This window comes from Flavobacterium sp. NRK1, from assembly GCF_024054175.1.
Classification (GTDB): domain Bacteria; phylum Bacteroidota; class Bacteroidia; order Flavobacteriales; family Flavobacteriaceae; genus Flavobacterium.
Genome location: NZ_JAMXLA010000001.1, coordinates 675012 through 732682 on the forward strand (window position 1 = coordinate 675012; position 57671 = coordinate 732682).

Here is a 57671-nt window from a genome sequence, read left to right on the forward strand (position 1 = left end):
AATGCATATAATGTATTCTTCATAATCGTATTTTAAAATTCCAGCAAACCTTCTGTTTCACCATTGGTAAGCAAAAGGCTCTTTTTGTTACCTTTTATATTAACATGAATTATATTTTGCTGGTCATCAAACATTTCTAACAGGGTTGTATTACCCACCCAAATTGTTTTCACACCACTTTCGGCAGGCAGGGTATAATAGCATATAAGGATATCATCCTCTGCTTCTTTACCTAAAAATTTTATGGGTTTTTCTTTGCCGTTTACTTTAATATGTATTTTTCCGGCAAAGTATTTCTTTAAATATTCACTGGCATCTGCAACTTCTGCAGAAGTACCCAGATAAAAGTGCTTTTTGTATTTTTTTACAAAAGCAGCCTCAAGATCATCTATAAAAATACGGGAAGTGATTTGTATTTCCTTTTTGGAAGAAACATAATTAAACTGAAATACTGCCACATAATATTTATGCCATGCCATAGCCATAAGCATAAAAACAACTATACTAAGCGACAAATATTTGATTTTTTTAATCATCGCCCCAAATGTAATAAACTTAACTGTTTATTTACTCCTTTTTAAATATTCCTTGCTTTTTACTACAAGATAATCAGTCAGTTCAAACTCATTTTTAGGATCAAGCAATTCAGCAGTTTCTTTTCCGTTATCACAAAATGCAAGAAACAAACCTATTTGGTCATGCGGAATATTTAATGTCTGGGTAAAAAAATGATGGGTAAAACGCTCTTTTACAGCATCAGAAAATGTTTTGCTATCTGTAGTTCCATATATTTCTCCTTTGTCTTTTTTAGTCGGTTTCTTTTTAAAAAACATCCGGTAGACTTTTATAAAATCTACACCTTTCAAACTACTTTCTGTAGCAGGAAGGGCGCCGTTTACCGGTTGTTGAGAAACAGGAAATTTTTCGAGTTTCATAGCAGTTTCATGGTCAAGTCCCGAATTTAATGACAGTGTTTTAGTGTTCTTGCTATCCTGATCTAACTGACCGCTGAGCGAATTGGCTTTTATAACAACCTCATCAAGCATTTTTACATCAACATCAAGCTTAATAATAAGCTGGCTTTCCAAAAAATCAGCCTCATTTAATACTAAACGCGCTGCCCGAAATGATATGCCCGAAAAAAACAGAGTATCTGTAGCTCTTGCATAAATGGTAAACCGGCCATTTTCATCTGTAACCGCACCTATTTTAGAATTTATATTTAATACGGAAAGATTTTCAACAGCTAATGAGTCGGCTATTACTTTTCCATGTAATATAGTTCTGGGAGCTTTTTGTGCTGTTGCAAATAAAGGCAGCAGCAATAACAGTGCGTAAAATAATTTAGTTTTCATGGGCTTGGATTTGGTTTGTAAAACTGCGTATTTTATTTTAAGTTATAATTCTGTTTCAATTTTAGGATCAGGTAAATAACGCTTTGCATTGTTATTACAAATTAACATATTATATAGAGCAGCTTATTTTTCATCTTTAAGCTTAAGATATTCTTTTGCAAGATTCATCATCAAAAAATCTATATATTGTTTATTGTCTTTCTTAATTGCATCTTTAAACGACTCATCCTCCACCAGATAAAAAATAAAGCCATCTACATATTCTTTTGGAATTCCGTACTGGCTGGTTATTTCATCTTCATTATATATACCTCTTATATTATCTGCAATAGTTTCTTTCTTTTCAGTTTCATATGCCCTTCTTAACATTTTTGTACGCCCTGAAATAGCATTGATAATTGGATCAAGTCCTATTACTGTACCAACACTAAAAGCTCCCGCCGTATAAAGCCTGCGCTCTGCCACGGTACGCTGTAACAGTCCCTTAGGTACCAGCCCTAATGTTTCCGCATCTATTTTCCCGTATTTATCTATAACTACCTCGTCAAGTTCGTAGGCATTATAATTAACACTTATCACATAGGGTTGTTCCTTAAAAGAATCCGGCAGTAATTTAAATTCACGTACTATAATCTTAGCATTATAAACAACCAGCTTATCACCAGGATTTGCCTCAATAGTAAAAAAACCTTTATAATCTGTTTTAACCTCTAAACCTGTTGTTTTGTTTATTACATAAACATTAGGCACTCCTGTAACATCAGAAACCACTTTGCCCTCAAGTATTTTTTTTTCCTGACAGAGAGCAGTTAACGTTACAAACAGCATTACTATATATAGCAGCTTATTTTTCATTTTTAATAAGTTCAAGATACTTGTTTGAAAGTCCACTCATAAGAAATCTTGACATAGTATAATTCTTGCTTTTTAGTGCCCTTGCAAAATTGGCATCTTCAACAAGATAAAACACAAAACCTTTTAAGTATTCTTTTGGTATATGAAACTTTGTTATCAGTTCTTCTTCAGTATAAATATAATTAATCTTCTCCATTAACGCTTCCTTTTTAGCAGTTTCATTAGCTTTTTTTAGCATTTTGGTGCGTCCGGATATAGCATTAAATATACCATCTACACCATTAGTAGCAGTATAAACCCTTCGTTCACCGGGGGTGTATTGTTTCTGCCCTATCGGAACAAGGCCAAGCGACTCTGCATTAATATAACTGTAGTCTATAATAACAAGCTCATCAAGTTCATGCACATATTTATCTACCGGAACAATAAGCAATTCAGATTTTACATCGGCTTCTTCAAGCACTATGTTTTTTGCTATAATATTAACTGCAGAAAATATAATTGTATCATTAATTTTGGCGGAAATAGTAAAATATCCGCCCCGTGTAGTGGTAACAGTAGCCTCGGTAGCTTTATTAATTACATAAATGCCTTCCAGATCATCTAAATCGCATTTTAATTTACCTTTTAGGGGAAGCCTCTCCTGAGCTGTAAGCATTGAAGTACTGGTGATAAGGGAAACCAGAAAAAATAAATTTTTCAAGTAAATAAGTTTAGGTGATTGATGATTTAAAAAGATAGAGCTGCGCATTACTCAAAAACATATCATCAAGCACATAAAAAACTTGTAACTTTACCTTTTCTTACATCCTATAACGAATGAAAAAATTAATTATTGCAAGCACATCTACATTGCACGGAGGCGCTTATCTGGAATATTTACTACCAACTTTAAAAGAACATTTTAAAAATAGTAATTCTCTACTCTTTGTACCTTATGCACGGCCAGGCGGAATTAGCCATGATGAGTACACATTAAAAGTAGCAGAAACTTTTGCAGATATTAATATAACAGTAAAAGGGCTTCATGAATTTGACAATCCTGTAGATGCTGTTGATAACGCCGAAGCTATATTTGTTGGCGGCGGAAACACTTTTTTACTGGTAACACAACTCTACCAGAATAATGTAATGTCTGCTATAAAAGAAGCCGTAAAAAAAGGCACTCCTTATTTAGGCAGCAGTGCAGGAAGCAATATCTGTGGACTTACTATGCAGACAACTAATGATATGCCTATAATTTATCCTCCCAGTTTTAATACTCTGGGATTAATACCTTTTAATCTTAACCCTCATTACCTTGATCCGGTTGAAGGCTCTACACATATGGGCGAAACACGCGAAACACGCATTAATGAGTTCCATAAGATTAATCCTCAGCCAGTATTAGGGCTTCGCGAAGGAAGCTGGCTTGAAGTAAATGGCGAACAGATAATTTTAAAAGGCAATTTACAGGCAAGGCTTTTCAGGCAAAAGCATCAGCCGGAAGAAATAAAAACAGGATCAGACCTGTCCTGGCTTAAATAACAATATTCCCGCAATGCGGGAATATTCATTTTACAGCAATAAAAAAGCCCAAACAGTTGTTTGGGCTTTTGCAGAGCGGAAGACGAGGCTCGAACTCGCGACAACCAGCTTGGAAGGCTGGAGCTCTACCAACTGAGCTACTTCCGCATTATTGTGGTGCAAATATAAGCACACTTTCCATATTCGCAAACTTTTCTTTGAAAAAAAATTGACGTTTTTAAACCAATAGCATTTAAAATATTTATTATTAATTTGTTACCTAAATAAAAAATAATGTATTCTATTAAACAAATATCCTCACAAGACAGTTTTGCAGTCAGGCTGCCTGTTTTACGGCCCGGAAAATCTATAGAATCGTGCATCTTTGAAGGAGATAATTTACCAACTACTGTTCATTTTGGAATTTTTGATAACGAAACGCTTGCAGGAATAGTTTCAGTTTTTAAAGCTTACACAACCCTGCTCTCCCATGAAAAACAGTTTCAGTTAAGAGGGATGGCTGTGTTAGACACCTATCAGAAAAAAGGACTGGGAGAAAAACTTATAAAAGCGGCGGAAGAGTATATCTTAAAAAATAACGGAGGGGCAATATGGTTTAATGCCCGCGAAATTGCAGTAGGTTTTTATAATAAAATGGGATATGAGATAACAGGACAGCCATTTACAATAGAAGATATAGGCACCCATTATGTAATGTATAAAACAGTATAATTATCTTTTAAAAATTAGCCTTTAATTAATAAAGCATCAGTATTTGTTTTTGTAACTTTAGTAAAAGCTAAATTCAAACGCAAATGAAGACAACAGCTTTACTTTTACTGTGCTTTATTTTTATATTCCCCTCATGTAAAAAAGTTGAAGGAACAAATAAAAAATTGCCTGTTACCATTACAAACACAGAGCATCTAAAAGACACTGCCCAATTTATAAATGAAGAATTACTAAAGAACACCTCAAAAGATACTAAAGCTTTTTACAAGGCCCATAATTTTAAAACAGTATGGACTAATAAGTTTAATCGCCTCAGCTTTCATGACGCTATTCAGGAAGCATCAAGCGACGGTTTGCTACCCTCAGATTACAATCTTTCTATTCTTCAGAAATACGAAAGCAATAAAACAATTACAAAAGAAGAGTGTGCAGCATACGATATTTTGCTTACACAATCTTTCACAAAACTGGCCAGGCATTTGTTTAAAGGCAAATTAAATCCGGGCAGTGTATATTATGACTGGGCATTACCTTCAAAAAAATTAAATACGTCAATGCTTTTAAGCAAAGCGTTAACCAAAAATTCTATTACAGAAACTTTAAACTCATGCAGGCCACGGCATAAAGTATATTACAGCCTGAAAAAAAGTCTGCAATTCCTTAATAGTCTTCCTAATGACAATTCTTATAAACCACTTGACAAAACAACAGTTTTAAAATTAAAAGATTCAGGTGATGTTGTTATTGCTGTTAAATCACGACTGGTATATTGGAAAGATTTGGATTCTGCCGATGCATCCGGAAATATGTATGATCATAAAACCATGAAAGCTGTAAAAAAATTCCAGAAAAGGCATGGCATTTATCCTGACGGAGCAGTGAGCGGGCGTACAGTTGCCGCATTAAATATTGGACTTAAAAAAAGAAAACAGCAAATAATAGCTAATCTTGAGCGCTGGCGATGGTTTGCTTATGATTTTGGAACAAAGGCTATACTTATTAATATACCAGACTATAAACTGGCCGTTATAGAAAATGGAAAAGACACTATTGAGACATATAAAGTTGTAGTAGGCAAACCGGCAAGAAGAACTCCTGTCTTACAGGCAGAGCTTAATAATCTTGTAATTAACCCCACCTGGACAGTACCACCAACAATACTTAAGGAAGACCTTACTCCCTCTGCATCAAAAGACAGAAATTATTTTGCAGAACATAACATGAAGATCTATAAATATTCAGACACCATAGAAACCATGCCTGAAGAATGGGATCCTGAAAAAGCAGACCATTACCGTTATGTTCAGGGACCCGGCGAAAATAATGCACTAGGAGTTGTAAAATTTAATTTTAATAACCGGTTCAGCGTTTATCTGCATGACACAAACCACAGAAATTTATTTAAAAGATCGCAGCGAGCCCTTAGTTCCGGTTGTGTGAGGGTAGAAGATCCGCTTAAACTTGCCGGATATGTATTGGATAAGGAAGATGCCGGATGGACAAAAGAAAAACTTGACGAAATGATTGCATTAGGCGAAACAAAAAACGTGGGCCTAAAAAAAGGAACCCACGTTTATCAGTTATACTGGACCGCCTGGATGGACAAAGACGGAATACAGTTTAGAAATGATATTTATAACCTTGATAAAATACTCTACAGCAAATTAAGAAATTAACTTAGATGCCTCTACATATTTTTGTGAGGGATAATATATAAAAAGGCAAGATTTATCCTTTATAAGGTGTATTACCTTTTTATTTATTTTCTGAGGCAAAGCCGGACACCCTAAACTTCTTCCTAATCTTTTATGTGCTTTTATAAAGCTCTCGCTAACATAATCTGCAGCATGCATAACTACAGCCCTGCTGCGCGCATTATTATTAATACCCTGCTCAAGGCCGTCAAGACGAAGTGACTCGCCATGTTTACCATTATAAATCTCACCTGTAGCATAAAAACCAAGGCTGCTCATGTTAGAGCTTTGGGCATTAGAGAACTGAGTAGCAAATTCATCACCACTGTTTCTACCGTGTGCTACAAGAGTGTTATATAATACAGTATTTGCAGCCATATCAATAATCCAAAGTCTTTTAGTATTAGAAGACTGGCTGAAATCAATAAGCGTTAAGATATCTTTTTTAATTTTACCTTCAGCCTTAAGTGCCTTAAATCCCTTAAGCGCTTTTGTAAAGCACTCTAATTTCGGCATAGACTCTGAATTTGCCTTAATAGCATTGTAAACTGAAACTGTTTCGGATACAGCATTTACATTTGCTTTTGTATTTATAGCAAGTGTTTCGGCGTGTTTTGGTGTTGTTGTGGTAAGTGAAAAGAACAAAAAGAAAACCGACGTAAAAAAGTTGTAAACCATGTGTAATTTTGTAGTTGTGTTTTTAATAGGTTGCTAAAATAAGTTAAAGAAATGTAAACAAAAATAGCAACACTGTTAAAATCAATTATTTAACATTCATCATTTGGCAGGCCTCTTCCCAGGCTGTGCCTCTCTCATCATTTTAATAATCTTTATTACAACGGGGTCAAAATGAACATATTGTGTAATAATTAAAATTTTCATAAATTTTTTATAAAACACAATATAAACCCCTGAGTATAGTGTGTGAAACTGGCTAAATTATAGTAATTTTAGCGCATGGTTTCGCATTAATAATATGCTAAAACCATGCCAAAAAACTATAATATCCTGAAAATGAACAAAAAAGTAATTTTAATGATCCTTGACGGCTGGGGAAAATCACCAGACCCAAAGGTTTCTGCTATAGACAACGCCAATACACCTTTTATTGACAGCCTTTACAAAAAATATCCGAATGCTTCCCTGCGAACAGACGGTCTGAATGTGGGACTTCCTGAAGGGCAAATGGGAAATAGTGAAGTAGGACACATGAATCTTGGCGCGGGGCGTATTGTTTATCAGGATCTGGTAAAAATAAACCTTGCAGTGCAAAACAATACACTTTCCGGAGAAAAAGCCCTGGTAGATGCTTTTAACTATGCCAAACAAAACAATAAAAAAGTACACTTACTTGGTTTAGTTTCTAACGGAGGTGTACACTCTCATATCGACCATCTTAAAGGACTGATAAATGCTGCAGAAGCTGCAGGCCTTGATAAAGTATTTATACATGCATTTACAGACGGCAGGGATGTTGACCCTAAATCGGGGGCTTTTTTTATTTCTGATCTTGAAAACTTTTTAAAAGATAAAAAAGCGAAGCTGGCTTCTATTATTGGCCGTTATTATGCTATGGATCGTGACAGGCGCTGGGAAAGGGTAAAATTAGCTTATGATCTTTTAGTAAATGGCGAAGGAACACCCTCTACAGATGCAGTAGGAAGTCTGCACGACAGTTATAATGAAAATATTACCGATGAGTTTATAAAACCCATTGTAATGACTGGAGATGATGGAAAGCCTGTTGCCACAATTGAGGAAGACGATGTTGTTATTTTCTTCAATTTCCGTACAGACAGAGGAAGACAGCTTACCGAAGTTTTAAGCCAGTTTGACCTGCATGAACAAAACATGCATAAACTGAAGCTTTATTTTGTTACCATGACCAATTATGATGATAACTTTAAAGGTATACACGTTATTTATGACAAAGATAATCTGACTGAGACTTTGGGCGAAATAGTTTCACGCAATGGTAAAAAACAGATACGTATTGCAGAAACAGAGAAATATCCTCACGTAACCTTCTTTTTTTCCGGAGGCCGTGAAGAACCGTTTGAAGGTGAGAAACGTTTATTATGCCCGTCTCCTAAAGTTGCCACGTATGACCTTAAGCCCGAAATGAGTGCTTATGACCTTAAAGATGCATTAGTACCCGAACTTAAAAAAGGTGAAGTAGATTTTGTCTGCCTTAATTTTGCAAACGGAGACATGGTGGGACATACCGGTGTTATGGAAGCTGCTATTAAAGCATGTGAAGCTGTAGATGCTTGTGCCAAAGAAGTAATAGAAACTGCATTGGAAAACAATTACACTACTATTGTAATTGCCGACCACGGTAACTGTGAAACGATGATTAATCCTGACGGTACGCCAAACACTGCACATACTACCAATCCTGTGCCTATTATTTTAGTAGATAAAGACCTTAAACATATTAAAGATGGTATTCTGGGCGATATAGCCCCTACTATCCTTGACCTGATGGGCATTGAGCAACCTCAGGTCATGACAAGACATTCATTAGTTTCTTAATTAGATCAGACCATTAAATTATAAAGCCCTTGCTGTTCAGCAAGGGCTTTATAATTTAATTAGACTTTTAACCTTTCAAAGTTGGCCCGGTCTATTGCTTCTCTGTGATCAGGGTGTGCAATATCTACCATTGCTTTGGCACGCTGGCTTAAAGTTTTACCATATAAATCGGCAATACCATATTCTGTAACAACATATTGAACATGCGCACGTGTAGTTACCACACCTGCCCCCTGTTTAAGATAAGGTACAATTTTGCTTTCTCCCGTTTTTGTAACCGAAGGCAGTGCTATTATAGCCTTACCTCCCTCACTTAGCGATGCCCCACGAATAAAATCCATCTGCCCGCCAACGCCCGAATACATTTTACCGCCAATAGAGTCGGCACACACCTGCCCGGTAATATCTACCTCTATAGCAGAATTTATAGCTACCATTTTAGGGTTTCGGCGAATTACAGCAGTATCATTTACAAATGATGACTCACGCATAGATATAAACGGATTATCATTTACAAAATCATACAACCTTTGCGAACCAATTAAAAAGGTAGCCAAAGCCCTGTTTTTAGTTACTTCTTTAAACTTGCAGTTAATCACCCCGCTTTCTATAAGATCAATTACACCATCAGAAAACATTTCCGTATGAAGGCCTAAATTCTTATGATTCGTTAATTTAGCAAGCGCAGCATTAGGAATTGAGCCGATACCCATTTGCAATGTACTTTCATCTTCAATAAGCGAAGCAAGATATGCACCTATTTTGTCTTCCTGTTCCGATATTGGAGCAATGCCATGTCCATAAATAGGCATATCCGCTTCAACAAGGTAATCTATCGAAGAAACACTGATAACACTATCGCCAAATGTTCTTGGCATTTTAGGGTTTACCTGTGCTATAACAATTTTAGCGTTTTCTATAGCCGCTTTAGTTGCTTCTACAGATACACCTAACGAACAATAACCATGACTATCCGGTGGCGATACATGGATAAAAACCACATCAAGAGGTAATATGTTTTTTCGGAACAGGCGTGGTATTTCACTTAAAAATACCGGAGTATAAGATCCGTTGCCCGCACTTAATGTATGTCTTACGTTTTTACCTATAAAAAATGAATTGACATGAAAACTGTCTTTTAGTTCAGGGGCAGCATAAGGAGCCTCCCCTTCAGTATGCATATGGCATACTTCTACATCGCGCAGCTCAGAAGCCCTTTCGGCAAGTGCTTTAGTTAGTAGTGTTGGTGTAGCAGCTGCTGCCTGCACATATATTCTGTTGCAGGAATGCACAACTTTTACGGCTTCTGCCGCAGTTACATATTTACTCATACCTATAAAGTTTTAAGCAAAATTAGTATTGAATAAAGATACAAAACATGACATATCTCATGTTACAACGCTCTTTTAAATAATCCGTTAGAAAGTTGTACTTTTGCCCTTGGAAAAATTTTTAGATATGATTATCCCAAAAACAACTGAAGAAATTGAGTTAATGCGTCAAAGCGCACTTATAGTTTCTAAAACATTAGGCATGATTGCCTCCGAAATAAAACCCGGTGTAACTACGCTTCACCTTGATAAGCTTGCAGAACAGTTTATCCGCGACAATGGTGCTGTTCCCGGATTCCTTGGCCTTTACGGCTGTCCGTCAACGCTACTTACCAGTGTAAATGACCAGGTAGTGCATGGCCTTCCTACTAACCGCCCTATTGAAGAGGGCGATATAGTATCTGTAGATTGTGGTGCCATTATGAATGAATATTATGGCGACCACGCTTATACTTTTGAGATAGGTGACGTTGCCCCTGAAACAAAAAAACTGCTTCAGGTTACTAAAGAATCACTTTATGTGGGTATTCGTGAGTTTAAAATCGGCAACCGTGTAGAAGATGTTGGTAATGCTATACAGAAATATACCGAAGCACATGGTTATGGTGTAGTGCGTGAACTTGTTGGGCACGGACTTGGAAAAAAAATGCACGAAGGCCCCGAAATGCCAAACTACGGCAAACGCGGACGCGGTAAATTATTTGTAGAAGGCTTAGTTGTAGCTATTGAACCTATGATAAACATGGGTACAAAAAACATAAAACAGCTTAAAGACGGCTGGACTATTGTGACACGCGATGGTAAACCAAGTGCGCATTTTGAGCATGATGTTGCTATAGTAAATGGTAAACCCGAACTACTTTCTACATTTGCCTATGTTTACAAAGCACTGGGTATAGAAAGCAATGAAGAAGATGAGTTCCGTAAGCAACCGCTTGTTATTTCATAATGAAGAAACTATTCAGGTTTATACTTAATACCATTCCCAGACCTCTTTTAATAAGGCTTAGCTATGTTGCAAGGCCTGTACTGGCCGCTGCCTTAAAAGGGAATACCTATACCGACCCTATAGACGGCAAGAGTTTTAAAAATTTTCTGCCTTACGGCTACGGACATCAGCGTAATAATGTTTTAGCTCCCGGAACACTTTCTTTGGAAAGGCATCGCCTGTTATGGCTTTACCTTAACAAGGAAACTGATTTTTTCACTGCTCCAAAAAAAGTATTGCATTTTGCTCCTGAACAGGCATTTTATAAACGTTTCAGAAAACAGAAAAACCTGGACTATACAACTACTGATCTATATTCGCCATTGGCAGATGTAAAGGCAGATATTTGCAACCTGCCCTTTGAGGATAATAGTTATGACCTGATACTTTGTAATCATGTGTTAGAACATATACCAGACGACACAAAAGCAATGCAGGAACTTTACAGGGTATTAAAACCCGGAGGAATGGGTATTTTTCAAATACCTCAGGATTTAAACCGTGAAACTACTTTTGAAGATGATAGTATTACTGACCCAAAAGAACGTGCGCGCATTTTTGGGCAGTATGACCATGTAAGAGTATATGGCCGCGATTATTTTGATAAATTGAGAAGTATAGGTTTTAGGGTTGTAGAAGAAGATTATACCAAAAAACTAAAACCCGAAGATGTAAAACGTTTTTGCCTTGCAAAAGGTGAAATTATTCCCGTTTGTTATAAAGACTAATTTTTTTGACTAAACTACATAAACTAAAAACCCCTGCTATTTTTACTTAGCAGGGGTTTTCTTTTTTAACCTCTATAAAAATCAGAATCTTTAACTTTTTTCAGGCATCAGAATACCTATAATTTTATCATTCGCTACATATTTTTTAGCTACATCCTGTATGTCTTTAGCAGTAAGGGCATTTACTTTATCCTCATACTTAAGAATGTTTTCGGGATCTTCATTTTCCGTGTAAGCATTTTTTAAATTGCTTAGCCACATACGGTTTTCTTTAATGTCTTTTTTAAAATCCATAAGCTCACCTTCTTTGTATTTGGCAAGATCTTTAGCTTCAGGACCGTTATCTATAATTTTCTTTAATTCGCGTAGTGCACTTTCTGTCAGCTTTTCTGCGTTTTCAGGTCCGCAAGGGAAAGAAATTGTAAAACGGTAAGAGCCATAAGGCACTTTACTCATCCCGCCGCTGGCATTAATTCCATAAACGCCACTCTCATTTTCCCTTAATTCTTCAACAAGTTTAATAGTAAGTATTTCTCCCAATGCCTGCATTGCAAGATCTTCTTTAGGGCTGTATTTGGCATCACCCCTATAGCGTATCAACACTTTACTTTTAGGTTCCGTACCTCTGTAAATTATCTTTTTATGGTCACCTCTTAATGAGCGGATACCTAAATCTACAGCCTTCTCTCTTTTATCTGATGCGGGAAGCGATGCAATATATTTTGCGGAAAAATCTTCCATGGCTTTATCGTCAATATTTCCAACAAAGAAAAATTCAAAGTCTCCTGCATTGGCAAAACGTTCTTTATATTTTTTGTAAGCAAGTTCATAATCCTGATTATCCCAGTCACTTTCTGTTGGAAATGGAGAAACATATCGCGGATTATCTGCATTTATAAATTTATAAAACTCATTTGAAAAATAGCTTTCCGGTCTTGACAGCATATTACCAAACATGGCTTTCCGTTTTTGTACATAGCTATTAAAAGCTTCTTTATCATAATTAAGATCTGTAAAATACGCATGTATCATCTGGAACATATATTCCATGTCTTTTGGCGTAGTACTCCCTCTTATTCCTTCGGTTTCATCATAGATATACGGGTTCACCCTGGCAATTTTACCTGTCATAAATTTATTTATGTCATTTAATTTAAGCCCTGAAAAACCAGCTTCCGGCAATCCTGAATTTGCCCAAGACGTTTTTTTGTAATCTTCATTAGAATAAGTATCGCTGCCGCCAAAGCTTACCGCATCCATTAAAACCTCATCATTTTTAAAATCGGTTTTTTTATAGGTAACTTTTGCTCCGTTAGATAAAAATAAAGTTGTTGTACCCAATTTAGCATTGGTTTCTTTTTTTGAAATACTACCCGGCTTAACCTCATTTCTTAAAAGACTTGTTGCAGCAACCCCTTCTTCATAAGGCTTAATATCGTCACCGTTAGAGTTAAGCACTGTAAGCACTTCACTTTCTGTTGGCTGTTTTACACCCTCTTTTTCAGGGCCGGTAAATACAACTACACGATTATCATTTTTAATATAATCATTTACAAGCTTATCTATCTGTACAAGTGTAATTTCCGGTAACAATTTTTTCATAGTAGTAAAGCCCCACTCCATTCCCAGTACAGGTTCTTTTTCAAGAAAGTGCGACTGATATTCGCTAACAAAACGATCAGAGTCCATTTTGTCTTTTTCATTATAAGCACGCTCCATTATAGCCAGCCATTCTGTTTTAGCCCTGTCAAGTTCAGCCTGAGTAAAACCATATTTTCTAACGCGGTTATTTTCTTCAACCAGCGTTTTTAGCCCTTCAAGTTGCTTACCTTCGGATGTCATAGCAAAAGACTGATATCCTTCTTTAGTTCTTGCCCATGTCTGTCCGTGGTAACTATATCCGAATGTAAAAGGAGGGTTTGATGAATTTCTCAATTCTTCAAGCCTGTTATTAAGCATTGTAGAAAATAAACCTTCAGCCAAAGACTCTTTAAAATCATTAATAGTAACAATAGGCTTGGGAGTTTCATAATCTTTATATATAAGCTGCACCTGGGAGCCAGTTGCTTCTTTATCTGTTTCTATAGCAACAAAAGTTTCTTTATGGTTAGGAACGTCATATACTTTTCTTGGGCGCTCATTTTTAGGATTTTGATAAGAAGAAAAATGTTCTTTTACTTTTTTCTCCATTTTATCAACATCAATATCCCCTACAACAATTACCGCCATAAGATCCGGGCGGTACCAGTCTTTATAGAACTTTTTAATTTTGTCATAAGTAAAGTTTTCAAGTATCTCTTTTTGACCTATAGGCATACGGTCTGCATAATGCGACTGATACATCATCTTTGGCATAAACCGCTTTCTCATCCTGTTTTCTGCACCAAGCCCAATACGGTATTCTTCAAGCACAACACCTCTTTCTTTATCAATTTCTTCAGGTGTAAGCACAGTATTAAAAGCCCAGTCTTCAATAATCTGGAAACCTTTTTCCAGCTTTTCAGGATCATCACTCGGAATAGGCAAAAAGTAAGCAGTTTCATCAAAACTTGTATAAGCATTTAAGTGCTGCCCAAATTTTACACCAATGCTTTGCAGATAATCTACAAGCTGATTTTTTGGGAAACGTTTTGTTCCGTTAAAGCACATATGCTCCATAAAGTGCGCCAGCCCCTGCTGGTCATCATCTTCAAGAATTGATCCTGCATTAATAACCAGCCGAAGGTCTACTTTGTTTTCAGGCTTGTTGTTTTTCCTGATGTAGTAGGTAAGTCCGTTTTTAAGTTTTCCTGTTCTTACGGCAGGATCAAACGGAATAAGATCTGTCCCTTTAAGCTCCTGAGCAATACCTGTTAAAGGTACAGCCAAAAGGAACATCCATAGTTTCAAATGTTTCATTAGTAATTGGTTTATAGTTTTGGTTTCATAAAATAACTTAAAAAAAAAGCTTTTATTACATCTTTAACAACTAAAAACCTATAAAAAGTTTAGTGGCGCAGTTCTTGTTAACTAAAAATAGCACATATAATATATATTGCTATATTTACGTTTACTTAAAAAACCAGGAACAAATGACAAGAGCAATTAAAAAGTTTATTGCCATAACTCTTTTTTTTATTTCATCAGTACCATTATCGGCTCAGGTTCAGCAGGAAATCGCGCCACCCTATAATATAAAAACTGCAGCTTTTATAAAAGACGGGCAAAACGTTTATCCGTTCTTTAAACTTGGGGATAACTTTTCATTTGTTTTTGATGACCTTTTTGGTAACGAAGCTAATTATTATTATTCTATATCCCATTGCAATTATGACTGGACTCCATCATCTCAGCTTACAGTAAACGACTATGTAAAAGGATTTGACAACCAAAGGATACAGAATTATCAGAATTCATTTAATACACTTCAAATCTATTCGCGTTATACCTTAACCTTTCCTAATAAATTCACTACGCTTTTACTAAGCGGCAATTACATCTTAAAAATACTTAATGATGACCGTGAAGTTGTTTTTACCAGGCGTTTTGTATTATATCAGGAATTGGTAGGCGTACCTGTACAGGTAAAAAGAGCCAGGGATATGGAAGTAATATATGAAAAACAAAATCTTGATTTTTCTATAAAAAGTGCTTCAATAAACTTTCAGAGCCCGTTACAGAATGTAAAAGTTGCGCTGCTTCAAAACGGACGTTTTGATACTGCCATATATAATATCAAGCCACAATACACAATAGGAAATGACCTTATATACAAATACAATAAGGAAACACAATTTTGGGGTGGCAACGAATATATGTATTTTGAAAATAAAGATATACGCAATGCGGTAAATAATGTATTGCGCATAACAGCCGGAGAAATTTATAATACTATTCTATATCCGAACGAGGCAAGAAGAGGTAAACCATATACTTTTTATCCTGATGTAAATGGTAATTTTCAAACCCGAAACATAAACCTCAGCGTTACAGATCCCGGACTTGAGTCTGACTACACATGGGTTTTCTTTAGCCTTAGTGCTCCTGCCTATTACGAGAACAAAGACATTTATATAGGTGGCATGTTTAACAATTATGCAAAGACACCGGAGTATAAAATGGATTATAATGAAAAAACAGCTATGTATGAAAAAGCTGTAATGATTAAACAGGGTTTTACTAATTACCAGTATATTATAGCAGATAAAAACGGAAATGTTGACGGAGAACATGCAATAGACGGTAATTTTTATCAAACAGAAAATGATTATACAATATTAGTATACTATAGAGAAAATGGTGAGCGTTATGACAGGGTAATTGGTATTGGCACAGCCAACTCACAAAACATTATCAACTAAAATTCAATTAGTTAAATATTACTTACTGATAATTTAATGTTCAAATTTTAGCCTATCATATAATAAATTTGTAATTTTGAGGCAGGATTGAGAACCGTTTAAAAGGTTTAGCATGGTAACACAGATAACAAGAGGCATAAAAATATCGGTATCCACTAATTTTGAAGGTACATACTTTAAAAATTACAGGATTCAATTTGCTTTTAGCTATGAGATAACCATAGAAAACCAAAGCAAAGATTCTGTACAATTGAATACCCGCCACTGGGAAATATATGATTCCCTTAATGATATTGAAACGGTAGATGGTGAAGGAGTTATAGGTAAAAAGCCTGTACTTAAACCCGGTGAAAAACATATATATAGTTCGGGCTGCCTTTTGGCATCGCCTTTTGGAGCTATGAGGGGTTATTTCAATATGATTAATTTTACCACTACACGCACTTTCAGGGTAATAGTACCTACTTTCAGGCTAAGCGCACCGTTTGCCATAAACTAACATAATAGTCAGTATTTCACCCTTTTTTCTGTATTATTTGCAATTACAGGATGAATATTTTATTGTACATTTGCAATACTTTAATTTAATCCTTTAAAATTACTTATACTATGCCAAAAGGAATATATAATGTACCTAAAGCTATTAACGAACCCGTTAAATCTTACGCTCCCGGATCTAAAGAAAGAGAGCAGGTACTGGCCGCTTTTAAAGAAATGTATAATGCTACTACAGATGTACCTCTATACATAGGAAGCGAAGAAATACGCACAGGAAACACCAAAACTATAAACCCTCCTTTTGATCATAAAAAAGTTGTGGGAACCTATCATGAAGCTGACAAACAACATGTAGAAAAAGCCATTACTGCTGCTTTAGCGGCTAAGAAAAAATGGGCTGCTTTATCATGGGAGCACAGAGCTTCTATTTTTCTTAAAGCTGCAGAGCTTTTAGCAGGTCCATACCGCGCTAAAATAAACGCTGCAACTATGATAGGCCAGGCAAAAACAGTGCATCAGGCAGAAATTGATTCGGCATGTGAGTTTATAGACTTTTTACGTTACAACGTAGAGTTTATGACTCAAATTTATGCGGAACAGCCGGTATCATCTGAAGGTATATGGAACAGAATGGAACACCGCCCTCTTGAAGGATTTGTGTATGCTATTACTCCGTTTAATTTCACTGCTATTGCCGGTAACCTTCCTGCTTCACCTGCTTTAATGGGCAACGTAGTGATCTGGAAACCGAGTGCTACACAAATGCTTAGCGCTAACGTGATCATGGAGGTATTTAAACTTGCCGGATTACCGGACGGTGTTATAAACATGATAAACGGAAATGCCGGTATGGTTACCGATACGTTAATAGAAAGCCCTGATTTTGCCGGAGTTCACTTTACCGGATCTACAGGAGTATTTAACAGCATTTGGGGTAAAATAGGCCAAAACGTTGGTAAGTATAAAGGCTATCCAAGAATAGTAGGAGAAACCGGAGGTAAAGACTTTGTTATTGCCCACCCATCTTCTATTCCTGCGGAAGTTGCTACTGCACTTTCAAGAGGAGCTTTTGAATATCAGGGACAAAAATGTTCGGCTGCATCAAGAGCATATATACCACAATCTATATGGCCGGCAGTAAAAGACCATTTAGTAAAAGACCTTGCTTCTTTTAAAATGGGTTCTCCTGAAGATACAACAAACTTTATCTCTGCTGTTATACATGAAGGTTCATTTGACAAACTTGCTGCTGCTATAGATGCCGCTAAAGCATCTCCAGAAGCAGAAATTATTGCAGGTGGAACATATGACAAGTCAGTAGGTTATTTTATCGAACCAACAGTAATTGTTACTACAAACCCTAAGTATGACACTATGAGCACAGAGCTTTTTGGCCCTGTACTTACTGTATATGTTTATGAGGATGCTAAGTGGACTGAAACGCTTCAGCTTGTAGATGAAACTTCGCCTTATGCTTTAACAGGAGCTATTTTCAGCCAGGATCGTTATGCTATTGAGGAAGCTACAAAAGCACTTGAAAACAGCGCAGGTAACTTCTACATCAACGATAAACCTACAGGTGCAGTTGTTGGCCAGCAGCCGTTTGGTGGCGCAAGAGCATCAGGTACAAATGACAAAGCCGGATCTGTACTGAACCTGCTTCGTTGGGTATCGCCAAGAACAATCAAAGAAACGTTTGTTCCGCCAACAGATTACAGATATCCTTTCTTAGGATAATAATTATATAGAAAAGGCTTCCTATTGGAAGCCTTTTTATTTAAGATATAGCCCTAATTAACTTTTGCATATCTTCCATCGTTCCGATAGTGATGCGTGACCATCTGCCGTTTTCTTCGAAAATCCCCGTCCCTTCTATACTGTTACTTTCAAGCAGCTTAAAGAAATCCTTTTTATAATCTGCCAGTGAAAAATAAAGGAAATTGGTAGATGAAGGAATACAGCTAATACCTAGCTTTTCCATTTCCCCCACAGTGTAATTTTTAGCAGCTTCGTTCAGCACTTTTGTTTTCTCAACAAACGCAGCGTCATCAAGTGCTGCGATTGCCCCAGCGCCCGAAACCGCACTTATACCACCCAAAACATACGCCTGTAACTTGTCCATCTCTTTGATGGTATCGGCATGTGCCAGAGCATAGCCAATACGTGCTCCTGCGAGTCCGTATATTTTTGAGAAGGTTCGGGTTACAATAACATTTTTATTATCCTTTACCAATGTAGCTATTGAAGCTTCATCGGTAAATTCGATATAAGCCTCATCAACCAAGACAATCGCTTTACGCGAAGCTTCCTTTATAAAGTTGACAAGGTCAACTGTTTTTAGTACCGTCCCGGTAGGATTGTTGGGATTACAGATATAAACCAATTTGGTATCAGGGCGTATAGCCTTCAGCATGGCACCAAGGTCAATCTTTTTATCGTTGGTAAGCGGAACTTCGATTGTCTCAGCACCTAATTGTACTGCGGCTCTGGTCCAATAGCTAAATGTATTATCGGCAATTACAATGCTGCCTTTATCTTTGGCGGCAAGGCGCCCTGCAATGTCCAGCATTTCTATAGACCCGGCACTCATTAATACATTTTCTTCAGCAAGTCTGTTTTTTTTGGCAATAGCGGCAACAAGCCGTGAAGTCTGGTCCCAGCTGTAACGATTACTTTCATTTACAGCTGCAGTCATTGCTGTGCGCGATGCCATAGGAGGTCCATACGGATTTTCATTCGAACTCAGCCTGATCTTCGTACCTCCTGTTACAGCAGAAATATTAATACTATTAATTGCAAAACCTTCCATCGGAGCCAGGCTTAAGCCCAGTGCGGCCAATCCTGCCTTTTTGAACCAGTCCCTTCTGCTATTTTTCATAATCTGAGAATATTAGATAGATAATAAGTAGCCGTTAATTGCTTTTTGTTACATAAAAAACGCTCCTCAAAGGGAGCGTTTTTTATGGTTTATATTTCAGAGGCAGGTGGACTACCTTTTTGGTTTCAAAAAATTCATCTTTAAAATAATCGGACAGGTTATATAAAGTTGCTTTCGGGAAATCCTGAAGCTCTTCGGTAAGGTCGCCCCCTTTTAGGTAGAGGATACCATTTTTAAGTTCGTGATTTTGCTTTTTCTTTATCTTTTCCTTTACCCATGCTACAAAATCGGGCATATTAGTTACTGCACGACTCACAATAAAATCAAAATCGCCCTTTATATTCTCTGCACGAATCTGCTCAGCCTTTACATTTTCCAGACCAAGACCATTTGCTACTTCCTGAACAACTTTTATCTTTTTAGCAATAACATCAATAAGGTAAAATTTAGTTTCGGGAAAAAGTATTGCAAGTGGAATTCCGGGAAAACCACCTCCTGTACCTACATCAAGAATCCACGATCCCGGCTTAAATTCCTGCACCTTTGCAATTCCCAAAGAATGCAGTACATGCCTGGTGTAAAGCTCATCAATATCTTTTCGTGAAATAACATTTATTCTGGCATTCCATTCCTTGTACAACTCCTCCAGCTTAGTGAATTGAGCGACCTGAATTTCAGTAAGGTTAGGAAAATGCTTAAGTATCTCCTGCATCTTTTTAATTTTGAACAAAAGTAATCATTTCCGTGATGAATTTTTGCATGATTTTTGCTTTTACCTGTTCATTAATAACTACCTTTGAAACCCAAGACTATAAACTTGTTATGCATATAAATCCACCTATATTTTCTAAAAATGACTCTGTAAAATTTTTTCGTACGCTAAACAAAAGAGTGAATGATTATTTTAAAGAGAACAATATAAAAAAAACCGGGAACTGGAAATTACACCTAAAGGCTGTAATTATGTTTTCGCTTCTGCTTACGCCTTATTTTGTTATCCTTGCCCTTGATATGCCTGTATGGGCACAGCTATTATTATCTGTAGTTATGGGTATTGGTATGGCAGGAATAGGCATGAATGTTATGCACGATGGCAACCACGGTTCTTATTCCGATAAATCATGGTTAAATAAATTTATGGGCGGAAGCCTGTATCTTTTAGCAGGTAATGTAAACAACTGGCAGGTACAGCACAATGTACTTCACCACACCTATACAAATATTCACGGCCATGATGAAGATCTTGATGCCGGGAGGATAATACGTTTTACACATACTGCTAAATGGATGAAAATGCACAAATTCCAGCATTATTATTCTATTTTTCTATATGGCCTGCTAACCTTTAACTGGGCAATAACTACAGATATTAAGCAGATGAGGCGTTATATTAAAAGAGGCCTTTCTTATGGTAAATTTCAAAGCCCTATAAAACAATGGACGGTTTTGGTAATTACTAAAATAATCTATGTACTTATCTGGATAGTTACTCCAATACTTTTAGGTATTACATGGTGGAAAGTACTTATAGGCTTTTTTGTAATGCACTATGTAGCCGGACTTATATTGAGCGTTGTATTTCAGCTGGCTCACGTTGTGGAAGAAACAGCAAATCCGCTACCGGATGAAAATGGTGAAATGGAAAATACCTGGGCAATACACCAGCTATATACTACAGCCAACTTTGCGCCTAAAAACAAAATAGTAAACTGGTTTACAGGCGGGCTTAACCACCAGATAGAACATCATATATTCCCCAACATAAGCCATGTTCATTATGGCAAAATTGCTGAAATTGTAAAACAAACGGCAAAAGAGCACAACCTGCCCTATCATGAGTTTAAAACCATGCGCAGTGCTGTTGCAGCACACTTCAGGCACTTAAAAGAACTGGGAATGAAACCTGCATTGAATTAATTAAGAAACATAAATCCAAAAACATTCTATCGATGAATCCGCTTTCAGACAGAATTAACAATCTATCTACATCGCAAACCCTTGCTATGGCTGCAAAAGCCAGAGAACTTAAGGCACAGGGTAAAGACATCATCAGCCTTAGCCTTGGCGAGCCTGATTTTAATACACCTGATTTTATTAAAGAGGCTGCTATAAAAGCCATACACGAAAATTATAGTACTTATAGCCCTGTTGACGGATATGTTGAGCTTAAAGAAGCTATTTGCCGCAAATTTAAGCGTGATAACAATCTTGACTATAAACCTGCAAACATCGTTGTTTCTACAGGTGCAAAACAGTCGCTTTATAACGTATGCCAGGTTATGCTTAACCCTGGAGAGGAATGTATATTACCTGCACCGTACTGGGTAAGCTATGCTGAAATGGTTAAGATGGCAGAAGCTGTTCCTGTAGAGGTACCAACTTCTGTAGAAAGTGATTTTAAAATAACACCACAACAGCTTGAAGCGGCAATTACGCCAAAAACAAAGCTAATGATGTTCAGTTCGCCATGTAACCCAAGCGGATCTGTTTACAGCCGCGAGGAGCTTACTGCATTGGCAAAAGTGCTTGAAAAATATCCTAATATCTATGTGGTATCGGATGAGATCTATGAGCACATCAATTTCTCAGGTACATTTTGCAGCATAGCTACAATACCGGGAATGTTTGACAAAACCATTACTGTCAATGGTGTTGCAAAAGCATTTGCCATGACAGGCTGGAGAATTGGCTATATTGGTGCTCCTGAATTTATTGCTAAAGCATGTACAAAAATGCAGGGTCAGGTAACAAGTGGTGCTAACAGTATAGCACAGCGTGCTACTATTACTGCTGTAGATGCAGATCCAAGTGTATTAAAAGATATGGTTAGCGCTTTCCATAGCCGTAGAGATCTTGTTGTAGGGCTATTGAAAGAAATTCCTGGTGTAAAAATAAACGTACCTGAAGGTGCTTTTTATGTTTTCCCAGATGTATCATCGTTCTTTGGCAAAACACTTAATGGTGTTGAGATTAAAAATGCCGATGATTTATCAATGTACCTTTTAGAGCATGCCAACGTAGCTACAGTAACAGGAGATGCTTTTGGAAACCCTGACTGCATTCGGTTCTCTTATGCAACAAGCGAAGAAATTCTTAAAGAAGCGCTTAAACGAATAAAACAAGCATTAGCTTAAATATATTGAGTCCCGCCACAGAGCGGGACTTTTTTTATACTTTTGCTTTATGGATACAGACAAAACAGGTTCAAAATTTGCTTTACTAATAGGCCTGCCAATAGGATTAGTAATGGGCACAATGGCACTATCGGTGTCAAAATTTTATCCTTTCAGATTCCTTCTGAAACTCGCAAGCTTTAAATTATTCTGGAATCCTATGGTATGGACGCTTATTGCATCTGCCCTTGCCATAATACTATGGAAAACAGGAAAAATAATAGCTCCGGCATTATCTAAAAAAGACACACTGCGCACCAGTTTTCTTTTTACTTTTTTAGTTACTGTAAAACTTTTTATTTTTATCTGCGTCATTTATTTTATTGCAGTTATTGCAGAATGGCTCCGTATAGGCGATGCAGCATTTCTGGCTATCGTACCCTACTCTCTTATTGCCATGATCATTTTTTTCGCTTTTATAACTGTAATCGTAACCCTTACCGGCGGACTCGCTGTAGTACAATTAACAAAACTGAAAATAGGGCAAAAAACAAAAGAGCAAATTTAAACTTTGTACATTTGAACTTTTAAAAATACATCAACCACAACAATACAATGCAAAAAAAAATAGTACTATTAGGATCAGGAGAACTTGGTAAAGAATTTGTTATTGCAGCACAGCGCATAGGCCAGACAGTTATTGCCGTAGATAGTTATGAAGGTGCTCCTGCAATGCAGGTTGCCGATGGTTTTGAGGTTATTAACATGCTTGATGGCGATGCACTTGACCGTATTATAGCAAAACATAATCCTGATTTTATTGTACCCGAAATAGAAGCAATACGCACCGAACGTTTTTACGATTTCGAAAAACAGGGCATTAAAGTAGTACCTTCTGCCAAAGCTGCAAACTTTACCATGAACCGTAAAGCTATCCGCGACCTGGCAGCAAAAGACCTTGGGTTAAGAACCGCTAATTACCGTTATGCAACATCCGGCGAAGAACTGGCTAAGGCCGTTGCCGAAGTAGGTATTCCATGTGTGGTTAAGCCTTTAATGTCATCATCAGGTAAAGGACAATCTACTATTAAAAGTGAAGACGATATAGAAAAAGCATGGAAATATGCTGTTGAAGGTTCACGTGGTGATGTGGTTGAAGTTATAGTGGAAGCATTTGTAAATTTCAATTCGGAAATTACACTACTTACAGTAACACAAAACAACAACCCTACGCTTTTCTGTGCACCTATAGGCCACAGGCAGGAACGTGGTGACTATCAGGAAAGCTGGCAGCCTGCCAATGTAACTGATGCAGCTATTGCCGAAGCTCAGGACATGGCACGTAAAGTAACCGAAGCGCTTGGTGGTGCCGGTATTTTTGGTGTGGAATTTTTCCTTACGGATAAGGGCGTGTATTTTTCTGAACTTTCACCAAGACCGCACGATACCGGTATGGTAACCCTAGCCGGAACACAAAACTTTAATGAGTTTGAGCTGCACCTTCGCGCAATACTTAGTTTACCTATTGCAGAGATCACTCTTGAAAAAGCAGGTGCAAGTGCTGTGATATTAGCCTCTGAAAATAGTGATAACCCAACATTTACAGGTGTAGAAAAAATTGCTGCCCTGCCTAAAACTGATTTCAGGCTGTTTGGCAAACCAACATCACGCCCTTACCGACGTATGGGTGTAGCATTAGTAAGTGATGCCGTTGGCACACCTATTGAAAGCATTGTAGAAAAAGCTAAAGCTGCGGCTGCATTGGTTAAAGTGAATGCATAATTTAATTCTTCAAGGGTGACACTAATCAGACGCAACGAGTTACTGACTGTCAGTCTGAACGCGATAGTGAAGTGAAGAATCTCAAAAAACACTAAGACTTTTCCTGTCGCCAAAATGACAAGAATTCTGTTAAAGATGCTTATAGAAGTAAAAAATCCCGAGCGCAGAATGCACACGGGATTTTCTGTTTTAATTATATACGTAAAAGGTATAACCTGAATTTAATACAATTACTTCTGCTTCTTCACTCCTAACTTCATATTATCAAATGTAGAAACATCAATTACTTCTTCAGTTTCACTATCATAGGAAATAGATATACTGTCACCAACTATTGTTACCGGTAATTCATTAGACAATTGAGAAGAACCAACAAATATTTTAGGATTATCATTTACCGTAAAATAGTAAAAACTATTACCGTTTTTAATATCGCTGTGAATACGGCTTACTATAGCATCTAAGTTTATTCTGGTGTCCTTCGCATTCGGGTTAATACGATTGCCAGCCATATTATATACATTTTTATAAGACATTAGCGTTTCGCGCATTGTATTACCTACGCCCACTATTGTATAATCGCCTATACAAACCATAGCATACATTTTTACCAGCCCTCCTCCATCTTTAAGTGTCATTACATAAGTAGGTATCCCGTTAATAGTATAAGGCACAGGCAGTGAAGCATAATATCCTTTTTCCTGCACTTTACCTTTGGCAGAATTTTGAGCAGCATATTCTGTAGCACCGCTTTGATGATACATCGTAGTTTCTTTTGTACGGGTATCTACCAGCACAAATCCTACCGCCGATTCATCTTTACCTACAGATGAAACTCCTGTGTACCAATACGCCCTGCCATCTTCGCCATATACTAAGGTAAGGTCTTCAGTAGTAGTTAGTTTTTCTTCATTGCTCCAATTCCAGTAACCGTGTACATATTCGCCCCAGTCATTAAGCTGTTCAACAACAAAGGCAATTGGCTGTATCCTGTCTATCCATTTTGGTGCATCGGCAATAGAATAGTCTTTAATTTCCCCGTTTTGGGCATCAATAAGCACCACACCTGTAGCATCATTACCCGAAAAACCAATTTTCTTATTATATTTAGTTGCCACCCAATACGGATTGCCACTATCATCTACCTCAAAATTAAAATCAGCCAGCCCAATTGTTTCATATCCGTTAAAATAAGCATGCCTTTCTATCTCACTTCCAAAATATGCCGCAGGCTGGTACTTTATCTTAATATCTTTACCGTTAAGATGCTGTACCAGCTTAACATCGCGCTCATTTGTAGCCGAGACCATTACATAACCTTCGGTACCCTCGCGATTATTAAGCCATTTAAAAAATCCTGAATGCTGCAGCGGAGCTATCCAGTATAGATCATCACCCACTTTCTGAATAAAAAACTCTCCTAATTCGCATTTGCTCCCAAGCGCAGGATCGGATCCGAGAATTTTTTCACCAAGCAGGTAAGCCAGGTCTTCATCTACAACCCTCACTTTATTAATAGATATTGGTGCAATATGGTTTGTCATTTTATCGCCCACTTTTACTTTTCCTATTAATGTTCTGTAAGCCTCTGTTCTTAACATTGCCGTACTTGTAAGTAATGGAAGCAGCGTTACGTATAGAAATAAAATGAAAGCAATACCGAAAAATATTTTACTTGTGTTTGAAAACTTAAATGTAAACTTTTTGTTATTGGTATTGCCCTGTGCCGTTAAAAAGCCCCCTGCAATACATAGTAAAAGAATAATGACTGCAAAACCCGTAAATCCGTAATTTATTACAGGCAGTTCCAGATAAAAAAATAAAAATCCAAGTAATAACAATAGCACTACTACTAATGACTTTTTCATGTTTGTTTTGATTAATTAGTTATACATATTGGTATATAAAACACCTCTAATGTTACATATTTTTACCATAATTATTTAAATCACACATTAGCAATATTACTTATTTGAGCATCATTAATAAAAATGAGTATTTAAACATAAAAATCATAAAAGAACTAATGGTGGTCATATTTGGAAATTCTTAAGAAGGTAATGCTTATTTTTGTACAAATGCCTGAACATACATGAAGCTATTAATTGTAGAAGACGATCCCGGCTTACTTTCTATTATAAGGAAAGGCCTGTCTGAAAAAAACTATGAGGTAAGTGCCGCACTTGATGGTACTACTGCATTAACTATGCTGGGCACTGCTACTTTTGACGTTGTTGTACTTGATGTTATGTTACCCGATATTAATGGCATTGAAATTTGCCGGAGACTTCGCACGGCCGGTAATTTTGTACCAATACTTATGCTTACTGCGCTTGAAAGCAGCGAAAATGTAGTAACTGGATTGAATGCCGGAGCTGACGACTATATGGCAAAACCTTTTAAGTTTACCGAACTTGAAGCCCGTATTAATGCCCTTGCCCGACGCGCGCAGCAGGAACACCGCAGCGTGGAAATAATATCTATTGCCGATCTAGAAATAGATCGTTTGTCCAAAACAGTAAAACGCAACGGAGATACTATTACACTTACTGCAAAAGAATTTAAGCTGCTTTATTATCTGGCAAAAAACCAGGGGGTTATACTTTCACGTGAAAAAATACTTGATAATGTATGGAATATTAATTTTGACATGAATACCAACGTTGTAGATGTATATATAAATTACCTGCGAAAAAAAATAGATAAAAGTTATAACACAAAACTTATACATACCATAAAAGGGTTAGGGTATGTTATAAAGCCATAATATGCAGATAAGAAAAAAAATAGTTGTTACCTATATTACATTATCAGGCCTTAGTACACTCCTGCTGTGTATAGTGGTGTTTTTTCTTTTTAAGCAGAATAACGAGTATTATTTTTTAAAGCGCCTGCAGGACAGGGCTAAAATTGTAGCTTCTATACATTACCAGAATGATCCGGAAAAAGCACGTTACTATAGGGAACTGAAAAAACACGGACTTGAAGAACTGATAGATGAAGATGATTTTGTACTTAAGGTAAACGGACACAACTCTTTTGAATATAATACAGACCTGCATTTGCCCCATGAGTTTTATGATGATGTAATGACTACCGGAAAAGGGTGGGTTAAGCAGGATGAGCATCGTTATTATTATGCCCAGCTTTTTGAAGAAAATGGCCTTAAATATATGGTTATAGTTACCGCAAAAGACAGACGGGGCAATACAAGCACTATATATATAACACGAATATTGGTTTTTGGAGGCATTGCATTTATTATACTGGCTTATTTTTTTGGGCGCTTTTTGGCAAAAAGGGTTATCAATCCCGTATCAAGCATAACTAAAGAGGTAAAACGAATTAGCGCTTCAAATTTACACAATCGTTTACCGTTGCCGGGCAATGATGATTCTGATGAGATTACTGACCTTACCAAGACTTTTAATGATATGCTGGACAGGCTGGAAACCTCATTTGAAATACAGGCCAATTTTATAAACAATGCTTCGCACGAATTAAAAACACCCATAACAACAATACTTGCCGAAAGTGAAATTGCACTACTTAAAGAACGCAGCAGTGAAGAATATACCCAGGCACTTGAGGCAATAAACAAACAGGCATCACGCCTTAGCAATCTTACTGAAAGTCTGCTAAAACTAACTCAGACAGGTTATGACGGCACAAAACAGGTGCAGGACATAACCCGTATAGATGAACTTTTACTGGATGTAAAATGTGATCTTGACAGGTTATACCCAAACAACCGCATAAGTATTAAACTTAATGATATGCCTGAAGATGAAAGTTTACTAATGCTGCCCTGTAACCGGCCCTTGCTGGAACTTGCCGTTGGAAATATTATTTCTAACGGAGTTAAATATTCCGACAATGAAGAGGTATTTGTTTCGCTCAATGCCAACAGTAAGAATATTAAAATTGTAATTACCGACATTGGTATTGGCATACCCCCGGAAGATATTCCTTATTTGTATGAACCTTTTTTCCGTGGTAAAAAGGCTTCCCGCTACACCGGATACGGCCTTGGCCTGCCATTAGCCATGAAAATCATCAGAATGCATGGCGGAGAACTAATAATACAGTCTGAACCCGACAAAGGGACAGTTGTAAATATTGTCTTTCATAAATCTAATATTAGAAAATCTAATGTGAAATCTTAGGATTTTCTAATTTTAATTTAAGCCTGTTCTAATGTAGGACAAGTTAATTTGTATGTATAACTAAAGCTTATACATCATGAAAAATATACTTATACCTACCACCCTTCAGCAGGATAGCCTATTTTCGGTAAAGGCTGCAATAAAACAAGCTGCTGATAGTAAGTGTATTATCACTCTTATTTTATTAAGCGATGCTCCTGACATGGAATCTGCCTCTTATTATTTAAGAAAAGCTAAATATAGGATTTCTAAAGGACAGCAGGATGTACTGAATAATTGCAGAAAAGAAATTGATACCACAGAAAATTGCATACTTGATATACACTATCAATTTGGGCTTTCGGCGCCGTTGTTAAAAAACCTGCTTGAGCATCTTTCTACCAATCTCATTATTATTCCTGCGTCCTATAAAATGGAATTAAACAAAATCCATCGTTATTTTCTCAATTATATCTCTAATAACAAAATACCCATACTTCATTTAACTGATACATCAGAAGAGCAGGAGTTTAATAAAGCGTTATATCTTGAAAATAAGAAAACACTTTTAGACGTACACGAAGTTCACAAAATGGTTAATACACAGTTTAGATTTAAAATCGTCAGCCATGCTGCTATTAATGATAATAATGAAGAACTCGTTCCACAGCTTGAAGAAGCAATTTCTAAAAACAATATAGACCTCGTCATAGAAACCCGAAGGCCGACAAAACTATGTTCTAAAAAAAACAGCGGGATAACTGTTAACAATACACTGGGATTACCCGTGCTGTCTTTATATGAAGAAATTTCAATATAAAAACTGCTATTAATTTAAAGACAATAATATGCTACTTAAAAAGAGAATACCCCTTAAATATGTGCTCGGCAAAATTAAAGTTGAGCTCGCCCTGGTTATAATATACACCATAGGTTTTGAAATAATACATCATTTTTACCATGCAATATCTATAAATATACCTATTGCAGTACCTACAATAATAGGTACCATTATTTCATTATTACTGGCTTTTAAATCGAACCAGGCATATGACCGATGGTGGGAAGCCCGTATAGTATGGGGAGCCATTGTGAACGATTCGCGTACATTAATACGTCAGGTCATAGCCTTTTATAAAGATCCTGATTTTTCTATAGAAGCTAATGATTTTAAAGAACGCTTTGCTAAAAGACAGGCAGCGTGGTGCTATGCCCTGGCACAGTCGCTTAGGGGTAAAGACCCGATACAGCCCATAAAAACATTGCTAAATGAAAATGAACTGCGTTTTGTAAAAAACCATAAGCATGTACCCAATGCCCTGCTTATGCTTCATGCTAAAGACCTTAAAAAAGCTAAGGAAGAAAAAAAAGTAAATCCCTACCAACAAGTTGAAATAGACAACACATTATCGAGGCTTTGTGACTCTATGGGTAAATGCGAACGTATAAAAAACACTATCTTTCCTACTACCTACAGCATGTATATACGTTTTACGCTTTGCCTTTTTATACTGCTGCTGCCTTTTGGCCTGACAGATTATTTAGGATGGATGCAAATACCTGTTATAGCAACTATAGGTGCAGCTTGTTTTTTAATTGAAAAAATGGCTATACACCTTCAGGATCCTTTTGAAAACAGGCCAACAGATACACCAATGATATCTATATCAAACAATATAGAAAAGAATCTTATGCAAATGGTAAACGAATACCGCAATGAGTTTGAGAATGAAATAGTAGATGAAGAGCAGAAGCTGAACAATATTCAGCCTGTCAATAATGATTATTTTGTGCTTTAATAAAAAAGCTGCCTTTAAAGGCAGCTTTTTTATTAAATTCTCTTATTCCAGTTTTTGCCGAGCCAGTCTTTCATATCGCCACGGCTTACACATTTTTCAGGAAGGTGTTTATATATGAGATTTTCGAGCCTATGGAAAGAGTCAAGGCTTATTAACCCCGACATTTCAAAAAATCGATTCATGAAATCAAGCACCTGATAACCATTGTTCCTGTCGATAATATCGTCATCAGTTATGTGTTTGTGAGTTTTAGCTTTGTCAGTATCCGACCAGGAATAAGTATATCTGAGTGAAAATCGGTCAAATTTAGACATAGAAAAACATCAATAAAGAGGCATAATAATTAAAAAGGCAAGACTATAAAACGCAAAATTATGAATATTGATTGCGTTGCCTAAACTAAATTAACAAAAAAAATCCCTCATAAGAGGGATTTAATTAAAAAATATTTTTAGGAAAACCCAGTGGGCTTTAATAAGGTATTTCAAATGTAATTCTTTTTAAAATTACTTTTACATCAATAAATGTTAATTAACATGTTAAAAATTAAAATGCTGTTTTTCAAGTCCATACCCATGCACAATAACCAAAAGTTGCCACTGCTGAAAAAAACATTATTTTTGCGGGATAAACAAACTGAAAAACAAATACTCACAGTATGAAAGCATATGTATTTCCGGGTCAGGGTGCCCAGTTTACCGGAATGGGAAAAGACCTTTATGAAAAATCAGGGCAGGCAAAAGAATTATTTGAAAAAGCGAACGAAATACTTGGCTTCCGCATAACAGATATTATGTTTGAAGGTACTGCCGAACAGCTTAAAGAAACAAAAGTTACTCAGCCGGCCGTATTTCTTCATTCAGTTATATTAGCTAAAACATTAGGCAGTGATTTTAAACCGGAAATGGTTGCGGGTCATTCATTAGGAGAATTTTCTGCGCTTGTAGCAGCCGGAGCACTAACTTTTGAAGACGGACTTAAACTTGTATCTCAGCGAGCGCTTGCTATGCAAAAGGCATGTGAAATAACTCCATCTACAATGGCAGCCGTATTAGGCCTTGATGATAAAGTAGTAGAAGATGTCTGCGCAACTATTGATGGCGTTGTTGTACCTGCTAATTATAACTGCCCAGGTCAGCTTGTGATTTCAGGAGAAACAACTGCCGTTGAAAAAGCATGTATAGCCATGAAAGAAGCCGGTGCAAAAAGAGCTCTTATACTACCTGTAGGCGGTGCATTTCACTCGCCTATGATGGAGCCTGCCCGTGAAGAGCTTGCTGCCGCTATAGAAAAAACAACATTCAGCACTCCTGTTTGCCCGGTATATCAAAATGTTCCTGCAAGTGCAGTAACAAATCCGGATGAAATAAAACAAAACCTTATAATACAGCTTACAGCTCCGGTAAAATGGACACAGTCTGTACAAAATATGGTTGCAGACGGTGCTACTTTATTTACAGAAGTAGGACCCGGTAATGTATTACAGGGACTTGTAAAGAAAATTGCTCCTGAAGCTCAAACTGCTGCTGCCGTTTTAAGTTAACAATTGGCGAAAGCATGTCATTCTGAACAGAATGAAATGGAGCGAAGATCTATCATTACAACAATTTTAGATTCTTATAACACTCATAAAAAATCCTCAAAGCAAATGCATTGAGGATTTTTTTATTTTATATTTACATAAACTCATGTTGTCATGAAAATTAAAATCTTCATAATTATTGCTATAATAGCTTTTGCGGCCATTGGTGCTGCTATGTTTGTTAATGTATCTAATGATCATAAAGAATGTTCAGACGTTACTAAACAAATTACAGATGCTAATGGCAATACAGTTACCGTAAAAGAACATATTTGCAAAGAGAAATATAGTTTTTAAAGTTATTTTACCACAAGCTTCATCAGTCCACGATTGTGTATGGCAAAGCCTTTAGAAAGGTAAAGTTTTTGAGCAATTGTATTATGCCCTTCAATTTCAAGGTAAATTATTTTAACCGATAAAGCCTTTGCCTGGCCCGTTACAAAAACAATTGCCTGTTTCCCAAAACCAAGTCCGCGTGCATTAAAAGAAATAAACAATTCATCTAAAAACGCAATCCTCCCTTTATATTCAAAAGAAAAAACAAAGGTTAGTATAATATATCCTACTGCTTCTTTATCCTTAATAACTAGCCATCCTTTACCTAAACTTTCATTTTCAAGAAATTCATGCATTAGCCCCCGCGAAGCATCAGCATCTATAGGATAATTATCTATAGCATAAAACTCTTCCATCATAGCAATTACTACTGGAATATCCTGTACTTCTATGGGTTTAAACACAGCATCCATCAGTCTGGAATATTTTTAAGGATAATATTTACCGCACCACGATTCATACTAACAAACGTTCCTGCAATGTGCCCTGCTTCTTCATGTACATCATCATTATAAATTAATGACGATAAAGCATCGTTCATTTCATTCTTATCTTTTACCGCAATGCACCCTCCCATATTTACCAAAGCTACTGCCTCCGGAAATTTTATGTGATTAGGACCAATAACTATAGGCACTCCAAAAGCGGCAGGTTCAAGTATATTATGAAGCCCCGATGTACCGAAACCTCCGCCTACATAGGCCACATCAGCATAGCTATAAATTTTGGTAAGAATACCGATAATATCAACTATAAGCACATCATACTCCGCCAGATTTTTTCCCTCTTTTTCAGAGAATAAAATCGCCCTTTTTGTAATACTTTTTTTTATATCATTAATATGGTCTTCACCTATTGTATGAGGAGCAATAATAAATTTCGCATCGGTAGAAGCATTAATAAAATCTATAAACATTGCCTCATCTTTAGGCCATGAACTGCCAAATACAACAGTAGTTTTATTATTTTTAAATTGCTCTATAAAAGGCAAGGTATTATCACGATCCAGTATTTCACTTACCCTGTCATAGCGGGTATCGCCGCTAATAGTTACATTAGTAAAGCCAATATTTTGCAGTAGCTTTTTTGAGCTTTCATACTGCACAAAAAAATGACGGAATGTTTTAAGCGCCTGCCTGTAAAACCCTCCATACCATTTAAAAAATACCTGATTTTCCCTAAACAATCCTGAAATAAGATATACAGGCACTCCTGTTTTTTTAAGGAGGTTTAAATAATTAGGCCAAAATTCATATTTTATAAAAAACACCTTTTCCGGCTTAATAATTGAAAGGAACTTTCCTGCATTCGCCTTTGTATCCATAGGCAGGTAAACAATAACATCGGCAGTTGCAGCATTTTTACGAACTTCATATCCTGAAGGCGAAAAAAATGTAAGTACAATTTTGTGTTCGGGGTGCATTGCCCTTATTTTTTCCATAACCGGAAGCCCCTGTTCATATTCGCCAAGTGATGCTGCATGAAACCAGATAGTTTTATCGCCCGGTTTAATTTTATTATGTAATGTGTCAAAAACTGTTTTTCTGCCATCAACAAAAAGTTTGATCTTAGGACTGAAAAGTGCCACTATATTTAGTGCAGATCCGGCGATTATAGTAAGAATATTATAGAGAAAAAACATAGGCAAAAAATTGAAGTGCTAAATTACACACTTTATACTATTTTCATTGGCAGGCAGTCATTAAATTAGTAGTTTTGCGTTGATTAATAATTTCTGCATAAATGAAAAAAATCCAGATGGTCGACTTAAAAAGCCAGTACGACCAGATTAAAGATACTGTAAACGCTTCTATACAGGAAGTTTTAGATACCACAGCATATATTAACGGACCGCAGGTTCACACTTTTCAGAAAAACCTGGAAACATATCTTGATGTTAAGCATGTAATTCCGTGCGCAAACGGTACCGATGCATTACAAATTGCAATGATGGGTCTTGATCTTAAACCCGGTGATGAGGTTATTACTGCCGACTTTACTTTTGCTGCTACTGTAGAGGTTATTGCATTATTGCAGCTTACTCCTGTTTTGGTAGATGTTGAGCCTGATACTTTTAATATTTCTATAGAAGCTGTTAAAAAAGCTATTACACCAAAAACCAAAGCTATTGTACCTGTACACCTTTTCGGGCAGGCTGCCGATATGGAAGCAATAATGGCACTTGCAGCAGAACATAACTTATATGTTATTGAAGATAATGCACAGGCTATTGGGGCTGATTATAAATATGCCGATGGTACTAAGAAAAAAGCAGGTGTTATAGGCCATGTAGCCTCTACTTCTTTTTTCCCTTCTAAAAACCTGGGTTGTTATGGCGATGGCGGAGCTATATTTACTAATGATGATGAACTTGCCCACAAATTAAGAGGCATCGTTAACCATGGTATGTATGTGCGTTACCATCATGATGTTGTAGGGGTAAACTCAAGGCTTGACAGCATACAGGCAGCGGTGCTTAATGCTAAATTACCTAACCTTGACAGCTATAATAATGCAAGACAGGAAGCCGCACAAAAATACAGTAATGCTTTTGCAGGCCATGCCAATATAATTACCCCTATAGTTAAAGGCGACAAAGACAGCCATGTATTCCATCAGTACACTTTAAGGATAATTAATGCCGACAGAGATGCTCTTATGCAGCATTTACTTGATAAAGGCATACCTTGTGCTATTTATTACCCTATACCGCTGCACAGCCAGAAAGCATATACAGATACGCGTTATAATGAATCTGATTTCCCTGTAACCAATCAGTTGGTAAAAGAAGTTATATCATTACCAATGCATACTGAGCTGGATGACGAGCAGATAAAATTTATCACAGACAGCATTCTTGAGTTTTTGGCGTAATGGAAAAATCAAAAAAGAAATGGCAAACAGTTATCGGCATTGCCCTAGGTATAGGTATTGTGACAGCCATTCAGGTCACAAGAAGTAGTAACCCTTATAATAGACTTATAAGCACAAGCAAAGAAATCAATGAGAAAGGTGTTATAATGGTAGATCGTGACACCAGATTAGACAGCACATCAGTAATTAAAGACCCACTTACGCTTGTTTATTATTATACAATTGTAACAGTTGATAAAGATTCTATAACAATAGATACAAACAAAGCTGAAAAAGCACTGAGTAAGCAAACACAGGAAAATGTTGATGCCAGTCCTGAAATGGAAGATTTCCGAAAGCATAGTATTTTTCTAAAATATACTTACAAAGATAAAAAAGGCAAATATCTGTTTGACTTTACAATAAAACCAAAAAAAATCGAGTAAATATGAAAATTCTTGTAACAGGCGGTCTGGGCTTTATTGGATCACATACCGTTGTAGAGCTTCAAAATGAAGGTTTTGACGTAGTCGTGATAGACGATCTTTCTAACTCCTCTATAGAGGTACTTAGCGGTATTGAAGCTATTACAGGTAAAAAACCCGATTTTGAACAAATAGACCTTCGTGATAAGACTGCAGTTCAGGACTTCTTTGAAAAATACAGCGATGTATCAGGAATTATACACTTTGCAGCTTCTAAAGCTGTGGGAGAAAGTGTTGAGAATCCGCTGTTGTATTATGAAAACAATATTGGATCGCTGGTATATTTACTCCAGGGACTTCAGGCTAAACCAGAGTCACATTTTATATTCAGCTCATCATGTACAGTATATGGCCAAGCCGAAAAAATGCCTATTACAGAAAGTGCGCCTATACAAGCAGCTATGTCGCCTTATGGTAATACGAAGCAAATAGGCGAAGAAATTATTCAGGATGTTGCCAAAGTGACTGGCATTAATTCTATACTTTTACGCTACTTTAATCCTGTTGGGGCTCACGAATCTGTAAATATAGGAGAACTTCCAAAAGGCACTCCGCAAAACCTGGTTCCCTTTATTACACAAACAGCTATAGGCTTAAGAGAACAATTATCAGTTTTCGGATCTGACTACCCTACTCCGGACGGCACATGCATACGTGATTATATTCACGTGGTAGATCTTGCCAAAGCACACGTTACAGCTTTAAAGCGCCTTATAAATAAAGAAAATAAAGATAAGGTAGAAATATTTAACCTTGGCACCGGTAAAGGAAGTTCTGTACTTGAAGTTATAAATGCTTTTGAAAAAGTAAGCGGACAAAAACTTAACTACAAAATAGTTGACAAACGCCCGGGCGATATTACAGAAGCCTATGCTGATACAGAAAGAGCAAATAATGTATTAGGCTGGAAAGCAGAGCTATCTTTAGAAGAAGCACTGGCATCTGCCTGGAAATGGGAGCAAAAAATAAGAAGCTAATTATCATTAAGACATAAAAAGAAAATCCCGGAACAGTTCCGGGATTTTCTTTTTATAGTTCTTTCATCATTTTATAATTGACAAGCATCACATTACCCCGAATATTCTCCTGTTCTTTTATCACTTTGTAACCTTTCTTTTCAAAAAAAGGACGGGCAGTTTTACTTATATCAGAAGTTATAATTTTGGTGTTTAATTTTTTTGCTTCATCTTCAATTGCATTAAGTAATAGTTGAGCAATACCCTGCCGCTGATAATTTTTATGCACATACATAAAATCCAGGTAATCTCCATCACGCAATGAGGCAAAGCCAACAATTACATTATTTTTTATTGCCAGCAAAACCAATTGGTCATTAACTAAATCTATCCAGCGATCTGTTTTCTCAGCCGATGCCGCCCACATATTTCGCTGCTCATCGTCATATTCATTTACACATACAGTTAGTATGGTTTCCCGGTAAAGCTGCTTCATTTCCGAAAGATCAGCCTGTACAGCCTGTCTTAGCGTTATTTCCTGAAAAATCATATGCAAATATATAAGTATTACAACAAAAAAGGCTCCTGCATATTGCAGGAGCCTAAAATTTAAAGAATCTAAAAAAATTATGCAGGCATCAGCCCTGTAGTAATTGCAATACGGTTCCAGCCGTTTATTACAATTATAAGCATTATAACCTGGGCAACATATTTTTCGCCTAATAACGATACCGCATCATTATATGTTTTATCAGAAACATGGTTTGGTATAAGTGTAACTTCTTCCGTTAATGCCAGTATAGCCTGCTCTTCCGGTGAAAAGAAAGGTGTATCCCTCCATGCATTTAATGTAAAAATACGTTGCTGGCTTTCGCCATATTTAAGTGCATCTTTAGTATGCATATCTAAACAAAAGGCACAGCCGTTAATTTGTGAAGCCCTGATTTTAATAAGCTCTTTATGAGTATTGGTAAGTTCTGTACCTGCAATGTATTTTTCTAAAGCCAGCATTGCATTATACCCATCCGGTTCTACCTTAAATAAATTCATTCTTTTTTCCATGACGTTTATTATTAATTTGTTATCTAATTTGTCGAATACAAATTTCCGTCAACAGATTATCAAAAAACTTAATCACGATTAAGAAATGAACTTGTTCTAAAATTATTTTTTTGCCCGCAGCTTACTTAAAAATTCAGGCGTTATACCCAAAAAAGAAGCCAGCATATATTGTGGTACACGCTGTACAAATTCAGGATGCCTGCTGTTCATTAAATGATATTGCTGCTCACCGCTCAAATTAAATATATAATGTATCCGCGTCAATTGGGCAGAGTATGCCTTTTCAAGAACAATCCTGAAATAGCGTTCCAATTGTGGGATTTTTTCAAACAACTCATTCTGAGCTTTTTTTGTAAATGAAAGAACTTTCGTTTTTTCTACAGCCTGAATATAAAATCCTGAAGGGCATTCTCCCTTAAAGCTCACATAATCTGTAAGCCACCAGTTTTCAATAGCAAACTGTATAACCTGTTCTGTTCCCTTATCAGTCATAAGATACATTCTTAAGCAACCCTGTGCTACAAAATAATTTTCATTGCATATTTGTCCGGCTTCAAGCAGATGCTCTTTCTTTTTCAGCTCCCTTATCTGTATCGATGAAAGCAACAAATCAACCTCTTCTCTACTAAGGTTAATGTGTTTTTTTATATGTGTAACAATTGCATCAAACATGGTACTTATAGATATGGCATAAATATACAAATTGTACCCATTTATAAATAATGTGTAACTTGCGCAACGCTAAAATAATTAAATCAAACTATGAGATTATTACGACTACTTGTCTTATTACTTGTTCTTCCTGCCTATGCACAACAAGGCGGTATGTGGATACCTTCGCTGCTTAAAGGAATGAATGAAAAAGAAATGAAAAGCCTTGGCATGAAAATGTCTGCGTCAGACATTTATGATGTAAACCATTCAAGCCTTAAAGATGCTGTACCGCAATTTAACGGAGGATGTACCTCTGAAGTCATATCTTCAAGAGGACTGTTGCTTACCAACCACCACTGCGGTTATGGCGAAATACAATCACACTCTACTGTAGAACATGATTACCTAACCAACGGCTTTTGGGCAATGAGCCTGGCTGAAGAATTGCCAAACCCCGATCTTGAAGTTACTTTTATTGTTAGAATAGAAGATGTTACCTCTCAGGTTCTTGAAGGAGTGAGCACTCTTACTGACGAAAAAGACAAACAGAAAAAAATAGAACAAAACATTTCCCGACTTACTAATACATTACCAAAAGAGTCATGGCAGGGTAACAGTATCCGTACTTTTTATGAAGGCAACCAGTATATGCGTTTTGTAACCGAAACTTTTACAGATGTACGCCTTGTTGGGGCTCCGCCTTCATCAATAGGTAAGTTTGGATCGGATACAGACAACTGGGTCTGGCCAAGGCATACCGGAGATTTCTCACTGTTCCGCATTTATGCCAATAAAGACAACAAACCTGCAGATTATTCTCCTGATAATGTCCCATATATACCTAAACACTTTTTCCCGGTATCTATAGGTGGCGTTAAAGAAAATGATTTTACACTTGTATTTGGTTATCCGGGAAGAACAAGTGAATATTTACCTGCTGTTGCTGTAGAGCAAATTGTAAACAGCCTTAACCCTGCTAAAATTGAAGTAAGGGATGCCGCTCTTAAAGTAGCCGATGGCTTTATGCGTAAAGATAAAGCGATCAAAATTCAATATGCAGCAAAATATGCCAGCATTGCCAATTACTGGAAGAAATGGATAGGCGAAACCCAGGGACTTAAAAAAACCAATGCTGTAGCCATTAAAAAAGCCTATGAAAAAGATTTTCTTGCCAAAGTATCCAAAGCAGGCAAACAGGACGAGTATGGCAGCCTGATGAGAGATTTTGAGAAAAATTACAACGAGATAGCTCCTTATGCACTAAGCAGGGATTATTTTATTGAAGTTGTACTGCGTAATACAGAATTGCTTACTACTGCTTACAGGTTATACCAGCTTGAACAGATCTATGATGCACGTGGAGAACAATCGTTTACAGACAGGAGAAATAATACACTGGCTGCACTTGAAGAAACCTATAGAGACTTTAATAAGAATGTTGATGAAAAGATATTTGAGCAGCTTATAGAACTATATGCTACAAAGTCTCCAAAAGAGTTTTTACCGGCTGAGGTAATCAATAAAGATTATAAAGCTATGACTGCTGAAATTTACAGCCAGTCTAAACTTACATCTTATGAAGGCGTAAAAGAACTGCTAAGCGGCGATGCCAAAACAGTAATAGAGCGCCTTAATAAAGACAAAGGATATCAGCTTGTAAAAGCGCTTACCGATGCCTTTGTTGCCAATGTGGCCCCTAAATATGACGAGATTAATTTAAAGATTGCCTCACTGCAACGTACTTATATGAAGGGTATATTAGAATTAAGCCCTAAAGATGCGCGCATATTCCCGGATGCAAACAGTACAATGCGTGTAACCTACGGAAAAGTTAACGGCTATGAGCCAAGGGATGCGGTTTATTATAAGCCGGTAACTTATCTAGACGGTGTAATGGAAAAATATGTACCCGGAGATTATGAATTTGACGTTCCGGAAAAACTAATAGACTTATATAATAAAAAAGATTATGGCCGCTATGGCGAAAACGGAAAAATGCCGGTTTGTTTTATAGGCACGAATCATACTACAGGAGGTAATTCCGGAAGTCCCGCAATAGATGCAAAAGGAAACCTTATAGGCTTAAACTTTGACCGTGTGTGGGAAGGCACTATGAGTGATATATATTATGACCCGTCTATATGCAGAAATATAATGGTAGATATGCGATATGTATTATTTATAATAGACAAGTATGCAGGTGCAAAACACCTTGTTGATGAAATGAAAATTGTAGGTAAATAACCCCTCTTTTTTTGACACCCAAAATACTTAGTTAATACTAAGTTATCTGCGTAAGAATAATAGCAGGGCATACATTGTATCATATTAACGCGGAAAAGCAAAAGAAGCTTTGCAAACGCCTGTATTTAAAGGGAAAAAGATTTAAAAAAAATTTTGCGTTAAATATTTTGTGATATTAAAAAATTTATATCTTTGCTCCGAATTAATAATTAACCTTTATAATTTAGTAAGATGAAAAAAGTTGTTTTAAGCCTAGCTCTAGTAGCAATGATGAGTGTTTCTTTCGTTTCTTGTAAAGAAACTGCTAAAGAAGAAACTACTACTGAAGAAACTGTAGTTGAAGAGACTCCAGCTGTTGAAGAAACTACTACAGTTGACACTACTGCTGTTGATACTGCTGCTGCTGCTACTCCAGAAGTTGAAGCTCCTGCTGCTCACTAAGAATTAGCGAGACTAGTAAAGTATTTAAAGCTCCCGATAGGGGGCTTTTTTATTTTTATATGTTTTTAAAAAGTAAAAAAACTGCCTCATAACTGAGACAGTTTTATTAATAACAAATCAGATAAAAAGGAAAGGTATTATTTAGTTGATGCTGCCTATTAAAGTACCCACAGCAAAATCAGACTGGCTGCAGCCATCTGTACCGAAAAGGCCATCTGAGCCATTGCATCCCGCGAAGTTCCAGTAAGCGCGATCGCGGAAAAGCGGCCCCTTACCTGATCCGCCCCATACACCGCTGAAATTGAATTCTGTTTTAGAACAATTCATTTGCACAAGATTATTCCATGTGCCATATTCATCCCCTGAATCAGCAGGATTTCTGTAATCACCATAGTAAGTACACTCATAACCAAAAAAGCTTGTTGAGCGTGAGTTATGATACATTCCATGTGCTTTTTTACCCACAAAGGCCACAAGCCTGGTGCCTGCCGCAACGTTTCTCCAGTCTTTGGTATACCACCCTCCATGCTGAAAATATGTCACAGTAATAATTTTTGATGTAGATTTTCTAAACTGTACTACTACATGCTCCCAATCATAATTATGACCACCCTGACCAGCCGCACATGGCTGTTGATTTTTATATGTAAGCCAGTAATCAATGAAGACCTTGTCAGAGTCAGTAGGATGTTGCTGTACATCGAAATAAGTTGGAAAAACAGGTTGAGAAGGCGATATAATATCAGTAAGGGCAAGAGTAGAACCACAGGTTATAGAAGAAGGGCTGGAGCTATCCCATATATCTTCTACAGACGTTGGATAATCAGGCGCTGCACGGTCAAATTTTACAAGAGGCGCAAACTGAGCCGCCCAGTTAGCAGCATCACTCCCGGATATTTTTGTAGCACTCTCGCTACATGCACAATTAAGAAAAGTGTTTACATTAGCTTTTGCTTCTCTGTTAAAAATTACTTCGTCTGCATCTTCTTCCATAGAAGGTGCCGAACACCGAGAAAAAAAGACTATGCTAAACACAGCCAATACTTTAATAAAATTGTTTTTCATAATTTAAAATTTAGTTGAATTGGTTTTAGAATCTGATTTGTTATTAATAGCAATTCACTGAACCATAACCTTTAACACAAAGAACATGAAACAGTGTTAAGTACATTATTCTAAAACATTTTTAAATTATCATTATAACATTAAGAACGTTAAGCCTTGTAAATCAATCATTAAAGATTAATTAAAAATGCTTTTTTTAGATATTTTTAAAATCCGGTATAACAAAAAAGCCTAAATTATCTGGCATAAAGTGAAGACAGATTTACAATTTAAACCTGGAAGATTTTAAGGAAAGATAGATTGATGAATGTAATTTATAAGCACAAAAAAAGCCTTAAACTTTCATTTAAGGCTTTTGTACTCAAGGCGGGACTTGAACCCGCACGGGCATTACTACCCACTGGATTTTAAGTCCAGCGTGTCTACCAATTCCACCACTCGAGCATTATTAGTAGTTTGAGCGAAAAACGGGATTCGAACCCGCGACCTCAACCTTGGCAAGGTTGCGCTCTACCAACTGAGCTATTTTCGCGTTTGCTTACCGCTGTTTGTTTCAGTAATTCGGTTGCAAATGTAGCACTAAATTTCAATTCTGCAAACGTTTCTTTGAAAAAAAATACCTAAAAAATATAACTTTCTGATAACGTTCGGCTTAAATTAAAAAGTTTTTTTTAAAGGTCTTAATTCAATTTACAATCTTTCACATTACCGATCACATCAGAATTCGAATAGAAGTAATCTTCTTTAGATACAGGACGATTTATAAGTGTGTAGTGAAAATCAAAATAACTATTGCGGCAATACTTAAAAACTAATTTCTTTTCAAAATCATCCAGACTTAATTGCAGGTACGTCTTTCTTCTTCTATTAATTTCATCGAACTCAGGCACTTCTCTCAGTTTATATATCTGACATTCAAATATATTAAAAATATACCCGCCTGTTTCTACGAAAACCTGATTAGAAAGCTCTATGATTCCAGCTAAAAAAGAAGGTTTAATATCTCCGCTTATCATCTTATTTATATAGATATCCTTAATTTCATCTAGTAAGTTTTTATCGCGTCCCATTTCCAGATAATGAAGAAATACAATATCCGGTCTTCTTATTTCACCAAACATGGTATCTGAAGCTATATGAACCCCTAACTTTTTTTCAGAATAAAAGCCATTCTTCTTTATATAATCAAGCATATTTCTTGTATTATCCCTGAAAAGATTTTCCAGAGTATCCGGAAGCTTCCATTCATCATGATATTTAGTCAGTCTAAGCTTATTATATATTGAATCCCGTTTTCCAAATTCATTCAGACCTGCAAGGTATTTACTGTTAGCCTGCATCTTTTCTTTCCTCACCTTTTCAGCTTTATGTATCACTTTCTGAAAGGCCTTATCAGAAATATAACTTTCAAATACTTTTCTTTTAAAAAACTTTGCCCCTACCCCTTTACCGGCAAGTTTATCTGCAAAAGCGAGAACTTGTTCCGTATTTTTTTCTTTATGGGCACAAACGGCTGCATTATAAAGATCAACACCAAACCCAACGCCTGTTGTATAGGCTTCTTTATATTTATTAAGTGCCTGCTTATAATTACCCTCTGTAATACTTAGTTCAGCCTCATTTACAAGATTATTGTAGTGCTCTCCTAAACTTTGGGCCGTTAAGTGATTTGTAAAAGAAAATATTACTAAAAATAAAAAACGTGTAAGGTACTTCATACAATAATTTTAATTTATTTTATGAACGTAAAACCCAGGGTTTTGTTGTTTTATTTAACCAACATTCTTTTTATTTCGTTTAGCTTCATTAGAGCCTCAACAGGAGTAAGGGTATTAATATCAAGATTCATTATCTCTTCTTTAATCTCTTCAAGCAATGGATCATCGAGATTAAAGAAACTCAACTGCAATTCATCTTTTGTCTCTGCCTTTCCGCTACCTAATGCTTCTCCCGAATGATCTTTCTCCAGCTTTTTAAGAAGTTTTTGGGCTTTCTGTATAACTGTCTGAGGCATACCCGCCATCTTGGCTACATGAATACCAAAACTGTGCGCCGATCCTCCTTTTACAAGTTTACGAATAAACAGCACCGTATCTTTTAATTCTTTTACAGAAACATTAAAATTCTGGATGCGCTCAAAAATATCCTGCATTTCATTAAGCTCATGGTAATGAGTTGCAAAAAGCGTTTTTGGCTGCGCCGGATGTTCGTGTAAAAACTCTGCAATAGCCCAGGCAATAGAAATACCATCATAAGTACTGGTACCACGGCCAATCTCATCTAATAAAATCAGGCTTCTGTCAGATATATTATTCAAAATACTTGCGGTCTCGTTCATCTCTACCATAAAAGTAGATTCTCCCATAGAGATATTATCAGAAGCCCCTACCCTTGTAAATATTTTATCTACAATGCCCATACGAACACTTTCGGCAGGCACAAAACTACCCATTTGAGCGAGCAGTACAATTAAAGCCGTTTGGCGCAGTATTGCAGATTTACCCGACATATTCGGACCAGTGATCATTATAATTTGCTGTGAACTTCTGTCAAGAAAAACATCATTTGTTATATATGGAGTACCTACTGGCAGTTGTTTTTCTATTACAGGGTGTCGTCCTTCTTTTATTTCAAGATCAAAACTATCATCTATAACCGGGCATACATATTTATTTTCTATAGCCAGCTGCGAAAACGAAGCCAGACAGTCCACCTGCGCAACAAGACTCGCGTTAAGCTGTACCGGCTTTATATAGGTAGATATCCACACCACCAATTGTTCAAACAACTGGGTTTCCAAAGCATGTATTTTTTCTTCCGCACCAAGTATCTTGGTTTCATATTCTTTTAGCTCTTCAGTTATATAACGTTCTGCATTTACAAGCGTTTGCTTACGAATCCACTCAGCCGGAACCTTATCTTTATGTGTATTACGAACCTCTATATAATAACCGAATACATTATTGAACGATATTTTTAATGATGATATTCCTGTTTGTTCCGACTCTCTTTTTTCAATACCTTCAAGATATTCTTTACCGGAATAGGCTATGGCGCGCAATTCATCCAGTTCGGGATGAATTCCTTTCGCAATAGCATTACCTTTACTTATTGCAACCGGGGCTTCAGGGTTCAGCGTGGTTTTTATCTTTTCACGAAGCAGATCGCAGGCATGCAAACTGTCGCCGATAGCTTTTAATGCTTCATTATTACTTTCAAGCGCAAGCTGCTTTATAGGTACTATGGCATCCAGCGAGTCTTTAAGATAAATAACTTCACGCGGGCTAACCTTTCCTGTAGCTATTTTAGAAATTAGCCTTTCCAGATCGGATATCTGTTTTATCTGCTGGTGTATTTTTTGCAGCGTGCCGCTGTTCTCTTTTAAATAAGCTACTACTTCGTGACGGGCGCGTACTTTATTAGCATCTTTTAACGGAAGTGCAAGCCAGCGTTTTAATAAACGGCTGCCCATTGGCGAAAGTGTACGGTCTATAACATCCAGAAGTGTAACAGCATTCAGGTTTGGACTTTGGTACAATTCAAGATTCCGAATTGTAAAACGATCCATCCAAACATAGGCATCTTCTGCAATACGCTGGATGGAAGTTATATGCTGAACCTTGTTGTGCTGTGTTTCTGATAAATAATACAGCACCGCACCCGATGCTATAATCCCTTCCTGTAATTCTTCTACGCCAAAACCTTTAAGGGAATTGGTACCAAAATGCGCCGTAAGATTCTCAAAAGCATAATCTTCTTTATATACCCAGTCTTCAAGAAAGAAAGTATGGAAATCGTCACCAAAAATCTCCCTGAAATTATTTTTCTCTGCCTTAGGCACCAATACCTCACTCGGACTAAAGTTCTGTAATAGTTTGTCTATATATTCTTCATTACCCTGTGCAGTAAGAAATTCTCCTGTAGAAACGTCAAGAAATGAAACTCCAAGAGTCCTTTTACCAAAATGTACCGATGCCAGAAAGTTATTGCTCTTAGAATGTAAAACCTCATCGTTCATAGAAACACCCGGAGTTACCAGTTCAGTAACACCACGTTTAACTATGGTCTTAGTCATTTTAGGGTCTTCAAGCTGATCGCATATTGCAACACGCAATCCTGCTTTAACCAATTTTGGCAGATAAGTATTTAGTGAATGATGCGGAAATCCTGCCAATGCTGTTTCCGTTTCACTTCCTGCTCCCCTTTTGGTTAGTACAATTCCTAATATTCCGGCTGCCCTAACAGCATCTTCACCAAAAGTCTCATAAAAATCGCCTACACGAAACAACAGGCAGGCATCAGGATACTTTGCCTTGATCTCGTTATATTGTTTCATTAAGGGAGTTTCTTTCGGTGCTTTTACTTTAGTAGCCAATGGAATAAGTTTTAATTTGCTTAGAGGGCGAATTTAACTAAAAAAAAGCAAACATAGAGCCCATTACGCTCCCCACTTATTAACCATAAAAGCCGATTTTATATTATATGCACGGCAAAATAAAGTATAATAAAAAAGGTAATAACTATAGTATCAATTGCAGATAGCCGCTCTTAACAGAAATGGTTATTTTATTTGTTTAGCTTTGCATTTTTAAACACACGAAAAATGAGAAAACTGGCCAATAGCGAACTGGGACGAAAAAGCATAGCCGATTTTAAAGAAGCAGAAAAGACACCATTAATACTCATTCTGGATGACATTAGAAGCCTGCACAATATCGGGTCGGTTTTTCGTACTGCCGATGCCTTTCTTATTGAAAAAATATACCTGTGTGGCATAACCGCCACCCCTCCTAATAAAGAGATACATAAAACTGCTCTTGGCGCTACCGATACCGTAGCCTGGGAATATGCAAAAGACGTTCTTGAGGTTATAACTAAACTACAAGCTGAAGAAACGGAAGTATGGGCTATTGAGCAGGTTGAGAATTCGGTTTACCTTAATAACTTTACACCCGAACAGGATAAAAAATATGCTCTTGTTTTTGGGAACGAAGTAAAAGGGGTATCACAGCAAGCTATAAAATTATGCAGTGGTACTATAGAAATTCCCCAATTAGGAACTAAACATTCCCTCAACATTTCGGTAAGTGCGGGTATAGTAGTTTGGGATATCTTTCAAAAAAACTATACAACAACAGGTTAAGTACATAATTCGCTATTTTTACTAAATGAAGAATTTTTTTCCTTTTTTTTCCCGGTTGCATAATAGTACGCATCTGTTATTGTCAATAGTATTTACTGCAGGCATACAAACCATTACTGCACAAGTAAATATTTCCCCGACAGTTACCGCAACAGGAGCACAACAATATTGCACCGGGACACCGCTCAATATAACAACTGCTTTTAATATTACAGATCCTGACGATACTACCGCACAAGCTGTTTATATACAAATATCATCAGGTTATGTCAGCGGACAGGATCAGCTTAGTTTAGCCACTACTATACCGGGCGTATTGGCACAATGGAATGTTTCTTCTGCTAAACTTAGCATAACAGGTGCAGGCGGACAACAGCTGCCTTACAGTACGCTTATAAACGCGGTAGAAAATGTTGTTTACAATAATACATCTGCAAATCCTTCCGCGGGCATACGTACCTTTTCAATAACACTTGGCGATGCCAATTACCTGCCTTCAACCAAGCATTACTATAAATTTATTTCTTCTGTGGGTATATTATGGACAAACGCAAAGATTGCTGCCGAAAACACTACGTATTACGGACTTCAGGGCTATCTTGCCACATTGCTTTCGGCTGATGAAGCACAGCTATGCGGTGAACAGGCAACCGGCACAGGCTGGATAGGCGGCAGTGATGCTGCCAGCGAAGGCGTTTGGAAATGGATGACAGGCCCTGAGGCGGGAACAATATTCTGGAACGGAGGCATTAATGGATCTACGCCCAATTTTGCTTTTTGGAATTCGGGTGAACCTAATAATTCAGGTGATGAAGATTATGCCCACATTACGGCTCCGGGCGTAGGTATAGCAGGCTCATGGAATGACTTGCCAAATGGCGGCAGTGGCGGAGGTGATTATGAACCTAAAGGTTATGTGGTTGAATTTGGCGGTATGCCCGGTGATCCCATTTTAAATATTTCCGCAAGCACCACAATTGAGGTGGTGAAATTAAATTCTGCCACAGGCGCAGCACGATGTGGCGACGGAAGTGTTACACTACAAGCTGTATCTGCAAACAACAGCCCTGTTTATTGGTATGATGCACCAACCGGAGGAAACCTTTTAGCCTCTAACACTGCACAATACACAACCTCATCACTTTCAGAAACTACAACGTACTATGCGTCGGCTTTTCCTGCCGACTGTACTACCGGAACAAGAACAGCTGTTATAGCAACTATAAACATTCCACCTACACTAGTAACAGATGCAGCAGCGCCCGTATGCCGCTATACAGCAGCACAGCTTACAGCAACAACATCGGCAGGTGTTATAAACTGGTATGATGCAGCAACCGGAGGAACATTATTAGGAACCGGAAGTCCTTTTACAACACAAAACCTTACCAATTCTACAACTTTTTATGCCGAAGCTGTAAATAATGGCTGCCCTGCATCAGCAAGACAAGCCATAACCGTTGATGTATTAGATACACCCAATCCTCAGGATGAAAACGTAGAATTTTGTGAAAACGCAAAAAGAACAATAAGCGCAGGTATTGCAGGAATGACCTATGCATGGTCTACCGGAGAGACAACAGAAAGTATTGACATTGATAGCGAAGGAACATATACCGTAAACATTACAAATACTGCCGGTTGCAGTGCTGTTAAAACTATAACTGCTACTACCCTGCCTTCTGCCGATATTATACGAATTGAAGTAAATACTGATGTTGCCACTGCTATAATGGCCGATCCTGACTTATCTAATTATGAATATGCATTAGATAATGGGCCTTTTAAAGCATATAATGTATTCGCAAATTTAAATCCCGGCAATCATACTATTTATGCTCGTTCTATTAACAGCTGCGGAAATGATGAAATGAGTTTTGCGGTGTATATGATACCTAAATTTTTTACCCCTAACGGCGATAATACTAATGACAACTTTACATTAGCCGGGATGAGTGCTTTTCCCGAGGCTACTATAAATATTTTTGATCGTTACGGGCAAATTGTAGCATCACTTAATAAAAGTAACCGTACCTGGGATGGCACATTTAACGGCAATAAGCTTCCTGCGACCGATTATTGGTATGTAATAAAACTAGACAGTAAAAGTGACGAAATAAAAGGGCACTTCAGCCTTATACGATAACTAAATGGCCCAATGCCAACGCTAATATCTGAGCCGGATCGTCAATATGATAATCCGGTTTATTATTTTTAAGCAATTCAGCATTATCATAGCCCCAGCTTACCCAGGCAATTTTAACATCAGTTTTGCGGCAGGCAATTACATCACGAAGTTCATCGCCTACATAAAGTATCTGAGAAGGTTTCAGGTCTTTTTCTTTTAAAAATTTATTGATGAGTGTATGCTTGCCAAAAATACTCTTTGAACAGAAAATATGTTTGCATTTAATATCATTCTGTTTAAAAAATTGCTCGATATTACTTTTAGAATTACTGGATAGCACAGCAAACTTTACCTTGTTTTCTGTTAATGACAACAAAACTTCTTTCATGCCATCATTAAACTGAAGCATGGGTAAAGCCTGCTTATACTTTTTTATAACTACCGATGCTAAAAAAGGAATTTTAAACAACGGCACTTTAAGTGCCTTGCAACGTTCTCTTATACTCATACAACGCAATTGCGATATATTGGTTTCTGTTAGAGGTAAATATCCGTGTTTTTGGGCAAGTTCGTTGTAAATAGAGATAAACAAATTCCGTGAATCGGCAATAGTACCGTCAAAATCGAATACTATATATTTATATGATTTCATTTTTTGATTGATGATTGATTGTTAGTATAACGCAGGATGGTTTTGTTACAGTATAATATTACAATTTTTTCAGTCTCACAAAATTCAAATCATTATAAATAAATCACCCATTATTATGAACATATTGATTTATCTGTTCTAAAACCCAAATATAATCTTCCTGATTGTGTACAAAATCACGGTTAGAAACATCTATAATTAGAACATTCAGTCCGCTATGGGTTTTAATATAATCAAGATATCCCTGGTTTATTTTATCCAGATAGTCCGCTTCAATCTCCTGTTCGTAGCTTCGACCACGTAGTTTTATATGCGCCAATAGCGTTTCGGTAGTTTGGTATAGATACACATAAAGTCCGGGCCTGCGCATTTCGCCATACATAATATCAAATAGCTTTTTGTAGAGCGTATATTCATCACCTCCTAAAGTAACTTTAGAAAAAATGAGCGATTTAATAATATGATAATCGGCTACCACAAAGTCAGCCATAGGATCAACCTGAGAAAGGTCGTCGGTTAATTGCTGGTACCGGTCTGCCAGAAAAGACATTTCCAGCGAAAAAGCATAGCGTTGCGGATCTTTATAGAATTGTGGAAGAAAAGGATTATCAGCAAAACGCTCCAATACTATCTTACCCTTAAAATCTTCAGCAAGTTTACCTGCAAGGCTTGTTTTTCCCGCACCTATATTTCCTTCTATAGCAATATAACTATGCTGTTGGGGGTGAAACTCTTCTAAGGGAGTGGGCAACTGCAACACAAATTCGCATGTACTTGTATCGGCCGATTCTGTTATTAAAAGAGCAATATCTTTTTTAAATACCGGATGTATCCAATGCGAATCTACATCCCTTAGGGGGATCAAAACAAAATTACGCTGATGCATTCGCGGATGCGGCACTTCAAGTGTATCGTTGTTTATAACTTCATTATTAAAAGCAATAATATCTATATCTATAGTTCGTGAACTGTAACCACCATCAGGATTACGAACCCTTCCGCCTTCAAGTTCCGCTTTTAGTAATTCTGCCAGCAATTGTACCGCACTTTTCTGAGTATGTATAAGGATACAGCAATTGTAAAAATCCTCCCCCGAAAATCCTACCGAAGGATTTTCATAAATCCCTGAAACTTTTACTACAGTTGCAATATGATTATGAATATAATTAATGCACCATTGCAGGTTATCCAGACGGTTACCCATATTGCTGCCTAACGAAAGTATAGCCTTGTTTTGAAATCTCATAACTGCAAAGTAAACAAAAACAAAGCATGCGTTTTAAAATAATTAGCAAGTGTTAATAATTTTAAAAGAGCTTTTACCAAACATCTTGTAAAATTCTATCTTCGTATTGTGTAACATATCTTATATATATGCGACCTATTAAAAAAATTAAATACATTTCATTATGCAGTTCTTCAAAAATGTACTTTCTACCGTAGTAGGAATATTTCTTTTCTGTTTCATCTTTTTCTTTATTATTATTCTTGTCGGAATAATTGCTGCCGCTGCCAGTGGAGGTAATGACGAAGTTGTAAAAATTGAAAACAACAGTGTTATAGAGCTTGACCTTAAAGATGTTACTAACGATTATTCAGGAAAATTTAAATATAAAGATTTTGCGATGTTTGATTCTGAGCCTAAAGAAGGGCTTATGGATGTTATTAAAGCTATAGATGCCGCAAAAGAAGACGACAGAATTAAAGGTATTACTATAACAAACAGTTCTTCTATGCTGGGCATTGCTCAAAACAAAGCATTACGCGATGAGCTTGATGATTTTAAAAAATCAGGAAAATTTGTTGTTGCGTATTCTGAAGGATATTCTCAGAAAGATTATTACCTGAATTCTGTTGCCGATACACTTTATCTTAATCCTGTTGGCGAGGTAGATTTTAAAGGACTTTCATCTGAAGTGATGTTTTATAAAGACCTGCAGGAAAAAACGGGAATTAAAATGGAAGTTATCCGTCATGGAAAATATAAAAGTGCTGTAGAACCTTTTTTAAGCAACGAAATGAGCCCGGCAAACAGGGAACAGATAACTGCATTACTTAACTCAGTATGGACTTCTATAGTTACAGATATTTCAAAAAGCAGAAAAATACCTGTTGACAGCCTTAACAGCATAGCTGACAGGCTTGGTGCACGTACTCCGGAACTGGCAAAAGAAACAAAACTTATTGATAAAATAGGTTATTTAGACGAATTTCAGGCAGGTATTAAAAAAGCCTTAAAACTTAAAAAAGAGGACGAATATAAGAGCGTTGCTATTCTGGATTATGTAAAGGCTACTGCAATGAATGATCTATTATCTGATGCAACAGATGAAATAGCTATTATTTACGCCCAGGGTGAAATTAGAAGCGGGGAAGGCGACGTTAATGTTGTTACCGAAGACGCTATGAGAAAAGCACTTAAAGAAGCCCGCGAAAATAAAGATGTTAAAGCTGTTGTACTGCGTGTAGATTCTCCGGGTGGAAGCGCGCTAACATCTGAACTTATATGGAGGGATATTGAACTTACCAAAAAGGTAAAACCTGTAGTAGTTTCTATGGGTAATGTGGCTGCATCGGGCGGATATTATATTTCATGCAATGCCAACCGCATTTTTGCTGAAGAAGGTACTATAACAGGCTCTATTGGGGTGTTTGGAATGCTGCCAAACTTTACAGAACTGTCTAACAGAATAGGTATACATACAGAAGAGGTTAGCACACATAAAAATGCTGCAGGCTACAGTCCGTTTACGCCTCTAAAAGATAACACCAGAGCAATAATTCAGGAAGGTGTTGAAAAAGTATATACTACTTTTATAAGCCGTGTTGCTGCAGGGAGAAATTTAACTATCGATCAGGTTGACGCTATTGGACAGGGGCGTGTATGGAGTGGAACCGAAGCACTTAAAAACGGACTTGTAGATGAAATAGGCGGACTTGATGCTGCTATTAAATATGCTGCAAAGCTGGGAAAAACAACAGATTATTATACACATAACTATCCTGAATTTGAAAGGGATATTCATAAGCTTTTAGGTAATCTTACAGGAATACCGTTTGCAAAAACCAAAGAAGAATTCATTAAAGAAGAAATAGGCGAAGAGAATTACAAGGTATTTGACCGCATAAAACGTGTAAGCCAGCTAAAAGGCACACAAGTTATATTACCTTACGAAATAAACATAAGATAATCTTCGTTAAAGCTATAATTGCTATCTTAGAGGAAAATTAAACAGTTATCATGATTAAGAAAGTTTTAAAATGGACCGGTATTGTTTTACTGGTAATTATTATTGCACTGGCAGCAGCACCTTTTTTATTTAAAGACAAGATTAAAGAACTTGTTTTAAAATCAATTAATGAAAATGTAGATGCTACAGTTGCAGTTGATGATGTAAGCCTTAGTCTTTTTAAAAGTTTCCCGAAAGCGAATGTTATTATAGAAAAACTTAGCGTAATAAATAAAGCTCCGTTTGCGGGTGACACTCTTGTTTACATGGGCAGAGTAGATCTTGACATGTCAATCAGGGAGCTTTTTAAGAGCGAAGGCGAACCTATGAATATTGAATACATTGGTACTAAAGATGGTGTTGTAAATATACTTTTTAATAAAGACGGTATAGGCAATTTTGATATTGCCATTAAGGATAAAGAAGAAAAACCTGCCGATCAGAAAGAAAGCAAGCCTTTTGCCCTTAATATGCAAAAGTATAAAGTTGAAAATCTGCGTTTCAGATATTATGATGAAGGCTCCAAGATCAATATGGTTATAGACAGCCTTAATCATGAAGGGAGCGGAAATATGGCCGCCAATAAACTGGACCTTGACACCAAAACCACTGCTAAGCTGTCTTTAACTATGGACAAAACAAACTACATGAAAAATGTAGCACTTAGCCTTGACGCGGTTCTTGGGCTTGACCTGGATAATAGCATTTATACTTTTAAAGATAATAAAGCGCTTATTAACCAACTGCCTTTACAATTTAACGGAAGTGTAGCACTTAAAGATAATGGACAGCAATTTGACCTTACTTTCAAAACTCCAACCTCATCATTTAAAAACTTTTTAGGGCTAGTGCCTGAGGCCTACTCAGGAAATCTGGCCTCTGTAAAGACTGAAGGCGATTTTACTGTAAATGGTAAAGTAAACGGATTGAACAGTGACAATTCGGTGCCGAAGTTTAATATTGCCATTGCTTCAGATAATGCTTCATTCAAATATCCTGACCTTCCAAAATCAGTTCAGAATATTGTTATAGACACTAAGATTATTAATGAAACAGGAGTACTTAATGATACTTATGTAAATCTTGATAAACTTTCATTCAGAATAGATCAGGACGTATTTGATGCAAAAGCTACTATAAAAAATATTGTAGAAAATGCACTGGTAGATGCCAGGCTAAAAGGAACTGTAAATCTTAGCAATGTTTCTAAGGCATATCCTGTAAAGCTTGATGTTCCGCTTTCGGGAATACTTAAAGCAGATGTAGAAACAAAATTCGATATGAAGTCTGTTGAAACCAGCCAGTATGAAAAAATTCAAAATAACGGAAGCATAAGCCTGAGCGAATTTACCTATTCCGGAGACGGGCTTGCCAAACCTTTAAAAATCAATCAGGCAAATGTTCAGTTTAACCCAAGCCGCATTACATTAAGCAGGTTTGATGCTGTAACAGGGAATTCAGATATTTCAGTTACCGGAACACTTGATAACTTTTATGGGTTTGTGTTTAAAGACCAGACACTTAAAGGCAATTTTGCAATGAACTCTACCAAACTTGTTGTAACCGATTTCATGGCTCCTGAAGCTCCTAAAACTACTGTTACAAAAACAAACGAACAGGGTTCTGATAAAGAAATCGTAACTAAAACCACTACTGCTTCAGATGCAATTAAGATACCTGCTTTTCTTGACTGTACTATAACAGCTAATGCAGGAACAGTCGTATATGACAACCTAAATCTGGAAAAGGTATCGGGTAAAATGATAATAAAAGATGAAGCTGTAACGTTGCAAAATGTAAAGACTTCTATTTTTGGCGGACAGATAGGTGCTAACGGAAATGTATCAACAAAAGGAAAGACTCCTACATTCAACATGGATCTTTCATTAAACAATATAGATATTACGCAGTCATTTACTCAGCTTGATATGCTGAAATCTATTGCGCCAATTGCGGGAATAATAACAGGTAAACTGAATACTACTATCAACGTGGGCGGAAATCTTGATGCAAAAGAAATGACTCCTGACCTTAATACACTAACAGGAAACCTGATGGGGCAGCTTACGCAAACCTCTGTAAATCCTGAAAATTCCAAAGTACTTAATGCACTTACTTCAAACATCAAGTTTTTAGATCCTAAAAAAATAGACCTAAATAAAAAAGTAAATCTTAGTTTTGAAAACGGAAAGGTAGTAATAAAACCTATCGGCCTTAAGTACCAGGATATCGACATAAAACTACAGGGTACACATGGATTTGATCAGTCAATGAATTACAATATAGGGTTTAACGTTCCGGCAAAATATCTTGGCAGTGATGTAAATAAACTTATAACTTCTATAAAAGGAGACCCAAGTAAAATAAACATTCCTGTAAATGCTGTAATTAGCGGTACGTTCAAAAACCCTAAAGTTAGTACAGACCTTTCTAAATCGGCTGCTAATCTTACCAACCAATTAGTACAGCAGCAAAAAGATAAATATATTAACGAGGCTAAAGACAAAGGAGCCGATGCCTTAAATAAATTGTTTGGCGGTAATAAATCAAACACTGATACTACCAAAACAACAAACCCTAAAACTAACGCTGAAACGCAAAAACAAATTGAAGAAAAAGGTAAGGAAGCAGCCGGAAAACTAATAGAAGGGCTGTTTAAGAAAAAAGATAAAAAAGAGTAAAATATTAAAAATGAAGCCTGCTAAATAACAGGCTTCATTTTTTTAAATAACTATTAAACATTTATCTGAACTGCAAACCCTTCATAAGAACGCACATTAAATACAGTACCATCTTCAAAAATGAGATACTGTCCTTTAATGCCCATCAATTTTCCGTTATATATAGGCGTTGTGGTAAGATTAAGGCTCTTACCTATTTTCTTAGGATATTCAAGTACAGGATATTCAAGTACATATAATTTCTCTATTGTTGTATCAAAATAAGGCTTTACTTCATCAGGTAATAAATCCTTTACTTCATTTCGTTTTGCAAGAAGATCTATAGGTACAATTTCATTTAAAAGCATTTTTTTCCAGTTTATCTTATCCGAAAAATGATTTTTAAAGGCAACTTCTGTAATTCCTGCAAGATAACGATTAGGCACTTCGACTAATGGAGTTGCCCATGATGCCCCCTGATCTATCCAGCGTGTCGGCATCTGTGTTTTTCGGGTTACCCCCACCTTCATATCGCTTGATGCTGCCAGGTAAACTATGTGTGGCTGTAACTGTACTTTTTGTTCATACTCAAGGTCACGGTCAGCAATTCCTAAATGGGCTGTACTTAATTCAGGGCGCATGATCCAGTCACCTGCCGAAGCAGAACTGTAAAAGCAGTCATAGCAAAAACCCTGACGGTAAATTTTCTTTTTTTTGCTGCAGTTAAGGCAGTAAAAACCCATAAAATTAATCTCAATATCTTTACCCAGTAACTGGTTAACATTCAAAAAACTGTTTTCAAATACCAGGTAATATTGTATTGGGCTGCCGGCCTCAGTTTGCATTTTTGTTAGAACACCTTCGTATTGCATGGAAAATTTAGTATTTTTATGGGCATAAAGATACTAAATATGGCATTGCCAATAATCAATTCAATTGCCTCTTGGATACTTAAGAAGAGGATACATCAGATAGAGTTGTTCCTTAAATATCCTAATGAGGTTCAGGAAGAGTTACTTATGAGCCTTATCCGCATTGCGGAAAACACTGCTGTTGGTAAAAAACACGACTTTGGCTCTGTAAAAAGTTATACTACATTTTCAGAGAGGGTACCTGTATCTACCTATGAAGATCTGGAACCTGCCATAGAGCAGACACGACGCGGCGAACAAAACGTATTTTGGCCTGCTCCCATAAAATGGTTTGCCAAATCAAGCGGCACAACAAATGCCAAAAGTAAATTTATACCTGTAAGTACCGATGCTCTTGAAGACTGTCATTATAAAGCCGCAAAAGACCTGCTCTGCCTTTATCTTAACAACAATGAAGAATCGCAGTTGTTTACCGGAAAGTCGCTTCGCCTTGGAGGCAGCAAACAGCTTTATGAAGACAATAACTCTTTCTTTGGAGACCTTTCCGCCATATTGATAGACAACATGCCCATATGGGCAGAATTTAGCAGTACACCAAGCAATAAGGTTTCATTAATGAGCGAATGGGAAACCAAATTGCCCGCCATAGTAAAAGAAACCATTAATGAAAATGTAACCAGTTTCGCCGGTGTTCCGTCATGGATGCTTGTACTTATGAACCGTGCACTTGAAGAAACAGGAAAAGGCAACCTTTTGGAAATATGGCCTAATCTGGAAGTATATTTTCACGGGGGCGTAAGTTTTGAACCCTATCGTGACCAATACAAAAAAATATTGCCAAAAGCAGATTTTCGCTATTACGAAATATACAATGCCTCTGAAGGCTTTTTTGCTATACAGGATTCTAATGATAGTAATGAATTACTCCTAATGCTGGACTATGGCATTTTTTATGAATTCATCCCTATGGATACTTTCGGTACACTAAACCAGCGCACAATACCTTTGGCCGAAGTAGAACTTAATAAA

Annotated in this window: 52 protein-coding genes and 3 tRNA genes (2 of these 55 cut by a window edge); 29 read left to right on the plus strand and 26 right to left on the minus strand. The window is 36.8% G+C overall.

Annotated elements, in window-relative coordinates; genetic code table 11:
• From NHE85_RS03320 to NHE85_RS03340, 5 genes are all read right to left on the minus strand, one after another.
• Positions 1-23 carry the 5' end (the start) of a M1 family metallopeptidase gene (locus NHE85_RS03320; protein WP_252809655.1) on the minus strand. 2239 nt of this gene lie to the left of the window's left edge, so 23 of the gene's 2262 nt are visible here — the first part of the coding sequence; the start codon lies at positions 21-23; its stop codon lies beyond the left edge, outside the window.
• 9 nt (positions 24-32) lie between these two features.
• Positions 33-536, minus strand: coding sequence for a DUF6702 family protein (locus NHE85_RS03325; RefSeq protein ID WP_252809657.1), 504 nt, complete (start codon positions 534-536; stop codon positions 33-35).
• A 27-nt stretch (positions 537-563) separates the two neighbouring features.
• Positions 564-1355: a carboxypeptidase-like regulatory domain-containing protein gene (locus tag NHE85_RS03330; protein WP_252809660.1), complete on the minus strand. Its 792-nt coding sequence runs from the start codon at positions 1353-1355 to the stop codon at positions 564-566.
• 123 nt (positions 1356-1478) lie between these two features.
• A complete protein-coding gene (locus NHE85_RS03335; protein WP_252809662.1) occupies positions 1479-2210 on the minus strand; it encodes a hypothetical protein in 732 nt (243 codons plus the stop codon).
• Positions 2200-2913: a hypothetical protein gene (locus tag NHE85_RS03340; protein ID WP_252809664.1), complete on the minus strand. Its 714-nt coding sequence runs from the start codon at positions 2911-2913 to the stop codon at positions 2200-2202. The genes NHE85_RS03335 and NHE85_RS03340 overlap by 11 nt, the downstream gene beginning before the upstream one ends.
• Positions 2914-3029: 116 nt before the next feature.
• Between NHE85_RS03340 and pepE the strand changes: the two genes are divergently transcribed.
• Positions 3030-3737, plus strand: a complete 708-nt coding sequence (gene pepE, locus NHE85_RS03345; RefSeq protein ID WP_252809666.1) for a dipeptidase PepE — start codon at positions 3030-3032, stop codon at positions 3735-3737.
• A gap of 74 nt (positions 3738-3811) precedes the next feature.
• Here pepE and NHE85_RS03350 read toward each other — a convergent pair.
• Positions 3812-3884, minus strand: a tRNA-Gly gene (locus NHE85_RS03350).
• 126 nt (positions 3885-4010) lie between these two features.
• Between NHE85_RS03350 and NHE85_RS03355 the strand changes: the two genes are divergently transcribed.
• Together NHE85_RS03355 and NHE85_RS03360 are read left to right on the plus strand one after the other, a co-directional pair.
• Complete coding sequence (locus tag NHE85_RS03355) at positions 4011-4448, plus strand: GNAT family N-acetyltransferase (protein WP_252809668.1); 438 nt, start codon at positions 4011-4013, stop codon at positions 4446-4448.
• Between the two features lie 83 nt (positions 4449-4531).
• Entirely contained in the window at positions 4532-6124 is a 1593-nt protein-coding gene (locus NHE85_RS03360; protein WP_252809670.1) for a murein L,D-transpeptidase, read from the plus strand.
• Here the strand turns inward: NHE85_RS03360 and NHE85_RS03365 are convergent.
• Complete coding sequence (locus tag NHE85_RS03365) at positions 6113-6820, minus strand: murein L,D-transpeptidase catalytic domain family protein (RefSeq protein ID WP_252809672.1); 708 nt, start codon at positions 6818-6820, stop codon at positions 6113-6115. The two genes, NHE85_RS03360 and NHE85_RS03365, sit on opposite strands and share 12 nt — an antisense overlap.
• Before the next feature lie 336 nt (positions 6821-7156).
• Here NHE85_RS03365 and gpmI point away from each other — a divergent pair, with 336 nt between their 5' ends.
• Positions 7157-8677 carry a 2,3-bisphosphoglycerate-independent phosphoglycerate mutase gene (gpmI, locus tag NHE85_RS03370; RefSeq protein ID WP_252809674.1) on the plus strand — a complete coding sequence of 507 codons (1521 nt, stop codon included), beginning with the start codon at positions 7157-7159 and terminating at the stop codon, positions 8675-8677.
• 59 nt (positions 8678-8736) lie between these two features.
• Here the strand turns inward: gpmI and NHE85_RS03375 are convergent, their stop codons facing one another.
• A complete protein-coding gene (locus tag NHE85_RS03375) occupies positions 8737-10008 on the minus strand; it encodes an acetyl-CoA hydrolase/transferase family protein (protein WP_252809676.1) in 1272 nt (423 codons plus the stop codon).
• 127 nt (positions 10009-10135) lie between these two features.
• Between NHE85_RS03375 and map the strand changes: the two genes are divergently transcribed.
• Together map and NHE85_RS03385 are read left to right on the plus strand one after the other, a co-directional pair.
• Positions 10136-10957, plus strand: a complete 822-nt coding sequence (gene map, locus NHE85_RS03380) for a type I methionyl aminopeptidase (protein ID WP_252809678.1) — start codon at positions 10136-10138, stop codon at positions 10955-10957.
• Complete coding sequence (locus NHE85_RS03385; protein WP_252809680.1) at positions 10957-11724, plus strand: class I SAM-dependent methyltransferase; 768 nt, start codon at positions 10957-10959, stop codon at positions 11722-11724. The genes map and NHE85_RS03385 overlap by 1 nt, the downstream gene beginning before the upstream one ends.
• Positions 11725-11814: 90 nt before the next feature.
• Here NHE85_RS03385 and NHE85_RS03390 read toward each other — a convergent pair whose 3' ends face one another.
• Positions 11815-14622 (minus strand): pitrilysin family protein, encoded by a 2808-nt coding sequence (locus NHE85_RS03390; RefSeq protein WP_252809682.1) that lies wholly within the window; start codon positions 14620-14622, stop codon positions 11815-11817.
• A gap of 173 nt (positions 14623-14795) precedes the next feature.
• Between NHE85_RS03390 and NHE85_RS03395 the strand changes: the two genes are divergently transcribed.
• The 3 genes from NHE85_RS03395 to pruA all read left to right on the plus strand — a co-directional run bounded on the left by NHE85_RS03395 (position 14796) and on the right by pruA (position 18299).
• Positions 14796-16064: a DUF5103 domain-containing protein gene (locus NHE85_RS03395; RefSeq protein ID WP_252809685.1), complete on the plus strand. Its 1269-nt coding sequence runs from the start codon at positions 14796-14798 to the stop codon at positions 16062-16064.
• 112 nt (positions 16065-16176) lie between these two features.
• Complete coding sequence (gene apaG / locus NHE85_RS03400; protein WP_252809687.1) at positions 16177-16563, plus strand: Co2+/Mg2+ efflux protein ApaG; 387 nt, start codon at positions 16177-16179, stop codon at positions 16561-16563.
• 110 nt (positions 16564-16673) lie between these two features.
• Positions 16674-18299 (plus strand): L-glutamate gamma-semialdehyde dehydrogenase, encoded by a 1626-nt coding sequence (gene pruA / locus NHE85_RS03405; RefSeq protein WP_252809689.1) that lies wholly within the window; start codon positions 16674-16676, stop codon positions 18297-18299.
• 40 nt (positions 18300-18339) lie between these two features.
• Here pruA and NHE85_RS03410 read toward each other — a convergent pair whose 3' ends face one another.
• Both NHE85_RS03410 and rsmG read right to left on the minus strand, forming a co-directional pair.
• Complete coding sequence (locus NHE85_RS03410; protein WP_252809690.1) at positions 18340-19440, minus strand: histidinol-phosphate transaminase; 1101 nt, start codon at positions 19438-19440, stop codon at positions 18340-18342.
• Positions 19441-19522: 82 nt separating this feature from the next.
• Complete coding sequence (rsmG, locus tag NHE85_RS03415; RefSeq protein ID WP_252809692.1) at positions 19523-20152, minus strand: 16S rRNA (guanine(527)-N(7))-methyltransferase RsmG; 630 nt, start codon at positions 20150-20152, stop codon at positions 19523-19525.
• Between the two features lie 110 nt (positions 20153-20262).
• Here rsmG and NHE85_RS03420 point away from each other — a divergent pair, with 110 nt between their 5' ends.
• From NHE85_RS03420 to purT, 4 genes are read left to right on the plus strand one after another with little or no spacing between them, the layout of a single operon-like run.
• A complete protein-coding gene (locus tag NHE85_RS03420; protein WP_252809693.1) occupies positions 20263-21357 on the plus strand; it encodes an acyl-CoA desaturase in 1095 nt (364 codons plus the stop codon).
• Between the two features lie 32 nt (positions 21358-21389).
• Entirely contained in the window at positions 21390-22574 is a 1185-nt protein-coding gene (locus NHE85_RS03425; protein WP_252809695.1) for a pyridoxal phosphate-dependent aminotransferase, read from the plus strand.
• Between the two features lie 49 nt (positions 22575-22623).
• Complete coding sequence (locus NHE85_RS03430) at positions 22624-23121, plus strand: hypothetical protein (RefSeq protein ID WP_252809697.1); 498 nt, start codon at positions 22624-22626, stop codon at positions 23119-23121.
• 47 nt (positions 23122-23168) lie between these two features.
• Positions 23169-24335 (plus strand): formate-dependent phosphoribosylglycinamide formyltransferase, encoded by a 1167-nt coding sequence (purT, locus tag NHE85_RS03435; RefSeq protein ID WP_252809698.1) that lies wholly within the window; start codon positions 23169-23171, stop codon positions 24333-24335.
• A 230-nt stretch (positions 24336-24565) separates the two neighbouring features.
• Here purT and NHE85_RS03440 read toward each other — a convergent pair whose 3' ends face one another.
• The gene (locus NHE85_RS03440) at positions 24566-26203 is read right to left on the minus strand and encodes a hypothetical protein (protein WP_252809700.1); all 1638 of its coding nucleotides are present in this window, start codon (positions 26201-26203) and stop codon (positions 24566-24568) included.
• A 224-nt stretch (positions 26204-26427) separates the two neighbouring features.
• Between NHE85_RS03440 and NHE85_RS03445 the strand changes: the two genes are divergently transcribed.
• The 4 genes from NHE85_RS03445 to NHE85_RS03460 all read left to right on the plus strand — a co-directional run bounded on the left by NHE85_RS03445 (position 26428) and on the right by NHE85_RS03460 (position 30279).
• Complete coding sequence (locus NHE85_RS03445; RefSeq protein ID WP_252809702.1) at positions 26428-27102, plus strand: response regulator transcription factor; 675 nt, start codon at positions 26428-26430, stop codon at positions 27100-27102.
• A gap of 1 nt (position 27103) precedes the next feature.
• Entirely contained in the window at positions 27104-28501 is a 1398-nt protein-coding gene (locus NHE85_RS03450; RefSeq protein ID WP_252809704.1) for a HAMP domain-containing sensor histidine kinase, read from the plus strand.
• Positions 28502-28577: 76 nt separating this feature from the next.
• Positions 28578-29300, plus strand: coding sequence for a hypothetical protein (locus NHE85_RS03455; protein WP_252809706.1), 723 nt, complete (start codon positions 28578-28580; stop codon positions 29298-29300).
• Between the two features lie 28 nt (positions 29301-29328).
• Positions 29329-30279 (plus strand): bestrophin family protein, encoded by a 951-nt coding sequence (locus tag NHE85_RS03460; RefSeq protein ID WP_252809707.1) that lies wholly within the window; start codon positions 29329-29331, stop codon positions 30277-30279.
• Between the two features lie 32 nt (positions 30280-30311).
• On the opposite strand, the gene NHE85_RS03465 is transcribed toward NHE85_RS03460, so the two are convergent.
• Positions 30312-30593 carry a hypothetical protein gene (locus NHE85_RS03465; RefSeq protein WP_252809709.1) on the minus strand — a complete coding sequence of 94 codons (282 nt, stop codon included), beginning with the start codon at positions 30591-30593 and terminating at the stop codon, positions 30312-30314.
• A gap of 344 nt (positions 30594-30937) precedes the next feature.
• Here NHE85_RS03465 and fabD point away from each other — a divergent pair, with 344 nt between their 5' ends.
• Together fabD and NHE85_RS03475 are read left to right on the plus strand one after the other, a co-directional pair.
• Positions 30938-31822 (plus strand): ACP S-malonyltransferase, encoded by an 885-nt coding sequence (gene fabD / locus NHE85_RS03470; protein ID WP_252809710.1) that lies wholly within the window; start codon positions 30938-30940, stop codon positions 31820-31822.
• 153 nt (positions 31823-31975) lie between these two features.
• Positions 31976-32158: a hypothetical protein gene (locus NHE85_RS03475; protein WP_252809712.1), complete on the plus strand. Its 183-nt coding sequence runs from the start codon at positions 31976-31978 to the stop codon at positions 32156-32158.
• A 2-nt stretch (positions 32159-32160) separates the two neighbouring features.
• On the opposite strand, the gene NHE85_RS03480 is transcribed toward NHE85_RS03475, so the two are convergent.
• Together NHE85_RS03480 and NHE85_RS03485 are read right to left on the minus strand one after the other, a co-directional pair.
• Positions 32161-32610: an N-acetyltransferase gene (locus tag NHE85_RS03480; RefSeq protein WP_252809714.1), complete on the minus strand. Its 450-nt coding sequence runs from the start codon at positions 32608-32610 to the stop codon at positions 32161-32163.
• On the minus strand, positions 32610-33839 hold the full coding sequence (locus NHE85_RS03485; RefSeq protein WP_252809716.1) for a 3-deoxy-D-manno-octulosonic acid transferase: 1230 nt from the start codon (positions 33837-33839) through the stop codon (positions 32610-32612). Before NHE85_RS03485 ends, NHE85_RS03480 begins: the two co-directional genes overlap by 1 nt.
• Positions 33840-33940: 101 nt before the next feature.
• On the opposite strand from NHE85_RS03485, the gene NHE85_RS03490 reads away from it, so the two are divergent.
• The 3 genes from NHE85_RS03490 to galE are packed head-to-tail and all read left to right on the plus strand — an operon-like array spanning position 33941 to position 36512.
• A complete protein-coding gene (locus NHE85_RS03490) occupies positions 33941-35071 on the plus strand; it encodes a DegT/DnrJ/EryC1/StrS aminotransferase family protein (protein WP_252809719.1) in 1131 nt (376 codons plus the stop codon).
• On the plus strand, positions 35071-35496 hold the full coding sequence (locus NHE85_RS03495; RefSeq protein ID WP_252809721.1) for a hypothetical protein: 426 nt from the start codon (positions 35071-35073) through the stop codon (positions 35494-35496). Before NHE85_RS03490 ends, NHE85_RS03495 begins: the two co-directional genes overlap by 1 nt.
• Before the next feature lie 2 nt (positions 35497-35498).
• On the plus strand, positions 35499-36512 hold the full coding sequence (gene galE, locus NHE85_RS03500) for a UDP-glucose 4-epimerase GalE (protein ID WP_252809722.1): 1014 nt from the start codon (positions 35499-35501) through the stop codon (positions 36510-36512).
• Positions 36513-36564: 52 nt separating this feature from the next.
• Here the strand turns inward: galE and NHE85_RS03505 are convergent, their stop codons facing one another.
• The 3 genes from NHE85_RS03505 to NHE85_RS03515 form a co-directional block, all read right to left on the minus strand.
• The gene (locus NHE85_RS03505) at positions 36565-37041 is read right to left on the minus strand and encodes a GNAT family N-acetyltransferase (RefSeq protein WP_252809723.1); all 477 of its coding nucleotides are present in this window, start codon (positions 37039-37041) and stop codon (positions 36565-36567) included.
• Positions 37042-37118: 77 nt separating this feature from the next.
• Positions 37119-37553: a carboxymuconolactone decarboxylase family protein gene (locus tag NHE85_RS03510; protein ID WP_252809726.1), complete on the minus strand. Its 435-nt coding sequence runs from the start codon at positions 37551-37553 to the stop codon at positions 37119-37121.
• Positions 37554-37655: 102 nt separating this feature from the next.
• Positions 37656-38225 (minus strand): Crp/Fnr family transcriptional regulator, encoded by a 570-nt coding sequence (locus tag NHE85_RS03515; protein WP_252809729.1) that lies wholly within the window; start codon positions 38223-38225, stop codon positions 37656-37658.
• Between the two features lie 90 nt (positions 38226-38315).
• Here NHE85_RS03515 and NHE85_RS03520 point away from each other — a divergent pair, with 90 nt between their 5' ends.
• Together NHE85_RS03520 and NHE85_RS03525 are read left to right on the plus strand one after the other, a co-directional pair.
• Entirely contained in the window at positions 38316-40451 is a 2136-nt protein-coding gene (locus NHE85_RS03520) for a S46 family peptidase (RefSeq protein WP_252809731.1), read from the plus strand.
• A gap of 267 nt (positions 40452-40718) precedes the next feature.
• A complete protein-coding gene (locus tag NHE85_RS03525; RefSeq protein WP_252809733.1) occupies positions 40719-40892 on the plus strand; it encodes a hypothetical protein in 174 nt (57 codons plus the stop codon).
• 141 nt (positions 40893-41033) lie between these two features.
• Here the strand turns inward: NHE85_RS03525 and NHE85_RS03530 are convergent, their stop codons facing one another.
• The 5 genes from NHE85_RS03530 to mutS form a co-directional block, all read right to left on the minus strand.
• On the minus strand, positions 41034-41957 hold the full coding sequence (locus tag NHE85_RS03530; RefSeq protein WP_252809736.1) for an NPP1 family protein: 924 nt from the start codon (positions 41955-41957) through the stop codon (positions 41034-41036).
• Positions 41958-42315: 358 nt separating this feature from the next.
• Positions 42316-42401: transfer RNA gene (locus tag NHE85_RS03535), tRNA-Leu, on the minus strand.
• Between the two features lie 15 nt (positions 42402-42416).
• Positions 42417-42489 (minus strand) — tRNA-Gly (locus NHE85_RS03540).
• 148 nt (positions 42490-42637) lie between these two features.
• Entirely contained in the window at positions 42638-43675 is a 1038-nt protein-coding gene (locus NHE85_RS03545; RefSeq protein ID WP_252809738.1) for a hypothetical protein, read from the minus strand.
• Between the two features lie 50 nt (positions 43676-43725).
• Entirely contained in the window at positions 43726-46332 is a 2607-nt protein-coding gene (gene mutS, locus NHE85_RS03550) for a DNA mismatch repair protein MutS (protein ID WP_252809740.1), read from the minus strand.
• 228 nt (positions 46333-46560) lie between these two features.
• Between mutS and NHE85_RS03555 the strand changes: the two genes are divergently transcribed.
• Together NHE85_RS03555 and NHE85_RS03560 are read left to right on the plus strand one after the other, a co-directional pair.
• Positions 46561-47100: an RNA methyltransferase gene (locus tag NHE85_RS03555; protein ID WP_252809741.1), complete on the plus strand. Its 540-nt coding sequence runs from the start codon at positions 46561-46563 to the stop codon at positions 47098-47100.
• A 79-nt stretch (positions 47101-47179) separates the two neighbouring features.
• On the plus strand, positions 47180-49246 hold the full coding sequence (locus tag NHE85_RS03560) for a T9SS type B sorting domain-containing protein (RefSeq protein WP_252809742.1): 2067 nt from the start codon (positions 47180-47182) through the stop codon (positions 49244-49246).
• Here NHE85_RS03560 and NHE85_RS03565 read toward each other — a convergent pair.
• Positions 49236-49880 carry an HAD-IA family hydrolase gene (locus NHE85_RS03565; RefSeq protein WP_252809743.1) on the minus strand — a complete coding sequence of 215 codons (645 nt, stop codon included), beginning with the start codon at positions 49878-49880 and terminating at the stop codon, positions 49236-49238. The two genes, NHE85_RS03560 and NHE85_RS03565, sit on opposite strands and share 11 nt — an antisense overlap.
• A 103-nt stretch (positions 49881-49983) precedes the next feature.
• Entirely contained in the window at positions 49984-51126 is a 1143-nt protein-coding gene (gene folK, locus NHE85_RS03570; RefSeq protein WP_252809745.1) for a 2-amino-4-hydroxy-6-hydroxymethyldihydropteridine diphosphokinase, read from the minus strand.
• 163 nt (positions 51127-51289) lie between these two features.
• Between folK and sppA the strand changes: the two genes are divergently transcribed.
• The gene (gene sppA, locus NHE85_RS03575) at positions 51290-53071 is read left to right on the plus strand and encodes a signal peptide peptidase SppA (protein WP_252809747.1); all 1782 of its coding nucleotides are present in this window, start codon (positions 51290-51292) and stop codon (positions 53069-53071) included.
• Positions 53072-53121: 50 nt separating this feature from the next.
• Positions 53122-55791: an AsmA-like C-terminal region-containing protein gene (locus NHE85_RS03580; RefSeq protein ID WP_252809749.1), complete on the plus strand. Its 2670-nt coding sequence runs from the start codon at positions 53122-53124 to the stop codon at positions 55789-55791.
• Positions 55792-55844: 53 nt separating this feature from the next.
• Here the strand turns inward: NHE85_RS03580 and NHE85_RS03585 are convergent, their stop codons facing one another.
• Complete coding sequence (locus tag NHE85_RS03585) at positions 55845-56642, minus strand: DUF2797 domain-containing protein (protein ID WP_252809750.1); 798 nt, start codon at positions 56640-56642, stop codon at positions 55845-55847.
• 39 nt (positions 56643-56681) lie between these two features.
• Here NHE85_RS03585 and NHE85_RS03590 point away from each other — a divergent pair, with 39 nt between their 5' ends.
• Positions 56682-57671, plus strand: the 5' portion of a protein-coding gene (locus tag NHE85_RS03590; RefSeq protein ID WP_252809752.1) for a GH3 auxin-responsive promoter family protein. 546 nt of this gene lie beyond the right edge of the window; the window shows 990 of its 1536 coding nt (coding positions 1-990); its start codon is at positions 56682-56684; its stop codon lies beyond the right edge, outside the window.

What these genes read in the sequence shown, in the direction of transcription:
- NHE85_RS03325 (WP_252809657.1), bottom strand. Translation starts at nt 536, where the DNA reads ATGATTAAAAAAATCAAATATTTGTCGCTTAGTATAGTTGTTTTTATG.
- NHE85_RS03330 (WP_252809660.1), bottom strand. Translation starts at nt 1,355, where the DNA reads ATGAAAACTAAATTATTTTACGCACTGTTATTGCTGCTGCCTTTATTT.
- NHE85_RS03335 (WP_252809662.1), bottom strand. Translation starts at nt 2,210, where the DNA reads ATGAAAAATAAGCTGCTATATATAGTAATGCTGTTTGTAACGTTAACT.
- pepE (WP_252809666.1), top strand. Translation starts at nt 3,030, where the DNA reads ATGAAAAAATTAATTATTGCAAGCACATCTACATTGCACGGAGGCGCT.
- NHE85_RS03355 (WP_252809668.1), top strand. Translation starts at nt 4,011, where the DNA reads ATGTATTCTATTAAACAAATATCCTCACAAGACAGTTTTGCAGTCAGG.
- NHE85_RS03360 (WP_252809670.1), top strand. Translation starts at nt 4,532, where the DNA reads ATGAAGACAACAGCTTTACTTTTACTGTGCTTTATTTTTATATTCCCC.
- NHE85_RS03365 (WP_252809672.1), bottom strand. Translation starts at nt 6,820, where the DNA reads ATGGTTTACAACTTTTTTACGTCGGTTTTCTTTTTGTTCTTTTCACTT.
- gpmI (WP_252809674.1), top strand. Translation starts at nt 7,157, where the DNA reads ATGAACAAAAAAGTAATTTTAATGATCCTTGACGGCTGGGGAAAATCA.
- NHE85_RS03375 (WP_252809676.1), bottom strand. Translation starts at nt 10,008, where the DNA reads ATGAGTAAATATGTAACTGCGGCAGAAGCCGTAAAAGTTGTGCATTCC.
- map (WP_252809678.1), top strand. Translation starts at nt 10,136, where the DNA reads ATGATTATCCCAAAAACAACTGAAGAAATTGAGTTAATGCGTCAAAGC.
- NHE85_RS03385 (WP_252809680.1), top strand. Translation starts at nt 10,957, where the DNA reads ATGAAGAAACTATTCAGGTTTATACTTAATACCATTCCCAGACCTCTT.
- NHE85_RS03390 (WP_252809682.1), bottom strand. Translation starts at nt 14,622, where the DNA reads ATGAAACATTTGAAACTATGGATGTTCCTTTTGGCTGTACCTTTAACA.
- NHE85_RS03395 (WP_252809685.1), top strand. Translation starts at nt 14,796, where the DNA reads ATGACAAGAGCAATTAAAAAGTTTATTGCCATAACTCTTTTTTTTATT.
- apaG (WP_252809687.1), top strand. Translation starts at nt 16,177, where the DNA reads ATGGTAACACAGATAACAAGAGGCATAAAAATATCGGTATCCACTAAT.
- pruA (WP_252809689.1), top strand. Translation starts at nt 16,674, where the DNA reads ATGCCAAAAGGAATATATAATGTACCTAAAGCTATTAACGAACCCGTT.
- NHE85_RS03410 (WP_252809690.1), bottom strand. Translation starts at nt 19,440, where the DNA reads ATGAAAAATAGCAGAAGGGACTGGTTCAAAAAGGCAGGATTGGCCGCA.
- rsmG (WP_252809692.1), bottom strand. Translation starts at nt 20,152, where the DNA reads ATGCAGGAGATACTTAAGCATTTTCCTAACCTTACTGAAATTCAGGTC.
- NHE85_RS03420 (WP_252809693.1), top strand. Translation starts at nt 20,263, where the DNA reads ATGCATATAAATCCACCTATATTTTCTAAAAATGACTCTGTAAAATTT.
- NHE85_RS03425 (WP_252809695.1), top strand. Translation starts at nt 21,390, where the DNA reads ATGAATCCGCTTTCAGACAGAATTAACAATCTATCTACATCGCAAACC.
- NHE85_RS03430 (WP_252809697.1), top strand. Translation starts at nt 22,624, where the DNA reads ATGGATACAGACAAAACAGGTTCAAAATTTGCTTTACTAATAGGCCTG.
- purT (WP_252809698.1), top strand. Translation starts at nt 23,169, where the DNA reads ATGCAAAAAAAAATAGTACTATTAGGATCAGGAGAACTTGGTAAAGAA.
- NHE85_RS03440 (WP_252809700.1), bottom strand. Translation starts at nt 26,203, where the DNA reads ATGAAAAAGTCATTAGTAGTAGTGCTATTGTTATTACTTGGATTTTTA.
- NHE85_RS03445 (WP_252809702.1), top strand. Translation starts at nt 26,428, where the DNA reads ATGAAGCTATTAATTGTAGAAGACGATCCCGGCTTACTTTCTATTATA.
- NHE85_RS03450 (WP_252809704.1), top strand. Translation starts at nt 27,104, where the DNA reads ATGCAGATAAGAAAAAAAATAGTTGTTACCTATATTACATTATCAGGC.
- NHE85_RS03455 (WP_252809706.1), top strand. Translation starts at nt 28,578, where the DNA reads ATGAAAAATATACTTATACCTACCACCCTTCAGCAGGATAGCCTATTT.
- NHE85_RS03460 (WP_252809707.1), top strand. Translation starts at nt 29,329, where the DNA reads ATGCTACTTAAAAAGAGAATACCCCTTAAATATGTGCTCGGCAAAATT.
- NHE85_RS03465 (WP_252809709.1), bottom strand. Translation starts at nt 30,593, where the DNA reads ATGTCTAAATTTGACCGATTTTCACTCAGATATACTTATTCCTGGTCG.
- fabD (WP_252809710.1), top strand. Translation starts at nt 30,938, where the DNA reads ATGAAAGCATATGTATTTCCGGGTCAGGGTGCCCAGTTTACCGGAATG.
- NHE85_RS03475 (WP_252809712.1), top strand. Translation starts at nt 31,976, where the DNA reads ATGAAAATTAAAATCTTCATAATTATTGCTATAATAGCTTTTGCGGCC.
- NHE85_RS03480 (WP_252809714.1), bottom strand. Translation starts at nt 32,610, where the DNA reads ATGGATGCTGTGTTTAAACCCATAGAAGTACAGGATATTCCAGTAGTA.
- NHE85_RS03485 (WP_252809716.1), bottom strand. Translation starts at nt 33,839, where the DNA reads ATGTTTTTTCTCTATAATATTCTTACTATAATCGCCGGATCTGCACTA.
- NHE85_RS03490 (WP_252809719.1), top strand. Translation starts at nt 33,941, where the DNA reads ATGAAAAAAATCCAGATGGTCGACTTAAAAAGCCAGTACGACCAGATT.
- NHE85_RS03495 (WP_252809721.1), top strand. Translation starts at nt 35,071, where the DNA reads ATGGAAAAATCAAAAAAGAAATGGCAAACAGTTATCGGCATTGCCCTA.
- galE (WP_252809722.1), top strand. Translation starts at nt 35,499, where the DNA reads ATGAAAATTCTTGTAACAGGCGGTCTGGGCTTTATTGGATCACATACC.
- NHE85_RS03505 (WP_252809723.1), bottom strand. Translation starts at nt 37,041, where the DNA reads ATGATTTTTCAGGAAATAACGCTAAGACAGGCTGTACAGGCTGATCTT.
- NHE85_RS03510 (WP_252809726.1), bottom strand. Translation starts at nt 37,553, where the DNA reads ATGGAAAAAAGAATGAATTTATTTAAGGTAGAACCGGATGGGTATAAT.
- NHE85_RS03515 (WP_252809729.1), bottom strand. Translation starts at nt 38,225, where the DNA reads ATGTTTGATGCAATTGTTACACATATAAAAAAACACATTAACCTTAGT.
- NHE85_RS03520 (WP_252809731.1), top strand. Translation starts at nt 38,316, where the DNA reads ATGAGATTATTACGACTACTTGTCTTATTACTTGTTCTTCCTGCCTAT.
- NHE85_RS03525 (WP_252809733.1), top strand. Translation starts at nt 40,719, where the DNA reads ATGATGAGTGTTTCTTTCGTTTCTTGTAAAGAAACTGCTAAAGAAGAA.
- NHE85_RS03530 (WP_252809736.1), bottom strand. Translation starts at nt 41,957, where the DNA reads ATGAAAAACAATTTTATTAAAGTATTGGCTGTGTTTAGCATAGTCTTT.
- NHE85_RS03545 (WP_252809738.1), bottom strand. Translation starts at nt 43,675, where the DNA reads ATGAAGTACCTTACACGTTTTTTATTTTTAGTAATATTTTCTTTTACA.
- NHE85_RS03555 (WP_252809741.1), top strand. Translation starts at nt 46,561, where the DNA reads ATGAGAAAACTGGCCAATAGCGAACTGGGACGAAAAAGCATAGCCGAT.
- NHE85_RS03565 (WP_252809743.1), bottom strand. Translation starts at nt 49,880, where the DNA reads ATGAAATCATATAAATATATAGTATTCGATTTTGACGGTACTATTGCC.
- folK (WP_252809745.1), bottom strand. Translation starts at nt 51,126, where the DNA reads ATGAGATTTCAAAACAAGGCTATACTTTCGTTAGGCAGCAATATGGGT.
- sppA (WP_252809747.1), top strand. Translation starts at nt 51,290, where the DNA reads ATGCAGTTCTTCAAAAATGTACTTTCTACCGTAGTAGGAATATTTCTT.
- NHE85_RS03580 (WP_252809749.1), top strand. Translation starts at nt 53,122, where the DNA reads ATGATTAAGAAAGTTTTAAAATGGACCGGTATTGTTTTACTGGTAATT.
- NHE85_RS03585 (WP_252809750.1), bottom strand. Translation starts at nt 56,642, where the DNA reads ATGCAATACGAAGGTGTTCTAACAAAAATGCAAACTGAGGCCGGCAGC.